The organism is Moritella sp. Urea-trap-13 (genome assembly GCF_002836355.1).
In the GTDB taxonomy this organism is placed as follows: Bacteria; Pseudomonadota; Gammaproteobacteria; order Enterobacterales; family Moritellaceae; genus Moritella.
On sequence record NZ_PJCA01000001.1, the window covers coordinates 115,343 to 173,013 of the forward strand.

At 40.1% G+C, this 57,671-nt stretch carries 49 protein-coding genes (2 of these 49 running past the window's edge); 16 read left to right on the plus strand and 33 right to left on the minus strand.

All coding sequences use genetic code 11. The annotated features are described in order from the left end of the window. The 9 genes from CXF93_RS00460 to CXF93_RS00500 form a co-directional block, all read right to left on the minus strand. A protein-coding gene (locus CXF93_RS00460; protein ID WP_101060315.1) for a triacylglycerol lipase crosses the window boundary here: on the minus strand, positions 1-148 show its beginning. The gene continues 842 nt to the left of window position 1, outside the view; 148 of the gene's 990 nt are visible here — the first part of the coding sequence; its start codon is at positions 146-148; the stop codon falls past the left edge of the window. A gap of 558 nt (positions 149-706) precedes the next feature. Then, positions 707-976: a YfcL family protein gene (locus tag CXF93_RS00465; RefSeq protein WP_017220888.1), complete on the minus strand. Its 270-nt coding sequence runs from the start codon at positions 974-976 to the stop codon at positions 707-709. Between the two features lie 3 nt (positions 977-979). Then, positions 980-2,113: an ATP-NAD kinase family protein gene (locus CXF93_RS00470; protein WP_101060317.1), complete on the minus strand. Its 1,134-nt coding sequence runs from the start codon at positions 2,111-2,113 to the stop codon at positions 980-982. Beyond that, positions 2,094-2,723: an elongation factor P hydroxylase gene (locus tag CXF93_RS00475; protein ID WP_101060319.1), complete on the minus strand. Its 630-nt coding sequence runs from the start codon at positions 2,721-2,723 to the stop codon at positions 2,094-2,096. The genes CXF93_RS00470 and CXF93_RS00475 overlap by 20 nt, the downstream gene beginning before the upstream one ends. 136 nt (positions 2,724-2,859) lie before the next feature. Continuing rightward, a complete protein-coding gene (locus CXF93_RS00480; RefSeq protein WP_232784041.1) occupies positions 2,860-3,678 on the minus strand; it encodes a hypothetical protein in 819 nt (272 codons plus the stop codon). 329 nt (positions 3,679-4,007) lie between these two features. Next, on the minus strand, positions 4,008-4,388 hold the full coding sequence (locus CXF93_RS00485) for a Rid family detoxifying hydrolase (protein ID WP_101060323.1): 381 nt from the start codon (positions 4,386-4,388) through the stop codon (positions 4,008-4,010). 165 nt (positions 4,389-4,553) lie between these two features. Then, positions 4,554-5,744, minus strand: coding sequence for a cystathionine beta-lyase (gene metC, locus CXF93_RS00490; RefSeq protein ID WP_101060325.1), 1,191 nt, complete (start codon positions 5,742-5,744; stop codon positions 4,554-4,556). Between the two features lie 13 nt (positions 5,745-5,757). Then, the gene (locus tag CXF93_RS00495; RefSeq protein ID WP_101060326.1) at positions 5,758-6,993 is read right to left on the minus strand and encodes a dicarboxylate/amino acid:cation symporter; all 1,236 of its coding nucleotides are present in this window, start codon (positions 6,991-6,993) and stop codon (positions 5,758-5,760) included. Between the two features lie 79 nt (positions 6,994-7,072). After that, complete coding sequence (locus CXF93_RS00500) at positions 7,073-7,708, minus strand: transcriptional regulator (protein WP_101060328.1); 636 nt, start codon at positions 7,706-7,708, stop codon at positions 7,073-7,075. Between the two features lie 452 nt (positions 7,709-8,160). Between CXF93_RS00500 and CXF93_RS00505 the strand changes: the two genes are divergently transcribed. After that, positions 8,161-8,865, plus strand: a complete 705-nt coding sequence (locus tag CXF93_RS00505) for a hemolysin III family protein (protein ID WP_101060330.1) — start codon at positions 8,161-8,163, stop codon at positions 8,863-8,865. Positions 8,866-8,930: 65 nt separating this feature from the next. Here the strand turns inward: CXF93_RS00505 and CXF93_RS00510 are convergent, their stop codons facing one another. Then, positions 8,931-11,615, minus strand: a complete 2,685-nt coding sequence (locus tag CXF93_RS00510; protein ID WP_101060333.1) for a nitrate reductase — start codon at positions 11,613-11,615, stop codon at positions 8,931-8,933. Positions 11,616-11,904: 289 nt separating this feature from the next. After that, positions 11,905-12,828 carry a LysR family transcriptional regulator gene (locus CXF93_RS00515; protein ID WP_101060335.1) on the minus strand — a complete coding sequence of 308 codons (924 nt, stop codon included), beginning with the start codon at positions 12,826-12,828 and terminating at the stop codon, positions 11,905-11,907. Positions 12,829-12,936: 108 nt separating this feature from the next. Between CXF93_RS00515 and CXF93_RS00520 the strand changes: the two genes are divergently transcribed. Genes CXF93_RS00520 through CXF93_RS22405 form a run of 3 tightly spaced genes read left to right on the plus strand, consistent with a single transcriptional unit; the run spans position 12,937 to position 15,797 of the window. Beyond that, positions 12,937-14,103, plus strand: a complete 1,167-nt coding sequence (locus tag CXF93_RS00520; protein WP_101060337.1) for an MFS transporter — start codon at positions 12,937-12,939, stop codon at positions 14,101-14,103. Positions 14,104-14,118: 15 nt separating this feature from the next. Further along, on the plus strand, positions 14,119-15,216 hold the full coding sequence (locus tag CXF93_RS00525) for an alkene reductase (protein ID WP_101060339.1): 1,098 nt from the start codon (positions 14,119-14,121) through the stop codon (positions 15,214-15,216). A 50-nt stretch (positions 15,217-15,266) separates the two neighbouring features. Continuing rightward, entirely contained in the window at positions 15,267-15,797 is a 531-nt protein-coding gene (locus CXF93_RS22405; protein ID WP_101060341.1) for a prepilin-type N-terminal cleavage/methylation domain-containing protein, read from the plus strand. Between the two features lie 64 nt (positions 15,798-15,861). Here the strand turns inward: CXF93_RS22405 and CXF93_RS00535 are convergent, their stop codons facing one another. The 7 genes from CXF93_RS00535 to CXF93_RS00565 all read right to left on the minus strand — a co-directional run bounded on the left by CXF93_RS00535 (position 15,862) and on the right by CXF93_RS00565 (position 25,643). After that, entirely contained in the window at positions 15,862-16,506 is a 645-nt protein-coding gene (locus CXF93_RS00535; RefSeq protein ID WP_101060343.1) for a LysE family translocator, read from the minus strand. Between the two features lie 71 nt (positions 16,507-16,577). Further along, complete coding sequence (locus CXF93_RS00540; protein WP_101060345.1) at positions 16,578-16,850, minus strand: putative quinol monooxygenase; 273 nt, start codon at positions 16,848-16,850, stop codon at positions 16,578-16,580. A 214-nt stretch (positions 16,851-17,064) separates the two neighbouring features. Further along, complete coding sequence (locus tag CXF93_RS00545; protein WP_101060347.1) at positions 17,065-18,663, minus strand: BCCT family transporter; 1,599 nt, start codon at positions 18,661-18,663, stop codon at positions 17,065-17,067. Positions 18,664-19,175: 512 nt separating this feature from the next. After that, positions 19,176-20,789, minus strand: coding sequence for a BCCT family transporter (locus CXF93_RS00550; protein WP_101060349.1), 1,614 nt, complete (start codon positions 20,787-20,789; stop codon positions 19,176-19,178). A gap of 166 nt (positions 20,790-20,955) precedes the next feature. Then, complete coding sequence (locus tag CXF93_RS00555) at positions 20,956-22,431, minus strand: DUF1501 domain-containing protein (RefSeq protein WP_101060351.1); 1,476 nt, start codon at positions 22,429-22,431, stop codon at positions 20,956-20,958. 11 nt (positions 22,432-22,442) lie between these two features. Next, a complete protein-coding gene (locus tag CXF93_RS00560; RefSeq protein WP_101060353.1) occupies positions 22,443-24,227 on the minus strand; it encodes a DUF1800 family protein in 1,785 nt (594 codons plus the stop codon). 249 nt (positions 24,228-24,476) lie between these two features. After that, positions 24,477-25,643 carry an anaerobic sulfatase maturase gene (locus tag CXF93_RS00565; protein ID WP_101060355.1) on the minus strand — a complete coding sequence of 389 codons (1,167 nt, stop codon included), beginning with the start codon at positions 25,641-25,643 and terminating at the stop codon, positions 24,477-24,479. A 167-nt stretch (positions 25,644-25,810) separates the two neighbouring features. Here CXF93_RS00565 and CXF93_RS00570 point away from each other — a divergent pair, with 167 nt between their 5' ends. Further along, positions 25,811-27,208: a DUF1254 domain-containing protein gene (locus CXF93_RS00570; RefSeq protein ID WP_101060357.1), complete on the plus strand. Its 1,398-nt coding sequence runs from the start codon at positions 25,811-25,813 to the stop codon at positions 27,206-27,208. 28 nt (positions 27,209-27,236) lie between these two features. Continuing rightward, on the plus strand, positions 27,237-28,460 hold the full coding sequence (locus CXF93_RS00575) for an OmpP1/FadL family transporter (RefSeq protein WP_198551553.1): 1,224 nt from the start codon (positions 27,237-27,239) through the stop codon (positions 28,458-28,460). 105 nt (positions 28,461-28,565) lie between these two features. Here CXF93_RS00575 and CXF93_RS00580 read toward each other — a convergent pair whose 3' ends face one another. The 4 genes from CXF93_RS00580 to CXF93_RS00595 form a co-directional block, all read right to left on the minus strand. Beyond that, entirely contained in the window at positions 28,566-29,222 is a 657-nt protein-coding gene (locus tag CXF93_RS00580; protein WP_101060359.1) for a hypothetical protein, read from the minus strand. Positions 29,223-29,294: 72 nt separating this feature from the next. Further along, positions 29,295-30,833, minus strand: a complete 1,539-nt coding sequence (locus tag CXF93_RS00585) for a sulfatase-like hydrolase/transferase (protein ID WP_101060361.1) — start codon at positions 30,831-30,833, stop codon at positions 29,295-29,297. A 51-nt stretch (positions 30,834-30,884) separates the two neighbouring features. Next, positions 30,885-32,324 (minus strand): DUF1254 domain-containing protein, encoded by a 1,440-nt coding sequence (locus CXF93_RS00590; RefSeq protein WP_101060363.1) that lies wholly within the window; start codon positions 32,322-32,324, stop codon positions 30,885-30,887. A gap of 112 nt (positions 32,325-32,436) precedes the next feature. Continuing rightward, positions 32,437-33,342: a LysR family transcriptional regulator gene (locus CXF93_RS00595; RefSeq protein ID WP_101060365.1), complete on the minus strand. Its 906-nt coding sequence runs from the start codon at positions 33,340-33,342 to the stop codon at positions 32,437-32,439. A gap of 260 nt (positions 33,343-33,602) precedes the next feature. Between CXF93_RS00595 and CXF93_RS00600 the strand changes: the two genes are divergently transcribed. Continuing rightward, entirely contained in the window at positions 33,603-34,454 is an 852-nt protein-coding gene (locus CXF93_RS00600) for a tetratricopeptide repeat protein (RefSeq protein ID WP_101060367.1), read from the plus strand. 110 nt (positions 34,455-34,564) lie between these two features. Here CXF93_RS00600 and CXF93_RS00605 read toward each other — a convergent pair whose 3' ends face one another. The 11 genes from CXF93_RS00605 to CXF93_RS00655 all read right to left on the minus strand — a co-directional run bounded on the left by CXF93_RS00605 (position 34,565) and on the right by CXF93_RS00655 (position 45,083). Further along, complete coding sequence (locus CXF93_RS00605; RefSeq protein ID WP_101060369.1) at positions 34,565-34,915, minus strand: putative quinol monooxygenase; 351 nt, start codon at positions 34,913-34,915, stop codon at positions 34,565-34,567. Positions 34,916-35,071: 156 nt separating this feature from the next. Continuing rightward, the gene (locus tag CXF93_RS00610; RefSeq protein ID WP_101060371.1) at positions 35,072-35,629 is read right to left on the minus strand and encodes a YbhB/YbcL family Raf kinase inhibitor-like protein; all 558 of its coding nucleotides are present in this window, start codon (positions 35,627-35,629) and stop codon (positions 35,072-35,074) included. 90 nt (positions 35,630-35,719) lie between these two features. Beyond that, on the minus strand, positions 35,720-36,547 hold the full coding sequence (locus tag CXF93_RS00615; RefSeq protein ID WP_101060373.1) for a helix-turn-helix domain-containing protein: 828 nt from the start codon (positions 36,545-36,547) through the stop codon (positions 35,720-35,722). A gap of 33 nt (positions 36,548-36,580) precedes the next feature. Beyond that, entirely contained in the window at positions 36,581-37,105 is a 525-nt protein-coding gene (gene speG / locus CXF93_RS00620) for a spermidine N1-acetyltransferase (protein WP_101060375.1), read from the minus strand. A gap of 61 nt (positions 37,106-37,166) precedes the next feature. Beyond that, on the minus strand, positions 37,167-39,131 hold the full coding sequence (locus CXF93_RS00625; RefSeq protein ID WP_101060377.1) for a hypothetical protein: 1,965 nt from the start codon (positions 39,129-39,131) through the stop codon (positions 37,167-37,169). A gap of 165 nt (positions 39,132-39,296) precedes the next feature. Further along, the gene (locus CXF93_RS00630) at positions 39,297-40,724 is read right to left on the minus strand and encodes a sulfatase-like hydrolase/transferase (RefSeq protein WP_101060379.1); all 1,428 of its coding nucleotides are present in this window, start codon (positions 40,722-40,724) and stop codon (positions 39,297-39,299) included. Between the two features lie 153 nt (positions 40,725-40,877). Further along, positions 40,878-41,870, minus strand: coding sequence for a linear amide C-N hydrolase (locus CXF93_RS00635; RefSeq protein ID WP_101060381.1), 993 nt, complete (start codon positions 41,868-41,870; stop codon positions 40,878-40,880). Between the two features lie 88 nt (positions 41,871-41,958). Next, positions 41,959-42,855 (minus strand): LysR family transcriptional regulator, encoded by an 897-nt coding sequence (locus CXF93_RS00640; RefSeq protein ID WP_101060383.1) that lies wholly within the window; start codon positions 42,853-42,855, stop codon positions 41,959-41,961. Between the two features lie 347 nt (positions 42,856-43,202). Then, positions 43,203-43,745 carry a hypothetical protein gene (locus CXF93_RS00645; protein WP_101060385.1) on the minus strand — a complete coding sequence of 181 codons (543 nt, stop codon included), beginning with the start codon at positions 43,743-43,745 and terminating at the stop codon, positions 43,203-43,205. Further along, positions 43,742-44,254, minus strand: a complete 513-nt coding sequence (locus tag CXF93_RS00650; protein WP_157824405.1) for a hypothetical protein — start codon at positions 44,252-44,254, stop codon at positions 43,742-43,744. Before CXF93_RS00650 ends, CXF93_RS00645 begins: the two co-directional genes overlap by 4 nt. Continuing rightward, positions 44,235-45,083, minus strand: a complete 849-nt coding sequence (locus tag CXF93_RS00655; protein WP_157824406.1) for a transcriptional regulator — start codon at positions 45,081-45,083, stop codon at positions 44,235-44,237. The genes CXF93_RS00650 and CXF93_RS00655 overlap by 20 nt, the downstream gene beginning before the upstream one ends. Positions 45,084-46,043: 960 nt before the next feature. Between CXF93_RS00655 and CXF93_RS00660 the strand changes: the two genes are divergently transcribed. The 9 genes from CXF93_RS00660 to CXF93_RS00700 form a co-directional block, all read left to right on the plus strand. After that, on the plus strand, positions 46,044-48,281 hold the full coding sequence (locus CXF93_RS00660; RefSeq protein ID WP_101060391.1) for an NADP-dependent isocitrate dehydrogenase: 2,238 nt from the start codon (positions 46,044-46,046) through the stop codon (positions 48,279-48,281). A gap of 333 nt (positions 48,282-48,614) precedes the next feature. Then, positions 48,615-50,483 carry an acyltransferase family protein gene (locus CXF93_RS00665; protein ID WP_101060393.1) on the plus strand — a complete coding sequence of 623 codons (1,869 nt, stop codon included), beginning with the start codon at positions 48,615-48,617 and terminating at the stop codon, positions 50,481-50,483. Positions 50,484-50,638: 155 nt separating this feature from the next. Next, complete coding sequence (locus CXF93_RS00670; RefSeq protein ID WP_101060396.1) at positions 50,639-51,358, plus strand: pseudouridine synthase; 720 nt, start codon at positions 50,639-50,641, stop codon at positions 51,356-51,358. 175 nt (positions 51,359-51,533) lie between these two features. After that, positions 51,534-52,673, plus strand: coding sequence for a tRNA 2-thiouridine(34) synthase MnmA (gene mnmA / locus CXF93_RS00675; RefSeq protein WP_101060398.1), 1,140 nt, complete (start codon positions 51,534-51,536; stop codon positions 52,671-52,673). Positions 52,674-52,675: 2 nt separating this feature from the next. Beyond that, positions 52,676-53,299, plus strand: coding sequence for a high frequency lysogenization protein HflD (gene hflD / locus CXF93_RS00680; RefSeq protein ID WP_017220917.1), 624 nt, complete (start codon positions 52,676-52,678; stop codon positions 53,297-53,299). Positions 53,300-53,323: 24 nt separating this feature from the next. Then, the gene (gene purB / locus CXF93_RS00685) at positions 53,324-54,691 is read left to right on the plus strand and encodes an adenylosuccinate lyase (protein ID WP_017220918.1); all 1,368 of its coding nucleotides are present in this window, start codon (positions 53,324-53,326) and stop codon (positions 54,689-54,691) included. A gap of 349 nt (positions 54,692-55,040) precedes the next feature. Then, a complete protein-coding gene (locus tag CXF93_RS00690) occupies positions 55,041-55,673 on the plus strand; it encodes a 2OG-Fe dioxygenase family protein (protein WP_101060399.1) in 633 nt (210 codons plus the stop codon). Positions 55,674-55,801: 128 nt separating this feature from the next. Beyond that, entirely contained in the window at positions 55,802-57,040 is a 1,239-nt protein-coding gene (locus tag CXF93_RS00695) for a cysteine desulfurase-like protein (protein WP_101060401.1), read from the plus strand. 229 nt (positions 57,041-57,269) lie between these two features. Then, positions 57,270-57,671: the 5' portion of a DUF962 domain-containing protein gene (locus CXF93_RS00700; protein WP_101060404.1), read on the plus strand. The gene runs 78 nt beyond the window's last position; only the first 402 of its 480 coding nucleotides appear in the window; its start codon is at positions 57,270-57,272; its stop codon lies off the right edge, out of view.

Consider the following 57,671-nt stretch of genomic DNA (forward strand, 5'->3'; position numbering starts at 1 on the left):
CAGCTAACACACTATCAAACCCTGCTAAGCCATGCACTAATACTACCGGGTATTTAGTTTTCCCCGTGGTATCCGCTTGTACAGGTGCAACCATGAAGCATAAGGCTCCAGCTAAGACAGGAAGTAAAATCCGAGTTTTTTTTAACATAGTTAATCCTTTATTGTTAAGTTATCGCCAACTAGTTTAATGATCGAAATACCATTAAGTTATCGCAAAATTGCGCACTCATAATGACAACCTGTCTCGATTGGAGTGCAGAAAAGTTATAACGTAAAAAAACAACAGGTACAACCAGATGAAATAAGTAAGTGGAATCAATGGCGTTTAGAGGTAATGTTAAACTTTAGTTCTAACAACAAGTTAAAACCCAAATTTATACAGCGTAAATAATTAAACAATAAACATTAACATCCAAATGTGAAACGTTCTCAGTCAGTAGGAATACCGCAGAAATCATTTTTTAATTACAGCTAAGTGTTTGTAGATGAATAATATTCTTGTGAAATACTAATTTGAAATTAAATTACATTTAATATAAAAATGTTTATGGTTATCAGATCTAGCTCATACTAACGCATGAGCTTAGGTTTATGACAGGCACAAAAAAACCAGTAATCAGATTACTGGTTTAAAATGATAAGCCACTTTAATCGGTGATAATAGCCGTTAAAACGGCCTGATTAATCATAATCATTTAATCGAATATCAATGTTTATTGATATCATCCCACATGCCCAGTACCAGCGCTTGTTTCTGAGGAGTTAACTCATTAGCAACAAGTGCATCGCGTAGACTGTGTACGACCTGAAACTTAATGTCGTGGGGATAGATTTTACCTATATTTTCGCACTTCGCCGTAGCAAAAGTGACATGGCCGTGTAAATATTCAGCCGCAAATAGTTGATCCGACGTTCCTTGTTCTACAAATCCATCAAGCTTTTCCATTAGCTTGCTTTGATAAGTAGGTTTAGACAATGATTAATCCTCATATTCTGGGTTGGCGACACGATACATGATGTAATCACGATAACCTGTGGTTACACGAATAAAACCTGATAATGCTTGGTCTAATTCAACATCCCCCGTGTCTACGATTAAGGGGCGTCCTGCTAATGCCGACAACTTAGTTTTGGTTGCCAACACAATAATATTTTCTTTACCGATTTGTTTAATCAACTGCGGCGACAGTTGTTGATTACCACGACCAAAAATATGCCCCTGACCACCAATTAAAGTAATGACTAATTTACAGGGTTTATCTTGCGTCAACGCCAATAACTGCGCTGCCGTTTGGTCCGCAGCAATCAATTCATGCTGATGTACAACATCAACACCTAATAAGGTATTATCTAGTCCTAATTCAGCCATGGTGAATGCCACCGTTGACCCAGAACCCATAATATAATATTCATCTTCCATATCTGCCATGACATCAGCAGCTATGTCGGTAAGCACGAGTTCGTCTGATTCAATCCCGCCCATTTTTACGCTTTGTACATAACGTAAATCGCTCGGTACCATCATCTCGCCATAGCGCTTAGCTTTTACTGTGCCTTGACGAAATGCGACTTCATCAATATCCATCACGTCGGCATCCGCCAAGGTAACCAGTTCGCCTAAAATCAATCGACGAACCACACAACCTGCAGCTTTGGGGGTGACACCATAAACGCCGGAATGGATCTTACAGCCTGCAGGGACACCTAATACCGGCACAACATCGTTTATCGTCGCGCAAATATTACGCGCAGTACCATCGCCACCAGCAAACAATAATAAGTCGATGTCTTGTGCTAATAATGCTTCAACTGCGGCATAAGTATCTTGTTCTGTGGTCATGTCATTGGCAGGTCGATAAGCTACTGTAACATTAAGGCCTAGCTCTAAACTGCAACGCTCGCCCATTTCACCACCCGCGGTCACCACGCTAAAGCGCTGAGCAAGATCAGCAAACTGACCTAATGCTTGTAACATACGATGATTGGCTTGCGGTATAGCACCTAAATTCAGTGCTTGTTGGGCAACATTATCACTGCCTTTTAATGCTACGCTGCCACCAACGCCAGCAATTGGATTAACAATAACACCCAGTTTAAACGGCTTCACATTCATACATTCCTCGATAATCAAAATCTGCTAATGTCAGCGGCTTAGTATTATAAAATGCCTGTAATGCATTAACCAAGGCTTGCGTGCGCGTTGATAAACCGTTTGCTAAATATGTTTGTACTTGCTTGTGGATCTTGTGTTGAAAAGCCAATCGGTCAATGACAATATCAGCCAAATTATCGGCACTGACGCGGAACGTAAATCCAGCGGTAACACAAATAATCCATTCAATCGCTTGCGGCACGATCTCTACTTTTTCAAATTCAGCTTGCTGTTGCGCATTACGCCCATCAGCAATATACCAGTAACCAAAATCAACTAATTGATGACGCGCTAATCCCGCGACTAACCAATGTGAAATCTCATGCATACCACTGGCAAAAAAACCATGAGCAAAAATAATACGATGATAAGCACAACTTACATATTGTTCAAAATCAGTATTAGCTGGCATGTAAATAGGTTCATCATCGCCTTTCACTAATCGGGTATTAAATTCGCTTGAAAACGTGTGGTTAAAAACAGCAATCAAGTCTTGGTATTGATGTTGCTCATCGCTTACATCGTTTGCTAATAAATTGTTTGCTAATAAGTCTTTTAAATCGTCTTGCATACTGCGCCTAGCTAATCTGTTAATTACTGAGCACTATTTAATGAGCAGGATTATACCCCTATGGTGGTGGTATTTCCGCTACTATATCGAACTCAAATCGGTAACTTTCGCTAGTAGAATACTCCTTTACGCGATATTAATCTAATACTGCTAACGAACTTAATGCCACAATCCCTACGCGAGCAGCAGTCCCCCAGCTAGCTTCAGCGGTAAGTAATAATTCATTCTCACTTTGCCAAAGGATGCTCTCCCATTGCCCGTAAGGCGCGAGATTAAAGCGTCTTGCAGCATCCCAGTTCAACACCTTGTTTTCAATCGGAATAATCCAAATAAAAGGATGTTTATAAATTAAGCTGCTATCGTAACCAAGCAGCACTAGCTGACCAGTGGCAGCATTATAATCTGCAGCCGTGATCAAGCCATCAACATTCAATGTTTGCGCCGGGATCACTTCAATGACTCGGTCTGTCGCTCCGTGCTTATTAATATCGACCAGATCAAGTCGATATAAGCGACTTTCTAGATTGGACCAATTTTTACTTAGCACCCATAACTCTTCACCTACCACTGTCGAGGCTTCACAATCATAATCATGCATATAACTGGTTAATTCTTCTTCAGGCTCATCCGCCATTGAAAAACGCGTGGTATTAACTGCTGCAATAGTCTCGCCATCATCAGCTCGCATTAACGTGTCAGTATCAATATTAATAATGCTGCGACTATCACGAGTACCATGATTATCACCACAATCCATAACAAAAAGACGGCCTGCAGACTGCGCTAACTCTTCCCAGTCATAACTCATCACGTCATCGACATGAACTTGTTTGATTACTTCACCAGTATATTGATTGACTTGGTATAAATTAGAACCATCACCGCTATCATTGACAGTCCAGGTTTGACCACCAAACTGAGCTAATCCAGACGTCTCTTTTACTTTGTCCTGCAATAGTGTTTGTATCTTAATATCGAGCACAGGGTAGTTTTGCAGTGGCTTTGACCAATATAGATGGCCGCTAATCCCTGCAACGATTAAAATTATAAGAAACCGAAATAGTATTTTTATTATTTTTTTAAACATCCTAACCCTAAATAATTTAATTTATCCATCACCATCTAATGATAGATCTATACCAGAATTATCATTTGAAACAAGTCTCTTATCATAAACAGTTAGCAATAGGGTCATATCACCTATGTAGTCAACTTGATTAATTTGGTTTTTTGGACACAAAAAAGCCGACACATGCCGGCTTAATAAAATAAAGGTTGTGGTTATTATTTTACGTGGGCAATCGCTTCAACTTCGACTTTTACCCCTAACGGTAAATCTTTAACTGCAAAGCAGCTACGTGCCGGACAATCAGTATTGAAAAAGCTTTGGTAAACTTCATTGAACTGCGCAAAATCGCTGATATCAGCAAGGAAACAAGTCGTTTTTAAAACCGTACTCAAATCGCCGCCACCAGCAAGCAGAACCTGATTTAGGTTTTCTAGCGACTGCTTACTTTGCTCAACAATACCGCCAGCAACCACAGCACCAGTGCCTTTATTCACAGGAAGTTGCCCTGAGGTAAAAATCAGTCCCGCAAAGGCTGTGCCATGTGAGAAAGGGCCGATAGCTGCTGGTACTTGTTCTGAATGAATAATTGTTTTCATAATATCCTGACTATTTTATTAACACTGCGATTCACAATGTTTTATTAACATTTTTATAAAAAGTGTTTTATTAACATGTATTTAATAAAAATGATTTAATGATGATCTATACGTTTTAGATCCCTTGCCTCACAAGGAAGCAGGGGAATCTATCGAACTGAGTAATTAAGATTCAATACGCTGAAATCCAGCGATCAGATCTTCAATTAAATCCTCGGCATCTTCTAAGCCAATGTGTAAACGTATCAGCGTACCGGAGAAATCGACACCGCCTGCAGGGCGAATGGCATCAAGTTCCTCAGGCTGATTAGCAAGAACCAAAGACTCATAGCCGCCCCATGAATAAGCCATACTAAAGTGTTTGAAGTTATCTAAGTATGCTGCCACTTGCTCATCAGATAAACGCTCTTTCAGAATGAATGAGAATAAGCCGTTACAACCGTTAAAGTCGCGCTTATAGAATTCATGACCTTTACAGCTTGGTAATTCCGGATGATTAACACGCTCTACTTCTGGGCGTTCACTTAACCAGTTGGCAATCTTAATACTGCTCTGCTGATGTTGTTTCAAACGCACACCCATAGTGCGAAGACCGCGAGACGCGACATAAGCTGTATCGGCGTCAACCATTTGTCCCATTAAATATGAACGTTCGCGAAGACGGTCCCAACAGCGCGCATTAGAAACAGCGGTACCTAACATTGCATCGGAATGACCAACAATATATTTAGTACCCGCTTGGATAGAAATATCGATGTCGTGCTCAAGGGCTTTAAACAAAATACCTGCCGCCCAAGTGTTATCAATCATGATAATTATTTCAGGATTAACGGCGCGGATCGCGTTAACCATTGATGGAATATCTTGCACTTCCATTGTCACTGAGCTTGGCGATTCCAAGAACACCACTTTAGTGGTCGGTTGGATCAATTCAGCAATCTCAGCGCCAATCATTGGATTGTAGTACGTCGTGCTGACATTCAAATCTTTTAGGATGATATTACAAAAATCTTGTGTCGGCTCATAAGCTGCGCCAGTCATCAATACATGATCACCCGCTTCGACAAACGCTAAAATAGAATTAGTCACTGCAGCAGCGCCACATGGATATAATGCACAACCGGCACCGCCTTCCAATTCAACCATCGCTTCTTGCAAAGAGAAGTGCGTGATGGTGCCACGACGTCCATAGAACAACTCGCCTTTAGCACGATTAGCTGTCGCGAATTTTTTCGCTTTTACAGAATCAAATACCAAAGATGATGCGCGTTGGATCACAGGGTTAACAGAGCCTTGTCCGAATTTTTTTGAACGACCAGCCGTTACTAATAATGTACTCATTTTATTTGTAGACATAATAATTCTCTTCTTAAGCTTGTTGTAAGTTGGTTTGAGATTGAGTTTCTAATTTTTCGCCGCGTTTCATGAAACGTTCTACAATTTGTGTTGCGTTTAAGTCATTCACAACGTTAAGCATGGTTGCTGGTGCATCGGTAATAGCACCAATAACGACTAGGATTGGGATACATTCGATTGGCAGACCCAGTGAGGTAACAATGAATATCTCACCTAAGAATGCGCCACCAGGTACACCACCGACAATGATTGCCGATAATACTGAAATAACGATAGTGATGAAGAATACTTCAGGGGTAAATTCAAGCCCTAACACGGCGTAGATGAATACAATTTTCAGTGCCGCAATCATCGCCACACCACCTTTATTAAGGTTTGCTAGTAGTGGTAAACAAATATCGACGATGTCATCTTTGATGCCCATATTTTTAGCTGCACGAATGTTTACTGGTAATGTGCCTAATGAAGAACAAGTACCTAAAGCGGTAGCTGACGGTTCAAAGGCATTTTTCCAGAAAGCGCGTACAGCGTTGGTGCCGCCGCCAATCCATGAGTAAAAGGTAGAGCCAACCACAAAGTAAATAGCGGTAGCAGCAAAGAATAAACCAATCGCTCGAGCAAAAGTCACTAGCAGCTCAGGATCTTGACTCGCCATTGTTGACGCGAAATATGCACCAAGACCAACCGGCGCACCAACCATGATGATAGAAACCACTTTCATGATAACTTCGTTTAGGCTGTTAAGCAGGTCAGCAATTTTCTTGCCGCTTTCACCTGATTGACCAATCGCGATACCAGCGATAATCGACATAACAATAAGGGCGAGGATATTAGACTTAGACAGCAGACCAACAAAGTCATTGGTTGTTAGCATACTTGCGAAGTCAATCTTGCCAGCTTCTGCGGTAAAGTCCTTAGCTAATTCAAGTGTTACACCTTGTGCAGGATCAAAGATAGATGCTAGACCAACAATGCTGACAGCAGGGATAATTGCCATCATAATTGAAACGACTAGAATAATACCGAGCATTTTACCGAGCTTCTTCAAATCAGTCATACTAGCAATCGATGACATAACGCTGACACTAACTAGCGGTACAATGATCATGAATAGCAGGTTTAAAAATATCTGACCAATTGGTTTTAGCGTCAGTGCGAAATCGGGTAAGTAAATACCGATTGCCCCACCGATGACTAAAGCGGTTAATAGTATGATTGATGATTTATAAGGTTCGAGCTTTTTCCACATTGTCATAATTCCATAATTTTTAATGATACCGTCGAGCCGTTACACTGCATGTAATAGCTCATGCTTAATTATTTTTCATTTATTTTAAGTAGCGATATAAAGTCTGTTCTGAAATATCCAACATTTTGGACACCTTCTGCACATTCCCTTTGATGGTAAATAATCCTGACTTCTCAACCGTTTTAACAAACACATTTTTTTCAGGTAAACTTAATCGTGATAACACCGTTAGATTTAACTCATTTTGAGCCTGCTCTATAATGCTATTACTGACGTCCTCTATAGAGTTATAGAAATTCTCATCCCGAGCCTCTGCGACTTCATGATCAGGTATGCTTGCTTTAAGCATATCAATAGCACTTTTAACGTTACTGTCATCAATATTTAAACAGAGCATGTATTCAGGTTTATTGTTTTTAAAGATCATCAAGGTTGATGAACGTAGCTCTGCACCATTGCCAGCACGCCCCCGATAATTCAGTAAAAATGGTTCTTTGTTGCCTTGTTCCGTATTTCCTTGTTCAATACTTTTTATTTGTTTTAATGCCAAGTCAGTCGCTGGAGAACCTATTTGTCTCCCGGTAATATGGCCATTTTCAATTGCCACTATCGACTTTGATACATCACTTAAATCATGTATTACAATTTCACAATGAGAACCGATAACACCTGCGATAAACTTTATCAGTACACTAAAATCTATTTCTATTTTCATTTATCTTGCCCTCCAGACTATGATGAGAAGTATACCTTTGGGGGTACTAATAAATGTGATCGCTAAGAGATTTTTATCGTGATAATAATTTTTTAGCACTACAATTTTTCACTTGATCATGAAATAAATTCAAGTTTACAATTTAAAGGTGAAATAAATTCAATTAAATGCAGGTTTGTTGATCTGAAGATATTGACGTTAGCGCAATAACACATTCTTACGACGCTGGCATGAAAATGCCATTGATGCAGGGAAAGCAAAGCTCTCAGGAGTCCTGCGAACAGTTGCTCAAGAAATAAGGAAAAATAAGTAGGTTATAAATATAGCTAATGTCGTCATTGCAGATATATAAAAATAAATACCAGCAATGTCATCCGTAACTTCCAATACACAAAAGTTAAGCGTACACTTGTACGCTTAACTGGTAAGACAACTTAACGATAGGATAATGTATGTCACAGAGTGCTACAGCGATAACAAGTGCTACACCAATAATAGCGACGGCAGATACAGTTACCGCACCTTATAGTCTAAAAGAAGAAGCGGCGAATACTTGGTCGCATGTAATTGGTGCCTTACTCAGTATTGTGGCGCTTATCGCTCTCTTAGTGCCGTCAATACAGCAAGCAGATCCTTGGCGCATTACCAGTTTTAGTATTTATGGTATTTCGATGTTTTTATTATTTTTTGCATCAAGTGCTTATCATTATGCGACTAAGCCAGCAACGAAAGCAAAATTAAAGACCCTTGACCATTGTGCTATTTTCTTGTTGATCGCGGGGACGTACACACCGTTACTACTGATTGAACTGCGTGGCGTATTGGGCTGGAGTATTTTTGCTGTGGTTTGGTCTATGGCTGTGGTTGGTATTATCGCCAAAATATATTGGGCTGAACGTTTCAAAAAAATCTCATTGTTTTTCTATTTAATCATGGGCTGGTTAATCGTATTTTCAGGGGATGAACTATTAGGCAAACTATCCACCGGCGCACTAACGTGGTTAATTGCCGGTGGTTTAGCCTATTCTGCCGGTGCTATTTTTTATGCCAATAAACGTATTCCGTATAACCACGCTATTTGGCACATATTTGTGTTACTCGGTAGCGCTTGTCATTTTGTATCGATTTATTTTTATGTACTGCCAGCTAATCACTAAAACCAATGGCATTAAGCAATCTCTCTTAATGCCATTCTGCTTAATGCACACTTTTCATATAGTGCTTAATCAACTAACGCAACGTCAATATCACAACTTGCCATTACCCGTTTAATCTCTGGAATACACGAACCACAACCCGTCCCGGCTTTACTGCAACCACCGACAGCTACAACCGTATCCGCACCTGCTTTCACGGCTGCAACAATATCGTATTCTGTCACTTGATGACACGCGCACACCATTCGACTTGGCGGTGTTTGCGCTTGCCCTTTAAGAGTCGCACGTAAACCGACATCAGGCATTAACAAGGTTAAACTGGCTAACCAAGAGTTATCATCCACATCATTCGCTGGTGTCACCATTAAACTAATATCTAAGCTGTCTTTATGATCGCCCTGAAAGCTCATCGCAAAGCGATATTTCTGTTCGCTCGCATTTTCATAATCGACTTGCTTGGTCATATAACTATTATGCAAAGCTAATTTTAATTGTTGGGAGAACACAGCTGGCTCAGCAACGCTAGCAAGATAGTATAGAAAACCTTGCTCTAAACGTCGCTCAATCCAGTAATCCACCATAGGTAATATCTTAGCGACTTGCAGACGACGTTGACTCCACAACGCCGCGCGCGATGCATGTGACCATGCATTGACACTCACTGGGGTATATTTGTTTTCTGGTTGCCCCGATAATGGATCAGTATGCCCTGCGACTAGACTCGATATAGCCCCCGCACTGGCATTTTGACGACTCCAATGAATAGGTAAAAATAATTCCCCAGGATTTTGACTGACAGTGGCATGTGCACGTACTAATAGCTTACCTTGCAAACTTTCGACCTCGACTAAACTGCCATCAGCAATGCCACGTTCGCTTAGATCTTGTGGATTAATCGACAACAGAGGCTCGGGCATATGGCCATTAAGCTTGATCGCCAATCCAGTTCTGCCCATGCTGTGCCATTGATCGCGATTACGCCCGGTATTTAAGATCATCGGGTAAGCTTGGCAGACTTCGCTGGCCGCTGATTTTTGATACATAGGAATGAAGTTCGCTCTACCTGACGGCGTCGAGAACTGCCCATCAGTAAATAACCGCGCCGCAGACTTATCCCCGTGTATCGGCCACTGCATCGGTTGATGTTGATGATAATCTTGCGCTGCCAATACCGCGATATCTAAACCCCGCGGTAAGCTATCTTGCTTAAATCCGGTCATCTGCGCATATTCTGCAAATACCTCCGATTCACTAGCAAAACTAAATTCTTTGGTAAAGCCCATACGTTTAGCAACTTCCGCTAATAACCACCAATCGGCTTTCGCTTCGCCTAAGCTAGGCAAAAAACCACGTTGGCGTGAGATACAACGTTCAGAGTTGGTCACAGTACCGGTTTTCTCACCCCAACCTTGTGCGGGTAACAATACATCCGCGCACGCAATAGTATCTGATTTAGCAATACAATCTGACACCACCACCAGCGGACAATTTAATAACGCCTGCTGAATTTTGTCTGAATCAGGCAAGCTCACTACAGGGTTGGTGCCCATGATCCAAATCGCTTTGATCTTACCTTGATGCACTTGGTCAAACATATCAATCGCTTTAGCACCGGTGTTGTGAGCCAATTTTTCGGTATGCCAGAACTCACTCACCAACGCATGACTCTCTGGCGTAAAATCCATGTGCGCCGCTAGCATGCTCGCGAGGCCGCCCACTTCACGCCCGCCCATGGCATTTGGTTGACCGGTCACAGAAAATGGACTTGCACCGGGTTTACCTACACGCCCTGTGGCTAAGTGACAGTTAATTATCGCGTTTACTTTATTGGTACCACTGGTTGATTGATTAACCCCCTGGCTAAACAGCGTTAAGGTCTTATCGATATCAGTAAAACGCTGGAAAAAAGCCAACATGGTATCAAGTTCGAGATTACAGAATTCAGCCAGTTCTACCCAGCTTGGCGTCGACTGATAGGCGGACTTAAGTGCATCTTCAAAACCTTGGGTATGCTCAGCGATATAACTTAAATCACAAGCGTTCTCTTGATCAAGGTACTCCAACAAGCCGTTATACAACGCGACATCGGTGCCCGGACGAATGGCTAAATGCAGGTCGGTAATATCACAGGTGTCTGTACGGCGTGGGTCAATCACGGTGATTTTTAAATTTGGATTAGCGATCTTGGCCTGTTTAATACGGCGAAATAAGATCGGATGGCACCAGGCCAAATTCGAGCCAACTAAACAGATATGCTCAGCGGCTTCAATATCGGCATAACAAGCTGGGACAGCATCTTCACCAAAGGCTCGCTTATGCGCGACAACGGCAGAAGACATACACAGACGTGAGTTAGAATCGATATTACTGCTACCGATGAAACCTTTCATCAATTTATTGGCAATATAATAATCTTCGGTAAGTAGCTGCCCAGAGACGTAAAAGGCAACTGCATCTGCGCCATGCTCGGCAATCACCTTATTAAATGAAGATGCTACATAACTGAGTGTGGTTTCCATGCTCTGCGCTTGACCACGAATATAACATTCGGTAAGGCGTCCTTCTGGGACTAAGGTATCAGCTAGCGTTAATCCTTTTGAGCAAAGATTACCTAAATTTGTAGGGTGAGATTCATCACCACGAATAGTCACTGAATTGTCTTGATTTACTTGCGCTTCGACACCGCAACCAGTACCGCAATAAGGACATGTCGTTTTAACCCACTTGGGTGTTTGCTTTAGCTTTTGCATTGATCATCCTTGTTTACGCATATTCATTAATATGAATAAAGCAAAAACTCAGCCAAGTCTATCGTTTAGCCATAAGTAACTCAGATCCAGAGGACGGCGGGTTTAGAATGCTTGGCACAAGGGCAGCTAATAACTTTAGTGTGGGAATAGGCTGGGCTTAAAGCGTGATAACAGTGCTAGTGTAGAACTAAAACAGGGCTATAACGGTACTATAACGGTGCTAAAATATGTCAAACGCACCACCTTGGTGCGCGCTATTATCATCACGGATATATTTATCGGTTTAACTTTATTGCTGAGTCATGTCGCTGAATTTCTCAAACAGAAAATCCAAGAATAAGCGAATGCGTTTGGGCTGATATTGCTTACTGGTATAAATAACATTTAAGTCAGCACTCGATACCGACCTCGAGGTATTAAAGTTCTTCATATAACCATCAAGCACAGTAACAAGGCGTCCACTATTAATGTCGTCTTGCACATCCACAATTGATTTAAGTGCTATCCCTGCCCCCGCTAATGCCCACTGCCTAATAACTTCACCATCATCAGAACATCGTTTTGCTGCCACTGTCATTGTGGTTTTATATTCTTGTTGTTGGAAATGCCAAGTCTTTAACTCTTCGTTACCACGCAACATAACCAAGCAATCATGCTCGACTAAATCTTCAGGTGTTAGGGGCACACCACGCTTGGCTAAATATTCAGGCGATGCACACAATACTCGCCAACTTGATGATAATCGCCTTGATATAAGGCTACTGTCTGCCAGTTCGCCATAACGAATAACGATATCAATCCCCGATTCAGCAATATTTGATATCCGATCATTGAGGTATAAATAAGGCACGACATCAGGATAGCGTTTAGAAAAATCGGACAATATTGGCAGAATATATTGTTTACCTATGTCCTTTGGCGCCGAAATTTTGAGTGAACCTTTAACCTCTTCAACCACATTTTGTAAGCGATTTTCAGTCTCATTGACGCTGGCTATTATTTCCAGCGCCGCCTGATGATAAAGCTCACCAGCATCCGTTAATGCGATATGCCTAGTGCTTCGATTTAATAACTTCACCGCATATCTTTCTTCTAATGCTTGTAGCCTTGCGGTCATTGTCGCTGGAGAGAGACCCATGTCACGCCCAGCTGCCGCCAAACCTTGGTGTTTAACAATACTGACAAACATGGTCATATCAGAAAATTTATCCATACCCTCTCCTATTGTTCGGCTTATCCGAATAATGATTTCGTATTTTACTCAATTATCAAAAAAAATCGAATGAATATAATAGTCAGCATATTATAAACAGAGATAACCATGATGATTGAAAAAGAAAAAATGCCTTTCCAAGTTTGGATACTAACACTCGCCGCATTTGCGATTGGCACCGCTGAGTTTGTTATCGCCGGTATTCTACCGCAAATCGCAGTATCACTCTCTATTACTGAAGGTCAGGCTGGTTACTTAATCAGTGCTTATGCCTTAGCCATTGTGATTGGCGGCCCAATTTTAACCATCTATTTAGCCCGCTTTAATAAAAAAGCCGTACTGACTGGGTTAATGGTGCTGTTTATTCTCGGTAATATACTGTCCGCTTTGGCACCGACCTACGAGTTATTATTAGTGAGTCGTGTCATCGCAGGACTGGTTCAAGGACCATTTTATGGCATTGGCGCTGTTGTTGCGACAAACCTAGTATCAGAAAAAATGGCTGGTCGTGCCGTAGGTCAAATGTTCGCAGGTCTGACTCTAGCCAATGTACTGGGTGTTCCTGCAGGTACTTGGATCAGCTTACAGTTCGGCTGGCACAATACATTCCTGACGGTTGCTGCATTCGGTGCCGTGGCCATGGTTTTCATTCTAATGTCGATCAAATCAACCGGTCACGGCGAAGCTAAAAATATTAAAGCCCAGCTTATGGCATTCAAAAATCCAATGTTATTACTGAGCTTAGCCATCACCGCATTTGCATGGTCTGGTTTCATGACGCTATACGGATATATTGCCCCGATTGCGATGCACATAACCGGCTATGGTGAAGATGCTGTTACTTGGATCTTAGTTATTGTCGGTCTTGGTCTCATCATAGGTAACACCATTGGTAGTCGCTCGGCGGACAAAAACCTCAACAAAGCATCGCTATTCTGGGCTGTGGCCATGATCCTTTCATTAGTTTTAGTTGGTCTGGCTATTGATAACAAAATTCTTTTTGTCATCGCCGCATTTATCTTCGGCATCGCATCATTTGCCAATGTACCAGCAATGCAACTTCGAGTCATGAATCACGGCGGCGAAGGTCAAGAATTAGCTGCCACAGCAAATATCTCAGCATTCAACTTGGCCAACGCATTCGGCGGCATCCTTGGCGGCATCGTACTTGATAGCAGTATGGGCGCGAGCATGATCCCTTACGCTGCAATAATCGTCCCAGTGATTGGCTTACTGTTCATCACTAAAGCAAACAAATCCACATTAAACGGCTAAAATAAGGTAAATATCATGAGTAAATTATTCCAGAGCACGACCCTAAAACAATTAGACTTAAAAAATCGAGTCGTAATGGCACCAATGACCCGAGCACGTACTAGCCAACCAGGCAATATACCGAATGAACTGATGGCTACCTACTACAAGCAACGTGCCAACGCCGGATTAATCATTTCTGAAGCCACGCAAATTTCCGATGATTCACAAGGTTATTCATTCACACCAGGTGTTTATACCGATGAGCACGTTAAAGGCTGGAAGCCAATTACAACAGCTGTACACGAACAAGGCGCAGCCATGTTCTGTCAATTATGGCATGTTGGTCGAGTTTCTCATCCAACATTTCAAAATGGTGAACTACCTATCGCACCGTCTGCACTAGCACCAATTGAAACTAAAGTTTGGATTTCTGACGACCAAGGTAATGGCAACATGGTTGATTGCATCCAACCACGAGAAATGACGCAAGCAGACATAAATCGCGTAATTAAAGACTTTGCTTACTCAGCTAAGCGTGCTGTAGAAGCTGGTTTTGATGGTGTCGAGATCCACGGTGGTAATGGTTATCTTATCGATCAATTCCTTCGAACAAACTCGAACAAACGTGCAGACAAATATGGCAGCACAAATAGTAACCGCATCCGTTTCCTTCTTGAAGTTGTCGATGCTGTGATTGCAGAAATTGGCGCTCATAAAGTTGGCGTACGTCTTGCGCCCTTTATCACATTTAAAGACATGAACTGCCCAGAGATTGTACCTACAATCCTTGAAGCATCAGAAGAACTACAAGCACGTGACATCGCTTACATGCATTTATCAGAAGCGGATTGGGATGATGCACCTGTAATACCTGAAAGCTTCCGCATTGAACTGCGAAATCTTTTCACTAATACCATCATTGTCGCGGGAAGTTACACGCAAGAACGTGCCGAAGAAATATTAACCAAAGGTTACGCGGATTTAATCGCTTTCGGTCGTCCGTTCGTATCAAATCCAGATTTAGTGGAACGTTTAAAGCACAATTACGAACTAGCAGACCTCGACGGTGCAACATTGTTTGGTGGTAATAGCGCTGGTTATATTGACTATCCAACCCATGCTAATATTTAATTAATCGCAAATAAAGCCAGTTATGAATACTGGCTTTTTTAGGATCTAAAATGCACAAGAATAAAGGTTTTACCCTCATTGAATTGGTGATTGTAATCATTATTTTGGGGATATTATCAGCAACCGCAATACCGAAGTTTCTTAATATTGGCATCGATGCTAAAAATGCAACATTACAGAGTATGCAAGGAGCATTAAATGATGCTATTGAATTGTCATACGCTAAATTAGCCATTCATGGTAAAGAGACTGCTAGTATACTCACGGGTAAGGATGCGGGGAAAATTATTGCAGGCTGTGACGATTGTATTTTTTATTATGGGCGGCCACAATTAGACATCAAAACATTATCGGTCTTGATTGATGGCATAAATCCAGATAACGACGGCGACTTTGTACTGACAAACCCGATTACACAACGTCCTTCATCAGGTAATATTTTTAATGCCTACATTACCCTACCTGAGAATATGGATAGCAGTGGGAATATAATTGACCTATCCTGCTATATAAAGTATTCACAAGGCGCGTACTCAGCAACAGTCGCAAAACCAGAACTAACATTCAAAGAGTGTAAGTAAGTACGGGAAATAATAAAGGCTCACCTCGGTAAGCCTTTATTACGTACTCAACGCAAACTCGCTATTATTTACTAACCGCCAAATACGCGCCAGCGGCGATCATAATACTGCCCGCGCCTCTGTTTAATCGTTGATGGGCCACCGGTGTTTTTAACATTCCCGCCATGCGGCTGGCACCAAAAGCGATCAGCATTAACCCAGACAGCAAAGCGATAGCCGACAGCACAGACACTAAGGCAATATCTTGTGCCTTTAATACTGTTAAATCGATAAACGTTGGTAAAAACGAAATATAAAATAAAATCACTTTAGGATTCGATGCTGAGATCAAAAAGCCTTGAGTAAAACTCGCCAGCATTGCACCTTCTTTTTGCGCTTTAGTTTCAGCTTGAATAGTTTCAGCTTGAATATCATCTTTAATCTGCGGTAGTGCTTTGATCATCTTATAACCAAGATAAATCAGATAACCCGCACCGATATAACGAATAGCAGTAAATACTTCAGACCAGTTTTCAGCAATTGTCGCCAGACCAAAGCACGCTAAAATCAAATAAATAACATCACTACCAATCATGCCCATTGCCAGCATGATACATTTTTTCGGTCCTTCAACCATGGCTCGAGCCAAAATAGCAAATACACCTGGTCCAGGTGTTATTCCAAAAATAAATATGGCGATAAAAAATGTAATGGCCGACTCTAGTGACATCTATAAACCCTTTTATATAAATCATGCATTTCAATAATCCGACTATAGCATGACGATTCAATCTGTCTCAATCACAATATCTCATAATGCCGTTGAACATTCGCCGCCGCCCTACCCCACGCAGAATTTTCCACTCTAGCTTGGTGCAGTTCAAATGCTGCCTTATTAATGAACTCTTCGTACACATCGAAACGATTAAGATTAACCTCAGATTGAGTGACATTAAACATTAAACAACCCGGTTCATTACGCGTGAGTTCTTTATGGCTAATAAGTGCTTTTTTCACTGCGGGTAAATCCGCTGTTGGGACAATGATAAATCCTTTTAGAATGACTTTTTTCATTTCGCTCTCCCGCTACGTTCAAAGTAAATAATCCACAAGTTAAAATATAACGTAACACAGCTTGTTGACATTATAATGTCTGATTTTTGCGATCTGCCTAAAACAAAAAACGGCCTCAAACATACATTTGAGGCCGTTGGCATTTTCATATTACATTTTAAAAGATGTAGTTTTCAAAACTTAAATTGTAAAATTTAAGCTTCTAACTAAACCATTATTTATATAAATGACGCTCTGAGTTCAAGCCTTTAATTAGACTCACACACATAATCAGCAATATAAATGTAAACGGTAATGCCGTTGTTACAACACCTGCTTGTAGAGCTTGCAGCGCTTCCGTGCCACCAACCCAAAGCATAACACCCGCAATCGTACCTTCTACTGTAGCCCAGAAAATACGTTGTGGTACAGGCGCATCAATCTTACCGCCCGATGTGATACTGTCGATAACTAGCGAGCCAGAATCCGATGAGGTAATAAAAAAGATTAATACCAAGATAATCGATAATACTGACAACACATCACCATACGGCATTGCGTCGTATACTTGGAATAAAGACAGTGAAATGTCAGTTAAACCGTTAGCACCAAGCTCACCGACGTTATTCACAACTTGATCGATAGCAATACCACCGAATGTCGCCATCCATACCAGTGTTACTAGTGTTGGAATAAAGATAACTGCAGACAAGAATTGACGTACTGTACGACCTTTAGAAATACGCGCAATGAACATACCTACGAATGGTGACCATGAGATCCACCATGCCCAGTAGAATACAGTCCAACCGTGCATCCATGATGTATCTTCACGACCATGTGGATTACTTAAACCAATAAAATTTTGCACGTAAGCAGTCAAAGTCTCTGGGATTGTCACAACAATCACATCAAAACCAATAATCATGACAAAAATAAGTAGACCAATAGCAAACACCATATTGATGTTACTCAATACTTTTACGCCGCCATCGATACCACGAACAACAGAAAGGATCGCAATAAAGGTAACAAAAGCAATCACAATCAGTTGCATGCCAATGCCGCCTTCAGTACCAAATACATGGTTGATACCACTTGCCGCTTGTTGTGCACCTAGTCCCAGCGATGTAGCCAGACCAAATAACGTTGCCAGTACAGCTAGAATATCAACAATGTGACCAGTCCAACCCCAGGCTTTATCACCAATGATCGGATAAAATACCGAACGGATTGATAACGGCAGGCCTTTGTTATACGCAAAGAAAGCTAAAGAAAGCGCTACGATACCGTAGATAGCCCAACCGTGAATACCCCAGTTATAAATCGTTGCAGCAAGTGCTAATGATTTTGCTTCTGCAGTTAGCGGTTCAACATTAAATGGCGTTCCCCACCAGTTAGTGAAGTAAGCCGTTGGTTCAGCAACACCCCAGAACAACAGACCAATCCCCATGCCGGCAGCAAATAACATTGCCATCCAAGATATGGTTGAGTGCTCAGCCTTTGCTTCTTTGCCGCCAATACGGATTTTACCCAGTGGCGATACAATCAATACCATAGTGAATAAAACAAAGAAGTTAGTTGACCACATAAAGAAGACATCGAAGTCTGCCATGATGCTATTACGTACGCTGTTTAATGTTTCTTTTGCGGTAGAGGGGTCAACAAGGAGGAGGGCTGAGAGAAAGAGAACTATTAATCCGGCGCTAATGCCGAACACGGGGTTATGTATATCAAAACCCCATTTTTGAACGTTATCCTGACCGACTTGGTAGTCAGTGGTTTCAATACTATATTTATTTGACGTACTATTTTTGTTTAACGAGCTATCCATAAGTTATGCTAAGCATATATCCTGCAATACTTTTTAATCGAAAAGTAAAAACGAAAGGGTCATTAGTTAAAACCATAATGAGCCAAGTGATAAAAATCGGTTGAAGAGTAGCAAAAAATGTCACAAAACTCAAACAACCGCTGCCTGAACTTTATTTAAATAGAACATAAAGTTTCTGGATATAAATATACATAAAAATATGTTTAAGATAAAAAGAGTATTATTGCACTTGACCATGAAATATTTATATCGATAATAAAATGCTATCCAAAATCGTAAGAATACAGTTCAGTTAATAATACTGATAATTACTCATATATTAAACACTTAAATCTAGATTGCGTACAAATTTTGGCATTAAAAACTAAAGCGTCAGACATAAAAAAACGGCCTCAAACATACATTTGCGGCCGTTTACATTACTCATTTTTGATTTTATAAAATACAGTTTTAACACTTATATTTTAAAAATACTTATTACTAACCATGAGTAAGTATTGGTAAATAAGTCATTATTTATATAAATGATACTCTGAATTCAAACCTTTAATTATGCTCACACACATGACGAGCATTAACAAGGCGAAGGGTAGTCCAGTCGTTACAACGCCCGCTTGTAGCGCTTGTAGCGCATCGGTACCACCGATCCAAAGCATAGTCGCAGCAATTGAACCTTGTATGATAGCCCAGAAAATACGTTGTGGTACGGGTGCATCAACCTTACCGCCTGACGTGATACTGTCGACCACCAGCGAAGCTGAGTCCGATGAGGTAATAAAGAAGATTAATACCAATACAATCGATAATACTGACAGTGCATCACCATACGGCATTGCATCGTAGACGTGGAATAATGATAACGAAATATCAGTTAAACCATTAGTACCCAGTTCACCGACTTTATTCATCACTTGATCGATAGCAATGCCACCGAATGTCGCCATCCATATCAGTGTCACTAACGTTGGTACAAAGATCACAGCACACAAGAACTCACGTACTGTACGACCTTTAGAAATACGCGCAATGAACATACCTACGAATGGTCCTAATGAAATCCACCATGCAAAGTAAAATACCGTCCAACCCTGCATCCACGCTAGATCGCCACGGTCATGCGGGTTACTTAAAGCAACGAAATTTTCTGCATAAGCAACAAATGTTTCTGGAATTGTGACTATGATTACATCAAAGCTAATAATCAATACAAAGATTAATAGTGCAAATGCAAACACCATATTGATGTTACTCAATATTTTAACGCCGCCATTAATACCGCGTATAACGGAGAATATAGCCACTAAGGTAACAAGTACAATTACCACTAACTGTAAGCCAAGACCGCCTTCAGTACCAAATACATGATTGATACCACTCGCCGCTTGCTGAGCACCTAAACCAAGTGATGTAGCTAACGAGAATAACGTCGCAAGTACAGCCATGATATCAACAACGTGACCAGTCCAGCCCCACGCACGATCACCAATGATCGGATAAAATACCGAACGAATTGATAGTGGTAAACCTTTATTAAAAGAAAAGAAAGCCAGAGCAAGTCCAATAACGCCATAAACTGCCCAACCGTGAATACCCCAGTTATAAACCGTTGCCGCCAGTGCTAATGATTTAGCTTCTGCCGTGAATGGTTCAACATTTAACGGTGTACCCCACCAGTTGGTGAAATAAGCTGTTGGTTCAGCAACACCCCAAAACAACAAACCAATGCCCATACCAGCAGCAAATAGCATCGTCAACCAGGATAAAGTTGAATGATCTGCTTTCGCTTCTTTACCACCGATTCGGATTTTACCAAACGGTGATATAATCAGTAACATAGTAAAAGCAACAAAGAAGTTAGTTGACCACATAAAGACCACATCAAATTCTGCCATGATGCTATTTCTAACATTCGTTAGTACTTCTTTGGCTGTGGTAGGGTCTACGTAGAGGAGGGCTGAGATGAGTAGGAAGATTAAACCAGCGCTAATACCGAATACAGTGTTATGTATATCGAAGCCCCATTTTTGAATGTTATCTTGACCTACTTGGTAGTCGGTGGTCTCAATACTATATTTGTTTAACTGACTATTTTTTAACTGGTTATTTATTTTAAACGCACTGTCCATAAATTATGCTTAAGCATATATCCTGCAATACTTTTGATCGAAAAGTAAAAACGAATGGCCCATCGAATAAACATCAATGACACCAATAAATAAAACGCCTCGCAGGGTAGCAATAACCGCACTAAAGTTCAAACAAATATATTTACGCTAAATGACTAGAAATATTTTAAACCAGAGCCTTGTTTTTAACTCCTTGAAATAACGGCAGAGCCCCAGTCGGAAAGCGCTTTAGATTCGGAAATAATATATTTACCTCATCTGCGGAAGCCCCAAACCAGGCTGCTAAACTGGCATTAATTTGCGTCAGTGAGGTTGTCGGTAGCAGTCTGCCACTGCGATAATCATCAGCCCCACCACGTAACATACTTGGCCACTGACCATATAACCCGCCCTGCACCCCACCACCAACAACCAGTTGATGTGAACCCCAACCGTGATCGGTGCCATTGCCATTACTGGTTAAAGTTCGACCAAAATCAGACGCGGTAAATGTAGTGACTTGTTGGCTTAACGATAAAGACGCTAGGGCTTGTTGAAAACTGGTTATTGCGCGGCTGATCTCTGCCAATAACAGCGGCTGCTTATCAATCTGCCCGGCATGAGTATCAAAGCCGCCTAGCTCGACCATAAAGACTTGGCGTTGCATGCCTAAACTTTCACGTAACAAGATAGTTTGCGCCACGGCTGCTAATTGCCGTGATAACTTACCGTCATCAAACAAGGCATCAATCTTGGCTAATGCTTCACTGTGCTTTGTCCACAGTTGTGTTAATACCGTTGACAGATCTTGCGCTGAGGTTAATTTTCCGCGCATTAAACGAATTAACACATCATCACTTGGCAGCGACTGCAACGCTCGTACGGTTTGGGTTCTGGCTTGCTGTCTTTTGTTGCCTTGCTCATCCAGACCGATAATTTTACCTGGCTTGCCTGGCGCTAATACCGCGCCCATGGTTTGCTGACCACGTAACCATTGGTGACTACCACGGAAAGAAATACCCATAGGTAAAACAGCGTTCAAATTACCTTGTGATAAGTTACGGTCTGACAAGCTCGGCAGTTCATTCATATTCCCCGCCCAACCCGTCGTGACATTATTATCGCCAATACCCGAATAAACCGCTTTACGCTGCTGGTTATGGGCAAATAAAAATGCCGGTTTTCGTTTACGATTGTGCTTAAATTCTTCGCGACTACCAGGCTCAATCAACACACCAGTATTAGCAATAACAGCCACTTGTTTATTTCGGCTTAACGCTTGTAGCCCCTGCATGCCCGGATGAAAGTTTAACGCATGCTGATTACCATCAAGATCACGTAACATGATAGGCAATAGCGCTTTGCTGTAACGGTCATCACCTTTATTTGCTAAGTACTGCGGCTCCTTCACATAATTCGGCACAGCCAATGCTTGGCGGGTATTCATGTAGTTTTGGTATTGTGGATGTAGGGTATCAGGAAATACCATATTGAAAGCGTCATTACCACCGTTGAGCATAATGCAAACCAATCCCTTATAATCGTTTGCAGCATGTTGTTGGTCTGCAATTGCTTGCAGTGCCTGCAACGGATGAGGTCGCAGTAATGCGGTTGATGCGCCTAATAATCCGAATGCCTTGAGTATTTCTCTGCGTAATATCATGGCAATGACTCCTAAGGCTGCACTGCGTAATCAGCAGAGCTAACAATTAAATAAATTGCTTCTTTTAACTGCCTTTTCTGATCTTTAATATTGCTTAAATGTGACTGTAACTGCGTTTTAAATGCTGCTGTCATTTTTCCTGCCAATAATAGTTGGTCAAGATACTCCAACATATCAACACTGTTATCTGCAAGCGCTAAGGGCTCAGTAAAATCTAAATTGAAACTCGTCTTGTTTGACATAGTTTGTTTAAACATTAAAGACAGTTGCTTGATAAGCAGCGGATCAACCATGATCTGCGCTTCTGGTGCCACCGTTATCATTTGCTGATCAATCGGCACTATACTTGCAGGAACAGTACTCGCAGAATCATTGCTGCCACTATCGACAAGGTAATTTAGGCTCTCGTTCGCAGAATAGTTAGGTGTGAAATCTGGCTGATAAAAATTAAACACAGAATCAGATCGCATTGCCCCTTGACCAAACGTGCCGTTTAGCTGACGTAATTGATAGTGTGCTGATTTTGGCGTTGCTGAAAATGCCCGCAAGAAACCAATGTAATTTAACAGCGGTTCTTTTAATTTTAAGGCAGGTGAAGTTATCGATCCTTGGGCATCATCATCAAGTAAAATAGCTTGGACGACAGCACCTAAGTCCCCACGAACACCTTCGCCATTATCATTAAATATGCTGGCGATACGTTTAATATATTCGGGAGAAGGATTAGATGACACCAAGCGTTGAATCAATTGGCGACTAATAAAAGGACCAACATTGGGGTGGTTAAACAATAAATCTAAACTTGCTGATAGCTCTTTATCCGCTTTCATTCCCGCTTTAATCGATTCACCGAATAATTCTTTCTCGTTGTAGTCGTGCTGCTTTGGCGACAATTCCATAAAGGTATCATAACGACCAGTACGACGATTACCATAACGTTTGTTTTCAACCAGATCCCAACCGGTAAATACGCGCGCTAAGTTTTCAACATCCGCTTGTTGATAGCTCGGGAGCTTATTGCCCTGCTTATCTAAAATAGCTTGTCCACTGATATCTAATTGATACAAACCAATACTGAATAATTGCATCACCTCTCGGGCATAGTTTTCATCAGGAAAGGTGTTGTTGTTGAGATTGGCTTTACGATTACCTTGCATCGAAAGATAAACGCCCATCGCCGGTGACAAGGTGACGTCTTGCAATAAGTCACGATAATTACCAAAGCTATGTTTGACTAATAAATCGTAATACCAAGCTAAGCCATCGCCGTATTTAGCTAATGGTGGCTCTTGACTTGATACCACTAGTATCTGCGATAAGGCGAACGCTACGCGCTGACGTAATTGATCTTGGGCCGTTAGCGCATGTTCTAACCAAACCGATTCTTGGGCTTTTAAACAGGCGCGAGGATTCGGCGACTTTTTGTTTTCCACCTTGCTCGTATTAGCACTGTCAGAGCCATCGACTATATTTGTTGTGGGGGTAATCGAACCATCACAGTATTGTGTCGTTAAAGGATAATGCCAGCTTGGTGCTAATTGCATCTGCGTCGCGATCCACTGCTGACGTGTGACTTGTTGTGCACTTAACAGTGTTTCAGGTGTCGGGCCAAAACTGCCTTGGTATAATAATTTCACTGCGGCATTGGTGACTGACGGTGCTTGATTCGTCGCCAGTGCTGTAGTGTAACTACTGGCTTGTGTCACTACCGTACTATTACTCGCAGCAGCAGAGGTTAAATTTAAACAAGCCAATAAAGTACAACTGATACCGTTTACAAATAAAGATTTACTCATCCTAGATCACATCCTTAAAAACGGTGACCCTTGAACATATGCTGATTTTGTTTTTACGACAGTGATCTATGTCTCTATCTTAGACTTGACTTGATTCGTTTCGTAAGTCCCAGATATATAATTAATACCTACTTTTTAGAAACAGCAATTGAACCGCGATCCCACTGATTAAGTGTAAAGTGACTAAGTAAAAGAAAATACACAAGTGGTATCCCTAAACACAGTACACAGCTAATTTAACATCGTTTTTTAAAACATTGGGTAATGAACCGGTGAATCCCCTTGTTTCATCGCATCAACCATTTTTAGCATCATTGGTAATGCGTGTTTAAAAAACACCTCATAACCCTCGCATAAAACGTTATGCTCTTCTCCGTTGCTGGTTTTACGGACTCTATTTTTTGGGCATCCGCCATTACATAATGGTTTAAAATCACAGCGTAAACATTTTTGGCTTAGAGAATCATGTTTATCTTGCCCGAATTTTTTTTGTTCTGCAGAACTAACCATATCCGCTAATAACGCGTTGTCATGATGAATATTACCCACCTTGTAGTCATCGTAACCGTAATGATCACAACTGAATACGTCACCGTTAGACTCCATCATTAATTGTTGCCCGCAAGTATCAGCATGGTGACACATTTGGCTTTGCTGTCCCATCAGGATCATTAAACAATTTTCAAAGAATTGAACATAGATTTCACCAATATCATTAGCTGCCCATTCATCAAACACATCACACAAAAATTGTCCCCATTGCTTGCCTGATAAAGTCCAATCGTAATCAAAACGACGGTCCATTTCATGATCGATACAGGGCTGGAATTGCAAGTATGTGCTGCCATTGTCTTTTAAAAAATTATAAATAGCGTTGCCGTGTTTGTAACTTTTATTATTAATAACCGTAAGAGTATTGAATTCGACGTTATGAGCTTTCAAATGACGTATACCACGCATGGTTCGTTCAAACGAAGAGTTTCCTGATTTATCGATTCTCGCAATATCATTAATGAGCTGAGGACCATCAATACTGATCCCGACCAAAAAATGATGAACAGAAAAAAAGGAGGCCCAACGGTCATTAATTAAGGTGCCATTAGTTTGAATGGTATTTTTAATAGGCGTACTTGAACCTTGCTGCTGCTGTAATTGAATGGCTGATTGGTAAAAATCTAGACCTCTCATCATCGGTTCCCCACCGTGCCAAATAAAATCAATAACAGGCGTTTGGATGGGTTGAGATTGCATATGATTAACGATCATTTTTTCTAATGTCTCGCTATCCATACCTGGCTTTTTTTTATCTTCATTTTTGAGGTAATAGCAGTAGTGACAATCTAAATTACATTTTGCACTTTCAGATTTTATAAACAGACTGTAAGGCGTTGTAGTAGTGACATTAGGCGTAGACATAACATTGATTACCTTGTTTATAAGTCATAAGTTACATCTATTAATTTAATGAATTACATAGTCATAGTCGAATTGCATTTTTTAATAGAGGTTATTCATTCTTACAATTTTCCTTATTTATAAAGAGCCGTTAGTCTGAATTAGTCTTTATTATTTGAGGTGTCACGATGAAAAAAGCGATCATAGCAACCGTAATAGCGAGCAGTTTGTTAAGTAGTACAGTGGTGTTTGCTAATGAATTAACGTCAATTAATCCCCAAGAGGAATTAGCTTATAATTTAGGATTACAGGCCTTTATTTATGGCGCAGGACCATTAACCGTAGCTCAAGTAAGAGCCGCATCAACTAACGTGACGATCCCAATGGATAATGGAGCTGCGCCTTTAAATATGATGGGGAAAACTCTCCGACTTGCAGGACCTGAAGACAAAGTCGTACCAACCGTCAATAATGATACTCTTTACTCTCAATCACACATTAATTTAAATGATACAGGTCCATTGGTTATCGAAATCCCACCAACCAATAATCGTTATTTTATTGTGCAATTGCTTGATGATTATTCTGAAGCGGTAGGAAACCTTATAGAAAACAATGTCGGTAAAAATGGCGGTAAGTTCCTTCTCGTGAATAAGGATTGGAAAGGCGTTAAAGGTGGTATTCCCGATGGTATTGATGGTGTTATTAAGTCAAGAACGCCATTAGTTTGGTACATTCAACGAACGGGTGTGTCAGGCGATAAAGACTTAACTGCCGCACTAAAAGTGCACGATGGCTTTATTAATTACCCATTATCTGAATTTGGACAAGTACATAAACCGGTTAAACTGACTCATGCAAAAACAGGCATTTCTCCAGTCCCTCGCCCTCAAGGGCTGGATTGGTTTAAGTTGATCGACAGTGAATTACGTCATAATCCAATTGCTGCTGATGCGGCGATTGTGGATCAATTCAGATACATTGGTATTGGCGGTGACGAGTCTTTTAATCCGGATAACTTAACCGTTGATCAGAAAAAAGGACTCATGCGAGCATTGAACGCCGCGCCTCAAATCATTCAATACGCGAGTCGTGATTTAGGTATCAAGAATAATGGTTGGTCGATGATGTTCGAGGGCGGTAAATATGGTAATGATTTCCTGAGCCGAGCAAGTATCAACTTCCGTGCAGCAGGATTGAACACCAAAGAGCGCGCGCTGTATCCAAATCGTTATACCGACTCTAAAAATCAACAACTCACAGGGAACAATAACTATCGTATGACAATGACTGCCGATGCACCTGCAAAAGCGTTTTGGTCATTAACTATGTATGATGCGAAAAACCTCTTTATGATACCAAATAGCATTGACCGCTACTCCATATCGACAAATCGTAAAGATGAGCTGACGTACAACAAAGATGGTTCTTTAACGGTATGTATCCAAAACCTTAAACCAACAGATTCGAGCTGTAATTGGTTGCCTGCACCTAAAGATGACTTCTATTTACACATGCGTTTATACGAACCGACACAAGCAGTACTAGATAATTCGTATGCACTTCCTCAAGTGATAAAACAGTAAGTTATTTATCTTTTAAAAGAGTGTATTGATGATAAAAAAAAACCATTCTTTAACCTTATTAAGTTCTGCATTATTACTTTCATTCCAGGCAAATTCAGCCGGTACCTTAGTGCAGGAGATGAGCAAAATGACGGTAAGCACCGCAGGCGCAGGCAGTGCTGTATTGGCTGAGAATGCATCTGTTACGTATTCGAACCCTGCGGGAATGAGTTACATTGAAGGTAATGCACTCAGCATTAATACCGCACTTATGGATCTTAGTATTTATTATAATGATGCGAACAGTCCGAAAGACAGCAGTGGTAATGCCGGAGGCCTTCAGCCCTATGGTTCGCTATATTATGTCCATCAACTTAATGATGATGTGCATCTAGGCATAAGCGTGTCAGCTCAAGGGGGAAGTGCCCTTGATTATGGTCATGATTACGCCGGTGCGTTAACCTTAAATGATCTCAAGTTATCTGTAATTCAATTTAATCCAAGTGCTTCTTATCAAGTAAATGATACGTTATCTATTGGCGCGGGATTGCAAATTGACTATGCCAGTTTTGAAGAAAATATTTTATATGACCAAGGTAATATTGAAACAGACAGTTGGACACTAGGCTACAATTTGGGTGTCATGTATCAGTTGGATAAGAATAACCGCTTGGGTATCGCCTATCGTTCTCGTATGAATCATGATTTAACCGGAGCCATTAATACTGAATCAATGATTGCTCATAAGCCAAGCCACCCCTATATCTCGATCCCTATTCCAGCAATGTCTGGTGAGGCGGGCTTAAACGTTTTAAACCCTCGTCAACTTGAGATTTCAGGTTTGCACCAACTGACTCAGCCATTAAGTCTGGTTTGGAGTTTAGGCTTTGAACAGTGGAGCGGAAACGATTCGACACAAATCTCGATTAATGACAATGATGTATCCCAAATAGAACGTAATTTTGATGATGTATGGACAGGTTCGGTTGGTGCTCGTTATCAATTAACCGCACGGTTACGTTTAGAAACGGGGATTGGCTATGCAACATCGCCATTAGATGTTCCTGAATACCAAGGTGCTGATCTGCCAGTTGACACCCAACATCGCTATAGTGTTGGGGCTACTTATCAATGGACAAAAGATGTCACATTTAATACTTATTACAGCTATGTTGATTATGGCGAACCCGAAATTAATAGCAGCGGTATGACTGGCCAGTTTGATAACGCCAACCAGTTTATTGGTATTACGATGAATATGGCGTTTAAATAACAAATGATACACCGTCAATCTTAAGTTGAATATGCCACTCTAATTTCATTCTTAAAGGCACTTAAAATATATTGCCATTATGTTAATGGCAACATATTTTTATTGTTATATCTTAAATTTATAGGTGATCCATGTTTGTTTATCGGTACTGCCAGTAAAAGTAATGACGTTATTTTTATTTATTTTATATCCCACATTGAATTCGGCATAAAAATCTCTAAATTCTTCACCGTTTAATCCGTATTGATATTGTGGCGAGGCCAGAATAAAGAATTTTTCATTGATATTATATTTTGCATAGACTTGAGTATTAATGAGGTTAGTGTCTTTATATAGATGATTTGACTCCCATGATTTCCCATAGGTTATACCCGCGTAGAGTTTCAATTTATTATTAACGGGAATCACTTGCAGCAGACCAACTGTCGCATAGTTTGAGCTGATGCCCTCCAGGTGATCGTCTTTTCCTGAATCAATATAAATACCGGTGCCCGTTTTTTTATTAGGCGTAAAAATACGAGATCTATAGGTTTCAAAATTATTTGTTCCTTCTATTTTACCCATTGCTGCCCAATCATTTTTACCCACAGAGAATTGCAATGAGCCTCCAAGCCCTTTATCTCCAGCTTTAATATCACCGCCAGTATAAACAGCCATAGGGTCTGACATATCAACGTCATCGTGACGTTGGGATTCATCGTTAGCGCTTGAATAAAAAGGAATCAGTGCAATAAGCAAAAGAGAGTGTGGTAAGTGTTTCATGATAATCCTCAATATAAACATGATGGATAATAGAAGAGGAGCAATAATGCTCCTCTTCTGGTTATTGTTTGATTACTTCACTGAGTTATCTGACATTCCAATGCCACCTGATTTTTGACGCGGTGGGAAGGCTTTCAGAGATTGCTGATATCCAACAATCGATTTTTGTATGGTTGGAACGACCCATGAACGTTCTTTCATCCACAAGAACCAACCATTAGTATCAATGCTGCGCTCGAATGGATCTGCTTTAATATCAAGGATAATACCAAGAGGCCATGCTTTAGCTGGTTCAGTCCATTCCGTTTTTGTTTTCAAGTGGACTTTCCAGTTATCTACACGAACGGCATTTAAACTTTGTTCGTTGTAGAAATAAAATTCATGACGTTTACTTAGTCCTTTCTTGGTTAGCATGTCCATTTGGTTGTAACCATCTAAATGCACTTTATAATTGGTATCCCCTATTTTCGTGCCTTTTAAAAGGTCTTGTTTAACCTTTGTATCACCTGTTGCTGCAGCCATTAGGGTTGGAAGCCAATCTTCAGAAGTCATGAAACCACTGGTGTACTCCCCTTCTGGAATGTGTCCAGGCCAGCTAATCAGCATTGGTACTCGGAAAGCCCCATCCCATGTTGTCCCTTTTTGACCTCGGAATTCTGCACTTCCTGCCATTGGCCAATGATCAAGGTTAATACCATTATCAGCAGTGAACATAATGATGGTGTTGTCAGTTTCACCAAGGGCATCGAGTTTATTCAACAACACCCCAATTTGGTCATCCAATTCTTTTAGTGCGTCGAAATATTCGGTGTGACCACTTGCCCCTAAATACTCATCTTTTACGTGTATTTGTTGATGCATACGTGATGGGTTAAACCACATAAAGAAAGGTTTATCTGGTGTTTTCGTTTCGTGCTGGTCTAACCAATCGGTAGAGAATTTTACAAATTCGTCATCAATGGTTTTCATGCGTTCAGAACCCAGAGGACCTTTATCTTCAATACGTTGTTTTCCAACTACCCCCCAACGAGGCTGCACTGTTTTGTCGTATTTATTGGTGGCAAAGCTGTGAACCATGTTGCGAGGGCGGCCAACAAAATCGGGATCTTTAGGGAAATTGGGTTGCTCTGGCATTTCCATTACATTTAGGTGATATAAGAAACCATAGAACTCATCAAAACCATGTACGGTTGGTAAGAACTTATTGCGATCACCTAAGTGACTTTTCCCGACATGAATAGTGTCGTAGCCTTTCGCTTTAAGCATATCAGCAAGAGTAGGATCTTCTTTTTGTAGGCCTATGTTTGATCCCGGTTGGCCAACCGTCGTTAAGCCGGTTCTAAATGGATATTGACCCGTAATAAACGCGCTTCGGCCTGCCGTTGAACTACCTTGAGCATAATAATCACTCACCATCATGCCGCGTTTGGCAATCCGGTCAATATTAGGGGTTTCAATCGCCCCTAAACCACGGTGATAGGCGGAAATATCCATTGGGCTAACATCATCAACCATGATAGTAATTATGTTTGGTTGAGTTTGAGCCGCATGAGCGCAAAAGGAAGTAACAGCGAGGGCTAAGGCTGTTTTTGCAATGATTTTTGTTTTCATTTCAAAGTACCTATAAGTAAAAAATAATGGTCTCGATAATGGGTCTGCGTTTTACTTCATTGGATTAATTGGGGGCACAGTCCACTTCATATCGAGAATTTCTTGTGAAGGAATATATAAACGTGTAATAACGTAGAAGTTGCCTGTTGAGATTGGTAACCAATTAGTAAACTGCTTGCTGTTACTTGGTTTTTGGTGAGACAACATTAAGTCAAAAGAACCGTCTTTATTTTTCTGAATCGGTGTCTGGTCATTAATGTTAAAACGTTGTATTTCATTACCAATCAGCATTTTTGTTTTTGCGTCATATACGGTGATAGACCAAAATGAATCAACTGGTGGCACTGTTTTAAAATGCATCGAGTATTGACTATGACCAGATAACAATTTTCCTTTTGAGTCAGTATAAGTAATTGGGTACATAGCTTCTTTCGCGCCCTGCCCTCCTAAATAAGGTTGTGCTATCAGTGATCTGAGTGCATTATCATCGCCAAACTGGTCAAGAACAAAAGAGTAATACCAACCATCTTTCATTTTCAAAGTGACAGGATTTGAACTTTGAGCCGAAACTATTTCCTGACCATCTTTAACCGCTTTTTCAAGTTGCAATTTCATCGTAAGGGTTAATTTTGAGCGGTCAAAACCATTTTTACTTAGTCCAATTTTATTGAATTGACCTAACAATGCCTGTTGACGCTTAGGGATAGGATTAACTTTTAGGTAAGCGCCAAGTTCCTCATAAAAACGCAGCGGGTCATTTACTTCTCCCACTTGTGGGGGCAATACTGGTGAGATTAATTCCGCTGGATCTTGCGAGAGATATTTGCTGAGTGGCGTTAACGTGTATTGATCTTGTATAGCATGAACCGTTGGGTAATCTTTTTCACCAAATACTTGAGTACGACCCCATAACCAGACTTTTGTGGTTGGTGCTTCAACTACCGTGATACCTTTAGGTACATCTCCTTGCCAATAAGGTGGCACAATCATGATCTCTTGAGATGTCTCTCCCGTTGCTCGTGTTCCTACGTACTTAAACAAGTTATGCCACATATCAAACATATCGATAACAAAGTAACGATCTTTTACTGTAGGGGTAGAGAGAATCATGGGTTCATTTGAAATATCGACAATTGCACTTGAATATAATGTGTCTCGATTGGCCGTTGGCATGTCCGTATCTTGATCTGTTGGAAGCCGACGAGCATGACCAAAATGATTTAAAGGTGCTCGGTAGCTGGTATCATTTTGAGCTTGAGACATATCCGTATATTGGCGAGCGATCTGTTCCATACGAACGAGTGTCGAACCCCATAAATACGCATTGGTTGCGAGTAAATAACTTTCTTGATCAAGCCAAGTCGTTGCTTGATCGTGCTGTATTTGTAGTGAGGGTGTCGGTACGGGTGATTTAAATTCCTGAGCATTAATACTCAGCGAGCTCATTAAAATACTTGTAACGATGGCGGTAGTAATTTGTTTTTTAAACATCAGCGGCTCCTTCAAATGATAGGAACAGCTTACGTTTTTTGATTAAAAATTATCTCTATACTCTCTATTGCTATTTTTAATAAAGATAGCGTTAGATTATAAAAATAAACAGCTATAGTGTTTTTAAAATACCTTTTATCTCTTTTATTAACCACTCAGTAAGCGGCTGTTTACGATTCATTTGATGACAGAAAAAAGAAATCTTGCGTTGATAGCTTTTTGGTACTAATTCGGGAGGCAGAGATAAGAAACGGAAACCATCTCCAATCGAGTTTTGAAGAGAACACGGCATGATGCCGATATAATCACTCTCCTTCATTAAGTTAGTCATTAAAGAGACATCACTGGTTCTTAAATTAATTTTCTTTTTTAGTTTGAAATGACGAATCAATTGCTCCGCTTTAGAAGGACCGGTAACGCCAGGGATAATGCAAATAGACATGGGATAAGGCAGAAGATTATTGATTGTTGCTTCAGTGAGAGGGTGATCGTTACGAACTACAAATGCAAAGGTATCACTGCCAACTTCTTGCTCCATTAATGTTTTATTGGTCTCCATTGGTAAATAAGTAATACCGAAATGCTGGTGAGAGTTCATCTCAAGTTTTTGGGGGGTATTAATACTCCAATGTGAACATTGCACTGTGAGTTCAGGAGCCAATAAGGTTAACCGCTTAACTAACTGAGAGCCTAATGTAGAGACCAGTGGCGGTGAGAGTAAAAGATGCAGTTCACCATTAAGTTGAGATATATCCCATGCCATATTATCACTATATAACTTATCAAGCTGCCCCAGAATATCGGGGAGTGTTAATAAAATATGCGCACATTTTACAGTTGGTATCAGGTTGTTTTTATCACGAATAAATAATGGATCATCAAATTGGTCTCGTAACTTTTTGAGCATAATGCTGATGGTTGGTTGACTTAAGTTCATTCGCTTTGCCGCTAATACGGTTTGCCTTTCTTCATTTAGAATAATAAGCAGCTTAAGTAAATTTAAATCTTTATAGTGCATTATGTTTCCTTAGAGCCGTCTATTTTTCTGAACCAACATTCGGATGAGAAGCAAGCAAAGCACAATTGATCGCGTTTATAAATAACGATTTACTCATCCTTATAAACGGTGGCCTTGAATATATGCTGATTTTGTTTTTACGACAGTGATCTACATCACACTGATAAGCAGTTATTGCAGACTTGATTATGCTAACTTTATCCCCATATATCTTTCATAAACAATCTTTATACCGACACGCAATTTGATGGAGCTAATCAGTGCAGAATTATATCCTTGACCTTACCAGTGAAAATTTTCAAGAGATCTTGCTACAAGGCAAATACTCACAACCAATCGTCATTGATTTCTGGTCTGAACGCGCACCAGAAAACCAAGTCAGTGCCCGTCTATTAAACATCGCGCAAAGCTTAAATGGCCAAATCATTCTAGCGCGACTTAATTGCGACCGTCATCCTGAACTTGTGCAGCAATTTGGTATTAAGAGTTTACCAACCGTGGCTATTTTTAAAGACGGCAAGCCTGTTGATAGCTTTGTTGGCGAGCAAGAAGAAGCGGCAATCCGTGAGATCATCAACCGTCATTTACCACAACAAGAACAGATTTTATTACAACAAGCACAAATGCTATTAATGGACAGCAAGTTTGCCGAAGCAGTGCCGCTAATGGGCCAAGCTTACGAACTCGCACCTGATAATACTGATATCAAAATTGCTTACGCTCAAGCACTATTGGGTTCACACCAAGTAGAAGCGGCTGAAGCACTGCTCGATACCTTTGCTGAAGAAGAGCAACAAAGTAACCAATATCAGACTTTGCGTTCACATTTGAACACTGCCAAGAAATCAGCTGAGACGCCAGAGATCATTGCGTTAACGACTGCGCATCAAGTAAATCCAGATGACTTACAAATAGCCTATGACCTTGCTATACAGCTGCAGATTGCTAACAAGCATAATGATGCAATGGCACTTTTATACAAGATCTTAACTACCGAGTATGACTTCTTAGAAGGTGGCGCAAGAAAGGTTTATTTAGAATTATTATCAGTAATGACAGATGCAGCCGTTGTGGCTGATTACCGTCGTAAGCTGTATACCTTGATGTATTAATTTCCAGCTTAATCATTTCAGCGAATAAGTTAATCATAAACCTGAGTATCATACTCAGGTTTTTTTTATTGTTTATTGTTTATTGTTTATTGTTTATTCCAATATTCTAGTTATGCATAAACAGGATGATCGTAATGATTACCTTCATCTGTATAAGCCGTTACCATAACGTCAGCAACTAGCCCCGTCTCAGCTTGTACTTGCGTCTCGAAAAAATGTTGGATCTGTTTGCGATTTCCATGTGCAGTCCAAGCTTCGGCATTTTTCCAAATTTCGTTAAAAGCAATTGAATATTCACTATTGGTTGCACTTGGATGGCTAATCTGACGAGTCAGCATATATTGAATACAACCTTCCTCTCGATATGAATCCGGTTCTAATGCTTTCAAAATTTCAAATAACTCATCTTCCTTGCCTGCTTTTGGTTTAAATTGCGCTAAAACGTATACTCGACTTGTCATAATTAAAACTTCCCTTTTGCTTTTATAAACTAAGTTCCAGTCAATAAATTTACACCTAAAACAAACAACGTCAAAGATCTTTTCCGATGATATTAGCAATCAACACTGAAGTCGAATAAGACTGTTAAGTTTTCATAACAGTCTGTTATGAGAAAGCTAATCTCTTTTATATAACGCTTCAATGGTAGTAGAACCAATGGTGTTAGCATTAATCATGTAACCCGCCAGAGCGCCTGAAGCATCAGCCGGTAACTCCAATTTCTCTACCGATAGCGCATGTACTGTAAATTGGTAATGATGAGCCTGGTCTCCAGATGGTGGGCAAACACCACCAAAACCTCGACCACCATAATCATTTTGTACTTGTGAACTACCAACGGGCGCTATATTACTGTTTGTGGCACCCGCTCCCGTTGCGATTTCCGTTACTGTCACCGGGATATTAACAATTTGCCAATGCCACCAACCACTACCTGTCGGCGCATCTGGATCATAAGCCGTGATAGCAAAACTTTTTGTGCCGCTTGGTGCATTAGACCATTTAAGCTGTGGCGATAAATCACCACCAGCGCAACCAAAGCCATTATATACCTGAGCTTTAGCCATCATCTCACCTTGAGCAATATCTTGGCTCGATACAGTAAAAGAGCCAGCCAATGCCGAGGCCGAGATACTAAGTGATAGAACCGTAAGAAGTTTAAGTGTATGACGCATAATAATCCTTATTCACAGCTAATTGATTGAATGCCTATGTTAGTCTTTTTTTTTAAGCTAATTTAGACCAAAAACCATCAATCTTTCGCCCTAACCCGCCATTTTAGTTTTTCGCAACTCAGAAGGGGTTAACCCAAAACGACCCTTAAAACGATCTGTAAAACGTGATTGCGATTGGTAACCACATTTTTCCGCAATCAGACCAATAGCATGATGCGTGGTTTGCAACAAATCTAAACCTAGCCCTAGTCTAGCTTGATCCTTAATTTCTTGCACACTGGTGCCTTCTAATTTCAATTTGCGACGTAACGTAGATTCACTCATTGCCAACTGCTCACAAATATGTTCAATGGTTAGTGTATTAAAACCCTGCGCACAAAACATATCATGCAACCGATTACCAATTTGGGGATTGCCAACCATGGATAAAATTTCTTGATGACCCAGATGACACAATAACGCGATAATTTCTTTTTTACGTAACGACAACACTGGTTTTGGAGCCCACTCAGCACTTTCGACAAATTGCTGTAAACAGATAGCTAATATCGGTGTAGTTTTACCAATATAATAATTTTTCTGATTAAATTCGCTAATTTGCAGACCATCAAAGTCTTGATAATCAAATTCAATTAACAAGGCCAAATATTCTTTATTTTTAGGTATATTGCGGATGGTGATCGTCGAGCTATCGGACAAAAATATAAAATCACCCGCATGACAAATTAATTCACTATCCTTGCCAAGCGCTTTATCGCCGTTAAGAATAACAATTAATAATGGTTTCACAATCGGGACATTTAACAGCTTTTGCTCTTTGACTGAGGAGTACACAGTAAAAGGTAATTCATGCTTTTCGCGAGTGCTATTAACTGTATTTTTAACCGTATTGTTCACTGTATCCAGTAGGTTTTGCATAGTGTCCTATTGCTATCTATGTCTATATTGCGCTTAACGGCTAGGTATTTGCAGATACTTATCTTGCAAAATATACATGCGTTTTACATCTCGATATTGACCGTTAATGAATATCTCTTTGATAAAGTAACCCTCTTCTACAAAGCCGCAATCTTCATACAAATGAATTGCCTTTTCATTTTCTGTTGCTACGACTAAATACACTTTGTGCAAATTCAAGATAGTGAAGGAGTAATCCAATGCTCTATTAATTAACTCTCTAGCGAAGCCTTTACCTTGATGTTCGGTATTAATAATAATTTGGAACTCAGCTCGACGATGAATGTAATCAATTTCGATTAGTTCCACTAAACCTACTAGCTCTTTTTTAGCATTTTCAACCACAAAACGACGTTCGGCATTATCGTGAATGTGCCGATTGTAAAGCTCTTCAAGTTCATCAAATGATTCGTATGGCTCTTCAAACCAATACGACATAATACTGCGATTATTATTTAAATTATGAACAAAGCGCAGATCATTTCGCTCAAGTGCCCGAAGGCGTAATTTATCATTCATACGATAACCTTAATATGTAACATAGACAGCTGCGTTTTAGCTTGTTCACTGTAGCAGATTGTTACAGCGAGTTAACAGAAAAGAAAATCGCTTGTTTAGGAAAATCGGTTCTCGCTTTGTTAAGCTCAATATTGTATTTCGCTATGTAACCCATTTTTTGCAAGCTCAATAGATAAATATAACGATAGTGGCTGTTACTCGCATCTGCTTGCGCTGCTTGACTCAGCAGCAACACACTTTCTTGCAATTTACCTTGTCTGATAAAAAATAATCCAAATGAGAAATGCATTGCTGGTGTGGCTATCTTGTTGTTAATCGCCTTAGCATAAATACTTTGTTCTAAATTTTTCTTCCCTAACTGACGGTATAATTCAGCTAAATTAATGTAAGATCCATCAAAATAGGGGTCGCGCTTAATTGCAGCTAAATACAATGCAATAGCTTTAGCAGGTTCGTTACCTCCTAGCCATTTATCTGCTTGGTTAAGTAACCCCTCCGCGCGCCATAATGACTGGTCTTGCATTATATTAAACTCATCAACAGCCGCGATGAACTGTTTATGCCATCGTTCTGGGATCGGGTTATAAAGTAACTGCTTTACCGCTTCGACTCTAACGGCTTTACGCGGGTCAGTTAGCCGAAGACCAAGATATTTGGCTTTATCTTGTTCCGTTAATAGCGAGCTTATTTTAGTCGCAGCCAGTCGGATCAGTTCTTCCTTTGAATTTAAATAAGGTGTTAATTGCTCCCCTGTTAACTGCGTAAATAATTGTGGCAGCAGCATCAATGTTGCAGCTCGCTTAATAACGGGGAAGTTAATATCGTTTATCACCAACCATAATTTATTATGCTCGCTGAGTTTTCCAGCCCGAGCGAGAGCAAAAGTATGGCTGCTATCTGAACGAGGCGGCACCTCTCCAAATAAACTTTTATAAGCGTTTATCGACCATTGCTTATTTTTATCTGTATGACAGGATAAACACACATCAGGGCTTTGATATGCATGTGCGAGTGGTGCGTTAGGGATGATAAAACTATGATCTCGTCTCGCGTCCACCCCCATGTAAGTTGTTTCTGGCATATGGCAGTCAACGCATTGCGTAGAGTCTGTGCTTCCTTGGTGCTTATTATGCTTGTTTGTGAAGTACTCATCGGCAGAATGACACGATAAACATAAACCATCACCTTGAACTTTTACCTTCATGTTGTGCTTATCATGGCAGTCTAAGCAATTCACTCCTGCTTGAGCCATTTTACTCTGCATAAATGATCCGTAGACATACACTTCATCTTTAATCTGTCCATCGGGATAATAGAAAGGTAGTTCGAGTAAACTGGGGCTGTGCTTATCGAGATAATGCCCTTGCGCACTAAACCCATCGGTTAATGGCTCGCGTAAACTATGGCAAGAAAAACAAGTTTCGATTGTCTGTGTATTTCTCGGTTCACCAATCCACTTAGCGACCTTGCCTGTTGTATCTCGCTGCCACGTACCTGTCGGTTTATTACTCGCAGTATAGTTTGGTGCATGTTCATTATGGCACGATAAACAACCGACATTTATCTCTTTCCACGCGCTATTAAATAAATTGTTATCACTATCAAAGTTACGCTGCAGCTGACTAGAATGGCAATCAGCACACATACCATTCCAATTTTGTAAGGGCTGTTGCCAATGATAACGATTTTCTGTATCGAGCTTATCGGTGACGCCTTGGTTGATATGAAACCAGCGTTGTCCATCTTGCTCTTTGGGTCGAGCATCCCATGAGTAAGGCAGTACTTGTAAATGACCATTTCCAGTGGCTACTAAGTATTGCTGTAATGGGTAATGACCGAAGGTTTTTTCAATTTTAAACTTTCGGTTTATTCCCTGCTCGGTCAATAACGCATAAAAAGTATTTTGCTCTTTTTTTATTGAAAAATGATTATTGTATTGATCAGCATAAGTTTGCGTTAAATCGGCATTGATAGACTCAGAGGAGGGTTCTGACATCGCTTTAGCGTGATCAGATTGGGACCACATTTTTGCTTATTGTTGATGGCAAGATGTACAATCTTGCACCTTGGCATTCACAAATAATGAAATAGCAAATAATGCAATTATTTGTAATATTTTCATCCAATAATCCAATATGAAATGTAAAAGGGGAGCAAACTCCCCTGATTATTTTTGGTAACCGAGTTAGTATTATTCGTAACCTTTGAATTCTTCACCCGGCTGAATATTTCGGTATTCTTTCATGCTGGTTTTTAAATCCACAATACGCTTCATGATTGGTTCCATTACCCACGCATGAGCATACCCTTTATTACCCCAGAGTTCATAAGCTTCCTTCGGGTCATTTTTAATATCGTAAATTTGTGGGAAGGTAAATTTTGTGGCAACAACTGAATGTGTCGATTCAGTCGCCATAAAGTGCGCTTTAATATTTTTCCACTTCACTGCAAATAATTCATCACCAACAAAAACAATAAAGTGGTCTCGATTTGATTTAGCTTGCTTACCGAGAAAGAAATCTTTTTGGTCAACACCATCAATAGGACGATCTTTAGGTACTAAATTATTTGCCCCAGCAAAACTCGCAATGGTGGTGTACATATCGATATCACCGACGATCTCATCCGATACTCGACCAGCTTTAATTTTATTCGGGTAGCGGATCATCGCCGGAGTCCGTAAACCACCTTCATAGGCAGTGCTTAAACCGCCACGCCATGGGCCATTTGAACCACCACCGCCATCCTCTCCTACAGCAAGACTGCCTTGTGGGAAATTACCTGCACCATTATCACCACTTAAAATAACCAGCGTATTATCAGCAATGCCTGCCTCTTCAATCGCGTTTAATACTAAACCAATGTTGTGATCTACTTCCAGTTGAGTGTCAGCATAAATGCCTGCTTTTGATGCATTAGTAAAATCGGGGTGCACAGTAAAAGGCGGATGAAAATGTGTAAATCCAACATAACTAAAGAAAGGTTTACCTGATTTTGCTTGTTTTTTAATATTGGCAATCGCGCGTTCAGTTATTTCACGATCCAATGTTGTTTTAGCTGGGATATCAAATGTTTTCACTTTTTTTGCATCTTTACCTTTATAACCTTCATAGATATAAGGCGTTGAAGCAACAGCAGGATCCCATTGAGGCGTGGTCGTATAGCTCGCTGCATTAGTACCTTCTTGAGTCCCCCAAAAATAATCATACCCTTGATAATTTGGTAGTTTTTTAATATTTGCGCCTACATGCCATTTACCAAAAAGCGTTGTATGGTAGCCAGCATCCGACAACAACTCTGGTAGGGTATACTCCCAATTAGCGAGACCATCTGGTTCTCCTGGGGCAGGTACTTTTTGATTACCGGTACGGATAGGCAGACGACCTGTATGCAAAGCCGAACGCGTCGGAGTACATTGATTCTGTACGTTAAAATTAGTGAGTCGAAGACCTTGATTGGCAAAGTCATCGATATTAGGTGTCTGGATCGTACTACCTTGAATACTGAGATCTCCAGCGCCCCAGTTATCAACCAATAGATAGATAATATTGGGCTTTTCAGCTGCTATTACATTAGCGGATATTGCTATACAGCTGGCGAGTAAAAGCGTCTTGAACATAATATGCCCTATATTTAAGTGAAGAATGAATTAGACTCATGACTATAGACAACACCGAAAAATAAGCATGCCATCAATAATATATAGACCTAATACTAACGAATCCCCACGAAATTGAAGAATATTAATGTTTATAGCGATTGACTCAGTAGACTATATTAATGGTGCAATCGCATTCACCGTCAATGGCTGTCTAAAATCTTTACCCATTAATTCATATACATTAAATTTAATCGTATTCCAGTTCTCACCAAAATTATATTCCATGACACTGTCACCGGTTTCTAAACTTTGTGATAACGTCCACTCAGTAGCATAACCAGACATGCCGTTGCCAAAGTCTTTATAAGGCGCATCGGTTGGTACCCTAAATGGCACACTGGCAATTTTCATCAAGCCATTCTGTATGCTAGTCGGTTCAGTTAGTTTACTTTTATAATAACTGGCGTGAATAAAACGACTTTCAGCACTGGCATTACCTTTCGAACCAAAATTAGTATTGCGGTCAGCATTTGTCCATGACGGCTGATATTTTTCACGACTATCGATATGGGTTTGTAACGACGGATCATTGGTCATTACCATCGCAGATTCACCACGATAAATTTTCAAGCCCGAGTCATCCAACTCGATCACTGCCCGATCGCCTGATTTATCGGTAATCGACCAATGCAATTTAATATCCATTGGCATACCCGCCAGTTTTAGCTTTTGTATTTTAAGCTGGGGTAATGCATTAACGGCTTGCTCAACAGAAGCATAATTAGCCAGCAAATATTCACCGACGGTAAATTGCGATATGGCATCATCACTACTCTTATCCTGTAGTGTCATTGGTGTATAATACAGCGCGTTCATTTGTAAACCTTCGCTATTTACCCCGTCATGCACCAGTTCACCATAAGCTAAAACAGCAACAATATCATACTTAACGCGGTACTCATTACCATGACCAGCACCTTGCAGAGAACGTACGCTGCCTTTGTTAATATTACCTAATATGGGATTAGTTGATTCTACCCAATCGTTAGTCCGCGAGGTAAAAACACCTTGTTCAGTATTCCAAGCAATAGAGGTACAAGCTTGAGCAATACTTGCAGAGGTTAACGCGGCAAATAGGGAAATTTTGATAGCATTCTTTTTCATGGTATTTCCTGCATCCAGTAAATGAAGTTACAGAATACAAGAAAATTCAGAGCAGTTTAAATCACATTTGATGGATTAAACCCTCACATCAAATACTGTACTTTTGCGATAACTGCGCGAGTAACGCCATAATTCGGCCACGTACAGGCCCTTGCTTAGATTGGTGTGTAGTCCAAATAGCAAGTGGGAAACGCACTGTCGTATTCACTTCTTTGACATGAAATTCAGTCAATTTTTTATCTGCCAGTAATTCACTTACAGCATGCTTAGGAACTAAAGCCCAACCCTCTCCCGAAGCTAATAGAGTAAGAAACACACTCATATTTTCAATTCGTTGCACATGATTAGAAACAGTGACCATTTTATCTATGCCTGCACTAAAATAATCTTCCAACATTAACTGGCGATACTTTTTAAGTTCATTGATGGTGATTTTTTTGTTTTCAAACAGCGCGGAGTTAGATGCCGCACATAAACAAAATGGCATGCTGGCTAAATAAACATACTCATGAGCTGAAATGGATTTAGTATCATGAATAAAGACAACGCCTAAGTCTGCCTCTCCAGTCCCTAACGCTTGTTTCACTTCCTGATTATTCCGATGTAACCAATGCACATTGACGTCTTTAAACTCTACTCTTAATGCCATCATGACATCTGCGATTAACTGCATCGGCACTAAATCACTGTGGTAAATGGTAATATCCGTTTCTATTCCCAATTCCATACTCTGACAAATATGCTCAAAAGACTGGGTATATTCAGCCAAATTTTTAGCATGAGTATACAAGGAGGTTCCTGCATCGGTGAGGACTGGAAACTTGCCTGTACGGTCAAACAATACCAAATTTGTTTCTATCTCAAGGTTATTAATCACCTGACCTAAAGTAGTTCGATGTCTATTTAACTGTCTTGCCGCTGCGCTAAAAGAGCCCAATTCTGCAACGCTGACGAAGGCTCTTATCTGTTCATAACTAATATTCATCTGAGGACTCAATCATTCATAGGCATGTTTAACTGTACCGTAATTGCGTTTTATAGTGAAGTAACTCAAGGCTGTAAACGAATAGATGTGTAGCCTGCCAGTCAATTGCAAGTAATTATAAACTGCGAGCAAACATAACGATGCGATAGTGTCATTATTGTAGTTTAAGATATTAAGCGTTGAATCTGAGGTCTTAGACTGCGGTGCAAGAAAAGTGTATTTAGAATTATTAGCCATGATGACAGATGTGGCTCTCATCGCAGATTAATCAGAGCATTACACATATAAATGAAGTTTGATATCTTAATGATCAGGGCTTTTTTTTATTTGAAACTGTCGCAAGCGATTCAAAGCGATTCTTCTAGCATCATATTCCACGCAGTCATCGTCCTGAATATGCCATCAAAACCCAAAGATGATATTTTCCACTGAGTATCACTCCAATAATGGTGGATATCGACATTCTGATTAAGTTGCATCATACGAATGAAATACTTAGCACCTGAAGTTGAACGAGGATAAATCAGTAATCGTTTACCTATAATGCATTTTATTGCAAACTTTACATTACTATTTTGTATTAAATATACATCAGAGTAATTTTTAGTCTGTAATTCTCTCTCACAATAGTACTGATAAATCCCGCCTTTAATAAATAAACCCGGTTCAACATTATTATCAAAAATCCTGAGATAAGGAGTGATAATCGACGTTTTATTAATATTAAACATAGCATTATCTATTTCAATGGTAGGACCCCAAGCAATGGTTGGTTCTCCTTCCCCAAACTGCCAACGGTTTAATTTCATACTTTTAGCAACCGGTGCTAAGAGTATTAATAACAATAAAAAAAACATTTTATAGACTATATCATGTCGTGCTAAGTTCATGACACAAACTCTCTTCCTGAATTATTTTTAAAACAATAAAGACCTATTTTTTTATTTCTAAAGCATAAACTACCACGATTATTATTGACTAGATCTATTATCATTTCATTCCCATATCCTAAATCACGTCCTATAGAATACATAGAAATCAGCCTACATCTTTCATTATATGAATCCATTAGCAAACTGCCGTCATAAATCATTATATTTTTGGATAAAAAATCTTGTGAATATTTATAGTTCATTTTCATTTTTAATTTATCACAACCATTGATTGAAATATTATATTTTATAGATAATATTTCTGGCGTAATATTCATAACTATTTTGCTATTAAAAGTAGAATCTACATTTACTTGAATTGTCGAATAATTACCAAGTTCTAATTTATAATAAGAATACCAAGTTGAAAGTAAAAATGCAGAGTATCCAATACTTAATAAAGAAAATAAGTATAATATAGCTTCCTGTTTATACCTTACTTTTATATTAAGCTTCACGTTCATCATTTCTGTCACATTGAATTCGAGTCGTTATAATTCCAGTCCAACCATCAGCAGTCTTATCCCATAAAAACATTCTATTATTATCAAATCCCATCATACTATCTTCAATTGTAAATTCATTTGATTTCTCCAACATATTATTTTCATCATGATATATAGACTTAATGCGAGTGGATATATTCGTATGCATATGATCATACGAATGGAAAACGATAAAAGCAGTAATCACAAATGAGATAATAAAAACACACAACGAGATTAGTAATCTAGGGTTAACAATGCTATATTTAGCCACACATTTGGTGATCTTAATAAAAAAAAGATTTGAATTCTGTTTGTTAATAAATTTTGATTTTATTGCTTCACTTTTAGCTTCATCTACTTGGTTAACATTAATTTTTACTTGTGTTTTGTCATCAATATTTAATGGCTTAGTTAAATCTATAATCTTGCATTCTTTAGTGAGTACATATCCTAAACGAGGTTGAGTAAAGATTAAATTATCGATACCAAATAGGCGAAGTTTTTTTCTTAACGTAGATACGACTTGGGTCAAACTACGTGAAGAATCTGAAATAATACGCCCCTTCCATAAAACGGATTCGCACCTTTCTCTCGTCGCCTGTCTCTCTTTTAATAAAAGAAAAAAAAGCTCACCTTCTATAGCGGTAAGACTGCATTCTATTAAGCTTGCGTTATCACCACTTTGTTCCGTAATATTTAATCTGTAAGGTGTATTGAATACGTTCAGTATTACAGATTTATATGTCAGTCTAAATTCTAACACTATCCTAAAAAGCTCATATAAAACCCCTATAACTGCAATTCCCAAAAAAATCTAAAAATACTAATGATGAAATTAATATCAGCTCATGCCAATATGAGAATTGTCACACAAATTGAACAATTACTCTACATTAAGAGCTCATAGCAATATAAAATAAAGATAAACAAGGTTAAATGGGAATAAAAAGCCTACCAAGCATACACATAGATCAGCAATGGAACAAAATATAAAATTAACCTAATATTTTCTAGCCCATGCTAAGGTAACTTCAATACAGCGTTATATATGTGACTTTTTATGTCTTATTTTTATTGAATTACCACATCCAACACACCTGTAAGTACCACTATAAAAAATCTTCTGGAACCACGTTCTATTTACTCTAACTATTCGTGAATTATTACAACATTTCATATCTAAAAACGATTCTCAATATCATTGAGACATCCTTGTATCTCATTAAAATCATTTCACACCAACAACGCTAACTAATAAATGATCGGTGTACTAAATGATCAATTAACAGATATCCATAATACAAATTAAATACAGATACCTACCATTAAGAAAGGTTAAGAAAGGTTAAAGAAAGTTAATGCGTGCGGAAGATAAACATGGCGATAAGTTTTTGCCTTAATTTACAAATTAACGCAAGCCACTGAATGTGTAGCCTACCAGTTAACAATTAGTTACTAGAAACCACTGAAATAGTTACAGAAAGCATTTTAAAATAGCGAAATAGAGACAAAGTACAGCCTCACAAATCGTGACAAAGTGGTATGATTTCAAGTGTTTTGACGTAAAACAAGATTGACGATAGGATTTTTATGATACTATAGGGATAGTAGATACGGAACATCTGCTAGGATAACAGCTGTTGCGATTTCTGCAACCTAGCTATAACATTTATCAATCCCCCTAGGATCTACGCTTATTTTAAGACACTAGATCAGATGTTCCGAATATTTAGCAGGGGGACCATATGCTAGTAATCCAGGGAATAACATGTCTGAAGAAAATTCAAAGATTATTTATACATTAACGGACGAAGCACCGTTATTGGCGACTTACTCACTGCTACCAATCGTGGAAAAATTCACTTCAGCAGCAGGCATTGATGTTGTAAAAAGTGATATTTCGGTTGCAGCTCGAATTATAGCCGAATTTCCAGAGTATTTGAGCGAAGAACAACAGTTACCTGATAACCTCAGCGAACTTGGTCGTCTGACACAAGATTCAAACACTAACATTATTAAACTGCCTAACATCAGTGCATCAGTACCACAGCTACAAGCAGCGATTAGTGAATTGCAATCTCAAGGTTTCAACATTCCAAACCTGCCAGAAAACCCACAGACTGATGAAGGAAAAGCGCTTTTACAACGCTATTCTAAAGCCCTAGGTAGTGCGGTAAACCCAGTACTTCGTGAAGGCAATTCAGATCGTCGTGCACCAAAAGCAGTTAAAAATTTCGCCCGTAAACACCCGCACTCAATGGGTAAATGGAGCCAAGCATCACAAACTCACGTTGCACATATGCGTGAAGGTGACTTCTACCACGGCGAAAAATCTATCACGCTAGACCGCGCACGTAATGTAAGAATGGAACTGCTTACAGAAACTGGTGAAACTATCGTACTTAAAGAAAAAATTGCACTGCTCGATGGCGAAATTATCGATAGCATGTACATGAGTAAAACCGCGCTTTGTGATTTTTACGAACAAGAAATGCAAGATGCTTACGAAACCGGCATGATGTTTTCGCTACACGTAAAAGCGACCATGATGAAAGTATCTCATCCGATTGTATTTGGTCACGCGGTTAGAATTTTCTACAAAGATGCGTTTGCAAAACATGATGAACTATTCAAAAAACTTGGCGTAAATGTAAATAACGGTTTATCCAACCTTTACGAAAAAATCGCTGATTTACCAAGTTCACAACGTGAAGAAATTCGTCGTGATTTACACGCATGTCACGCTAATCGCCCAGAACTAGCGATGGTTGATTCAGATAAAGGTATTTCGAATCTACACGCGCCAAACGATGTGATCGTAGATGCATCTATGCCTGCGATGATCCGTAGTGGTGGTAAAATGTGGGGCGCAGATGGTCGTCCAAAAGACACTAAAGCGGTGATCCCAGAATCAACGTTTGCCCGTATTTACCAAGAAATAATAGCATTCTGTAAAACCAACGGCGCATTTGATCCTGTGACTATGGGTAGCGTGCCAAACGTTGGCCTAATGGCACAGAAAGCTGAAGAATACGGTTCACACGATAAAACATTCGAAGCACCAGCAACCGGTGAAGCACGTATCGTAGATATCGATACGGGTGAAGTACTCATGATTCAGAACGTTGAGAAAGACGATATCTGGCGCATGTGCCAAGTTAAAGATGCACCAATCCGCGACTGGGTTAAATTATCTGTAGAGCGCGCAAGAGATTCAGATACTCCGGTTGTATTCTGGCTTGATCGTTACCGTCCGCATGAAAATGAACTGATTACTAAGGTGAACGAATACCTTAAAGATCATAATACTGAAGGTCTAGACATTCAGATCATGTCACAAGTACGTGCGATGCGTTACACACTAGAACGTGTTGTACGTGGCCTCGATACCATTTCAGCAACGGGTAACATTCTACGTGATTACCTGACTGACCTATTCCCAATTATGGAATTAGGCACAAGTGCTAAAATGTTATCTATCGTGCCATTAATGGCAGGCGGTGGTTTGTTTGAAACCGGTGCCGGTGGTTCAGCACCGAAACACGTGCAACAACTTGTTGAAGAAAACCATTTACGTTGGGACTCACTCGGTGAATTCCTCGCGATAACGGTTTCTTTAGAATCGGTTGCCAAGAAATCAGGCAGCATTAAAGCTAAAGTACTAGCAACAACACTGGATAAAGCAACTGAAATGCTACTTGATAACGGTAAATCACCATCACGCCGTACAGGTGAGCTAGATAACCGTGGTAGTCATTTCTATCTATCTCTGTACTGGGCTAAATGCATCTCAGAACAAACAGAAGATGCTGAGCTAGCAGCGCAATTTGCACCACTTGCAGCAAGCCTTGCTGCCAATGAACTGCAAATTGTTGAAGAGCTAAACTCAGCTCAAGGCAAAGCGGTGGATATTGGTGGTTACTTCAACGCAGACCCTGCGAAGATAGAAGCAATCATGCGCCCAAGTACAACATTCAATGCATTATTAAATGTTGCGCTTAGTTAAAATAAATAAATCAATAAACCATTGATTTAATACCAAAGCCGCAATGGATCTGTCTGTTGCGGTTTTTTATGCCTATTCGCAAATTATAAACCTATGCCACCATAAAATCCTTCATATTCAGTTACAATCTGACGAGTATTTCATTTACATTTCTACAGAATTCTCTTAATGTCAGTGAACACCTGCGCTTTATTTTTAATAATCGTGATTTACACTTACAAAAGCCAGCTGACAATAACGTAAACTAAAATATTGCGATACACTTTAGAATAAGGTCGTTATCACGACAGCTCTCAAAGTAAATAATTTTCAAGGTTAATAAAGGTACCCAAGGTGAAGTTTAGAACTGACTTAAATGGCTTAAGAGCAATCGCACTTATTGCTGTGGTATTGTTCCATTTTAATCCGAGCATTGCGCCCGGAGGCTTTGCTGGTGTCGATATTTTCTTTGTCATTTCCGGATTTTTAATGACCGGCATTATTTTTAAAGGCTTAAACACCGACTCGTTAAATTTAGTTGAATTTTATTTGTGTCGGGCCAACCGAATTATCCCCCCGCTTGCCCTGCTGTGCTTCACCTTACTACTATTTGGTTGGTTTTTATTGCCACCGATGGACTATGTAAATTTAGGCAAGCATGCAGCGAGTAGTATCACCTTTCTATCTAATATTACCTATTTTTATGAATCGGGCTATTTTGATGCAGGGGCTTATGAGAAATGGCTGTTACATACTTGGTCGTTGTCGGTTGAATGGCAGTTTTATATTATCTATCCGATTATACTATTGTTTTTAAAACGCTCTTTTTCACTTGAAACGTTAAAGCGTCTATTAATTGTCAGCACTGTTTTAGGCTTTATATTCTGCATTATTGCCACAGATATGTGGCCGACATTTGCTTATTTCTCCCTGCCAACACGAGCGTGGGAAATGCTATTAGGCGGCGTCGCTTATTTCTACCCATTGAAGTTAAACGAAAACCAAAAAAGAGTACTCGAAGTTATCGGTATAACGTTAATGTTATTATCATTTACCTTAACGTCTAAAGTGACACCGTGGCCTGGTTACATAGCTTGCGTACCCGTGTTTGGTACCTACCTCATCCTGCTGAGTAACCGAGAAACAAGTCTTCTCACCAACAATAGGATATTTCAAACACTGGGAAAATGGTCATATTCAATCTACCTATGGCACTGGCCGATTGCGGTGTACGGTACCTACTTTAACTTAGATAACTGGATCCCAATTGGTTTAGTATTGTCGGTTGTGTTTGGTGCAATGAGTTTTTATCTAATTGAAAGTAATCAGTTTAAGCAAAGAAAAAACACCCTAATCTTCACCCTAATGAGCGTGTTGGTATTTGTTGGTTTTTATAAATCAATCCCGTTTATGCTGAATCACGTATCTGGGATGCCAAAATACATTATTGAAGCCAATTTAAATCAATCCGATAAAGGTGAGCTTTTTACTTGGCAAATGATGGACCAACTTAAGAAACATAAGTTCGATAATACTAAGTTAAACGTGATGTTTATCGGTGACTCTCAATCTGCTGACTTTGTTAATGTCATCAACGAGAAAGTGAGTGTCATTGATAATGACCGCATTAATTTTATGGCGCAAAAAATATCAGCCAAATGTGGGGTTTTTTACCACCTGCCTGAACCATTAAATGCCCTCTACGACAGGATCAATCTCTCTAAGAATATCGGTGAGAAAAGATTGCTTAAATGCGCAGCCAGGATCAGAAAAATAACCGCTGATACTCGCTTACTGAATGCTGACTTTATTTTCATTGCCATGAATTGGCGAAACTGGTCTTTAAATTATAACATTCAGGCCGTTAAAGCGATAAAACAGAAAAATCCCAAGGCTAAAATATATATTATTGGTAACAAAGGTATGGCACGCGCATTGCCGATCATGATGCTTAACGCCTTTGATAATCAACAAGAAGTGAGCGAGCTGGTATTTGAATCACTGCCTGCAGTGAACATTAAAAATAATACATTTTTCCGTGAGCATCAAAACGCAGACTATCAATTTATTAATATGACTTATGCTTTTTGCCCAGTAAAAAAATGTAATGTTGTTGATAAAAACGGTCTGCCATTCTTCTATGATGAAGTTCACACCACCAAGCAAGGTGCCATGTATCTCTCGGATAGATTAAGGCCGTTATTACCCGCACAACTTTATTAATTTTTAGTAAGGGTCGCTAATATCAGCACGTCTTTAGCGACCATCTACATCTCCTTATAAATAGCCCCTATAGATGACTCTATAGATTCCCCTATAAATAGACCGTCAAAATTTGCTACAATTGCTATATAGAAATCTTAATTATTAGCGATAGCATGTCAAAACCAGCACCACTACCATCACCAACAAAACCTAAATTAACCCTAGGTAGAAAGAAAAGCCCATCTGAACAGGGTAAAAAGAGCCAGATCAGCTATACCAATACGGTACAAGCACACGGCAAGAGTAATCGCCCACAGCATGCTAAGCCTAAAGAAGCCGGCCCGACTCAAGTTTATGTATTCAACAAACCTTACATGGTATTAACGCAGTTTACCGATGCTGATAATCGCGAAACCTTAAAAGACTATATCAAGGTACCGGATATTTATGCCGCTGGTCGCTTAGATCGTGACAGTGAAGGTTTATTACTGCTCACTAACAACGGTCGCTTACAAGCAAAATTAACGCAACCTGGTGAGAAAACAGAAAAAACCTATTGGGTACAAGTTGAAGGTGAACCTAGCCCTGAAAAACTCAGTGATTTACGCTACGGTATCGTCTTAAAAGACGGCCCGACACTGCCCGCTAAAGTTGAAATAATGACTGAACCAGCGGTGTGGCCACGTGTACCACCAATCCGTGAACGTCAAAGTATTCCCACAACCTGGTTAGCAATAACCATCGTTGAAGGGCGTAATCGTCAAGTGCGTCGTATGACTGCACATATCGGCCATCCGACCTTACGTTTAATCCGCTACAGCATTGGCCCTTGGACACTGGATAACATCCAACCAGGTGAGCTAGTTGAAAGCAGTATTAACATGATGAATTAAGACCAAAGCCTGTTTTTGAGTTGGTCTTCATGGTAAAATTCGCGCCATTGAAATTTGTGTTTCAGTGAACCGTAATTAACGCCACTAAGAACGCTTATTTCACAATATTTTTAACACATTAGCAAAAAAGCCTTTAACTTTATTTGCATTACTATAAGAGTAATTAAAAGGTCCTATGACAAATACTACAATCGACGCAAGTACTAAAGCGTTAAACAGTACTAAAAAAGTAATCGTTGGCATGTCCGGCGGTGTTGACTCATCTGTTTCTGCTTACCTGCTACAACAGCAAGGTTATCAAGTAGAAGGCCTGTTCATGAAGAACTGGGAAGATGACGATAATGATGAATATTGTGCCGCTGCTGAGGACCTAGCAGACGCACAATCAGTATGTGATAAATTAGGTATCGAGTTACACGCGATTAATTTCTCGGCTGAATACTGGGACAACGTATTTGAATACTTCTTAGCGGAATACAAAGCCGGTCGTACTCCAAATCCAGATATTCTTTGTAACAAAGAAATCAAATTTAAAGCATTCCTACAGTTTGCATCAGAAGTACTTTCTGCTGACTATATTGCTATGGGTCATTACGTGAGTCGTCGTCAAAAAGCCGATGGCACATTTGAAATGCTACGTGGCTTAGACAGCAATAAAGACCAGAGCTATTTCCTCTACACGTTAGATAATGTGCAAGTGTCACGCTCATTGTTCCCTGTGGGTGAATTAGAAAAGCCGGAAGTACGTCGTATTGCTGAAGAACAAGACTTGATCACAGCAAACAAAAAAGACAGTACTGGTATCTGCTTTATTGGTGAACGTAAATTCACTGAGTTCTTAAGCAAATACTTACCTGCACAACCGGGTAAAATTGAAAGTGTTGATGGCGAAGAAATTGGTGAACACCAAGGTCTGATGTACCACACACTCGGTCAACGTAAAGGCCTACATATCGGCGGCATGAAAAACAACAACAGCCAAGAACCTTGGTATGTGGTTGATAAAGATATGGAGCGTAACGTATTGCTTGTGGCACAAGGTCACAACCACCCACGTTTATTCTCAGAAGGTTTACTGGCCTCGCAGCTCCATTGGGTTAGCCGCGAACCATTAACACAGCCATTACGTTGTACTGTAAAAACACGTTACCGCCAGACTGATGTGCCTTGTTTGGTAACACCAATCGGCGAAGACCAAATTGAAGTAACTTTTGATAAACCCGAACTTGCCGTTACACCAGGTCAATCAGCGGTATTTTACCTTGATGACGTATGCCTAGGTGGCGCAATCATCGATGTTCAAATTAGGGGCTAACAGTGTCAACTAACTTCCAAGAATCAAATATAGCCTTTGCTGGCGTTTGTCAGGCTGCTGCACTCGTGCACCAGCTTGCAACAACTGGCAATTGTGATGAAACACAATTAAGTAATACCTTACGTTGTGTGATTGTGACAGACCCGAGTCAAACGATTGAGGTGTATGGCGATTACGCAAACCTAGAATTAGGCTACAAAACCCTGATTGCTCAGTTAAGCAATACCTCTAAAGGTCCTGATAGCGCCTTAACACGCTACATGATCGGCTTAGTTGCCCTAGAGCGTAAACTGGCTAAACGCAATGATATTCTTGGTATGTTAGGTGAGCGCATCTCACAAGTTAAACGTCAAACTCATCATTACGAGTTAACGGAAGCGCAAATTCTAAGTAATATGGCGTCAATCTATGTGGACTTAATCAGCCCACTTGGCACCAAGATCCAAATTGCAGGAACAGCAAGTTTCCTACAACAAACATTGGTGAGAGATAAGATCCGTGCATTACTATTTGCCGGTATTCGCTCAGCAGTGTTGTGGCGACAAACAGGCGGTCAACGTCGCCAAGTAGTTTTCAATCGTAAACACATGGTAGAGCAAGCAAAGCAACAATTAGCTCGAATTTAACCTAAACACACCCAGGAGTATGTAATGGAATTATCAGCGTTAACAGCTGTTTCCCCGGTCGATGGTCGCTACGGTAGTAAAACAGTAGCCCTGCGTTCAATTTTTAGTGAATTTGGTCTAATCAAATACCGTGTACAAGTAGAAGTTCGTTGGTTACAAAAACTAGCTGAATGTGACGCGATTGCAGAAGTACCAGCACTAAGTGCTGATGCAAACGCTGCATTAAACAGCATTACAGACAACTTCTCTGAAGCTGACGCTGCGCGTATTAAAGCAATTGAAAGCACAACAAACCACGATGTAAAAGCAGTTGAATACTTCTTAAAAGAGAAAGTAGCTGATAACGCAGAATTGAATGCAGTTTCTGAGTTTATCCACTTCGCTTGTACTTCAGAAGATATCAACAACTTGTCTCACGCGTTAATGTTAACTGAAGCTCGTGAAACAATTCTTTTACCTTACTGTGAAAAGCTGATCGATAGCCTAACAGTATTAGCAAAAGAATATGCTGCTGTACCATTATTATCACGTACTCACGGCCAGCCTGCGTCGCCAAGTACTATGGGTAAAGAATTTGCTAACGTTGTTGTACGTTTACGCCGTCAAATGCTACAAATCGCTAATGTTGAAATCTTAGGTAAAATCAACGGTGCTGTAGGTAACTACAACGCACACATCTCAGCTTACCCTGATGTTGATTGGAACGAGTTCGCTGAAGAGTTCGTATCTAGCCTTGGTGTTGTATGGAACCCGTACACAACGCAAATCGAACCACATGATTACATTGCTGAACTTTATGACGCAATAGCACGTTTCAACACCATCATTCTTGATTTTGACCGTGACATTTGGGGTTATATTTGCCTAGGTCACTTCAAACAAAAAACGATTGCTGGTGAAATTGGCTCTTCAACAATGCCGCATAAAGTTAACCCGATTGATTTTGAAAACTCAGAAGGCAACATTGGTATTGCTAACGCACTATTCAATCACCTTTCGGCAAAATTACCGGTTTCTCGCTGGCAGCGTGATTTAACAGATTCAACTGTATTACGTAACCTAGGTGTTGCTATCGGTTATTCTGTTATTGCCTACGAGTCAACGTTAAAAGGCATCAGTAAATTAGAGCTTAACGAAGCTGCATTACTTGCTGACCTTGATCGTAACTGGGAAGTTCTGGCTGAGCCAATCCAAACAGTTATGCGTCGCTACGGCATCGAAAAACCATACGAAAAGCTAAAAGAGCTTACACGTGGGCGCCGTGTTGATGGTCCTGCTATGCAAGAATTCATCGATACACTAGAACTAACTGATGCAGTTAAAGCGGAATTAAAATTAATGACGCCAGCTAACTACATCGGTCGTGCTGTTGAGTTCGTTAACGAGCTATAATTTAAGCTGTGGATAGCTAATAATGCTATAGACAGTCAAGCACGCAGTAGATAATTAAAACAGCCCAAGTAACACGTTAACTAGAAATAGTAACAAATTGCTTGGGCTTTTTTGTGCGCTAGTTATCATTCCACTTTTTGATATCAATAAACTGAATATCGTAAAAACCCTAAAACGTAAAATATAAATTCAAAACGAAACACCAAAACAACACTATAGTTTCAACTCGAAATACAAAATCAGCCTTTTGTAAAACATACTTTTGAAGTTAGCCCCCCACCTTGTAACTATTCCGTTTACACGGATAATCAGCATTACATTTACATCTAGTTAACCAAGGATTTACACCATGAACGGTTCATTTCTTATTGAAGCATTTCAGGCACCCGCAACTTGCGCGCAAAACTTAGGTAATTTCTTTAATGATTTAGGTGCAGATCCTTACCTTGAAAGTAACTGTCGATTCCGTGCATTTTCTCAATATCAAAAGACTGACACACAGTTTGAAAAATTAGGCTCAAGCACGTTTATGCAGTCATCTGATGTAAACCGTTTGATTGGTAACGTGCAGCGTAAATTTGAAGACATTTCGCCAACGCTTGATCAACACCCTGATTTTCAGAATCTACTGAATTCATTTCTTGAACGTACTAACGTTGATACCACTAAGCAGCCAATTGGCGTACATCAGATCCGCGTAGTTTGTTCACAAGATAAATCAGGCTCTCCAGCACCAGAAGGTATTCATCAAGACGGTTTTGATTTTGTCGGTATTTTTTGTGTGAAGAGAGACAACATCGCTGGCGCATTTACGCAAATTTTTTCATCGCCTGTGGATCAACATCCACACATGAGCACCACGCTAGAAGAGAACCAATTCATCATTTTTAATGACCGTCGCTATTATCACTACGTGACTGAAACACTACCTGGTCTACAAGATGAAACCGGTCTGCGCGACGTATTTGTTTTCACTGCGTAACGAATAAGCAGCAATGCGAACTGTCATTAAAACAGTCACCACAACCTATTTAACACACTAAAGAACAGTATTACGCTTTACAAAAAAAAGTTGTAAACGTGATCATGATTTTATTAAAGGAATAACCGATGAACTTATGTATTGAGTCAATCCGCCAAGCGTTTCCAGCACTACAGCAAAAAGTAAATGGCGAGCCAGTGTATTTTTTTGATGGTCCTGGTGGCTCACAAGTTCCACAGTCAGTACTCGATACCATGACTGCCTACTTAGGTAAATATAACTCCAACCTTGGCGGCCGCTTTTTCTCAAGTGAAAAGACCGTTGATGTCATGCGTAACGCTCGCCTAGCAGGCCAAGCACTGTTAAATACCGAGTCGCCAGATAACATCGTTTTTGGCGCCAACATGACCTCACTGACGTTCCAATTAAGCCGTGCCATCAGCCGTGATTGGCAAGCGGGCGATGAAGTTATTGTGACTTCGCTTGACCATTATTCAAATGTTTCAACATGGCAGCAAGCCGCGGATGATAAAGGCGCGGTAGTACACCAAGCCCGTGTGAATGAAGACGATTGCACACTCGATAGCGAGCACTTAATCTCACTGATTTCAGCTAAAACAAAACTAGTTGCTTTAACATTTGCGTCGAACACCACAGGTTCTTTGGTAGATGTTAAACCAATTATTGCAGCCGCACATGCCGTCGGCGCTAAGGTTTATATTGATGCAGTTCATTACGCGCCACACAAGCTGGTAGATGTGCAGACATTGGGTTGTGACTTCTTAGCGTGCTCAGCGTATAAGTTCTTTGGCCCACATGTCGGTATCGCGTATGTAGCACCACAATGGTTACATAGCATATCACCGTACAAGGTAGAGCCAGCAACAAACCAAGGCCCCGGTCGTTTTGAAACCGGTACTCAAAGTTTTGAAGCATTAGCTGGGTTTACTGCGGCAGTTGAATACCTTGCCCATGCAGGTGACCAAACGCTGCCACTACGTGAAAGACTGGTGCAAAGCTTCAAATTATATCAAACACATGAGCAACAACTGAGCCAACACTTCCTTGCCAAGCTAGCGCAGTACAGCAATGTGACCTTGTACGGTATTAGTGACATGGACAGATTAGCTGAGCGTACGCCAACCTTCTCTATCCGTATCGAACACGCTTCACCAGAAGATGTATCTGGCCTACTTGGTCAACACAATATGTGTGTCTGGAACGGTCATTTCTATGCAATCGGCTTGTGCAAACAGCTCGGTATTTTAGATAAAGGTGGCGTCATTCGTATTGGCTTTATGCACTACAATACCACCAGCGAAATTGATGATCTATTTGATGTGTTAGAGACAGTATTGGTTAAATAACCACTAACGCGGCCTCAAATTTACATCCAGTAAGCCCAAGTGCCTCATTGCACTTGGGTTCGACTTAACAATGAACTATTCATTTCAATAAACCACAGCATAAATTACCTTAAATATCAAAAATAAAATCTCGATAACAATTTTATTTTGTTCACCATGCTAGCCTATTCACGCAATCGCCATATACATTATCATTCAGTGAATCTAAGACAACGCAAGGAAGCAAAATATGTCACGTCAATCAAGAACAGTACAACAATGGTTTGATGAATATGGGGTTAGCCATCAAAACAAAACCAATAAACTCATCCATTGGATCATGGTACCCATCATCTTTTTTACCATCGTCGGTTTGCTATGGTCTATCCCCAAAATGGATTGGATGGGCGCATCACCTTGGATAAATTGGGCAACATTAACCATGCTACCGGCGATGTATTTCTATTACACCTTATCAAAGCGTATCTTATTGGGCATGCTACTGTTTACCGGATTATGTCTAGTAGCGAGCCATATGCTGACGCTGTACTTAGCTATACCCTTGTGGCTGTTGAGTTCGGTATTATTTGCGATTGCTTGGGTATTTCAGTTTATCGGCCATAAAATTGAAGGGGCGAAACCCTCGTTCTTT

What these genes read in the sequence shown, in the direction of transcription:
- CXF93_RS00470 (WP_101060317.1), bottom strand. Translation starts at nt 2,113, where the DNA reads ATGAATGTGAAGCCGTTTAAACTGGGTGTTATTGTTAATCCAATTGCT.
- CXF93_RS00475 (WP_101060319.1), bottom strand. Translation starts at nt 2,723, where the DNA reads ATGCAAGACGATTTAAAAGACTTATTAGCAAACAATTTATTAGCAAAC.
- CXF93_RS00485 (WP_101060323.1), bottom strand. Translation starts at nt 4,388, where the DNA reads ATGAAAACAATTATTCATTCAGAACAAGTACCAGCAGCTATCGGCCCT.
- metC (WP_101060325.1), bottom strand. Translation starts at nt 5,744, where the DNA reads ATGTCTACAAATAAAATGAGTACATTATTAGTAACGGCTGGTCGTTCA.
- CXF93_RS00495 (WP_101060326.1), bottom strand. Translation starts at nt 6,993, where the DNA reads ATGTGGAAAAAGCTCGAACCTTATAAATCATCAATCATACTATTAACC.
- CXF93_RS00500 (WP_101060328.1), bottom strand. Translation starts at nt 7,708, where the DNA reads ATGAAAATAGAAATAGATTTTAGTGTACTGATAAAGTTTATCGCAGGT.
- CXF93_RS00505 (WP_101060330.1), top strand. Translation starts at nt 8,161, where the DNA reads ATGTCACAGAGTGCTACAGCGATAACAAGTGCTACACCAATAATAGCG.
- CXF93_RS00510 (WP_101060333.1), bottom strand. Translation starts at nt 11,615, where the DNA reads ATGCAAAAGCTAAAGCAAACACCCAAGTGGGTTAAAACGACATGTCCT.
- CXF93_RS00515 (WP_101060335.1), bottom strand. Translation starts at nt 12,828, where the DNA reads ATGGATAAATTTTCTGATATGACCATGTTTGTCAGTATTGTTAAACAC.
- CXF93_RS00520 (WP_101060337.1), top strand. Translation starts at nt 12,937, where the DNA reads ATGATGATTGAAAAAGAAAAAATGCCTTTCCAAGTTTGGATACTAACA.
- CXF93_RS00525 (WP_101060339.1), top strand. Translation starts at nt 14,119, where the DNA reads ATGAGTAAATTATTCCAGAGCACGACCCTAAAACAATTAGACTTAAAA.
- CXF93_RS22405 (WP_101060341.1), top strand. Translation starts at nt 15,267, where the DNA reads ATGCACAAGAATAAAGGTTTTACCCTCATTGAATTGGTGATTGTAATC.
- CXF93_RS00535 (WP_101060343.1), bottom strand. Translation starts at nt 16,506, where the DNA reads ATGTCACTAGAGTCGGCCATTACATTTTTTATCGCCATATTTATTTTT.
- CXF93_RS00540 (WP_101060345.1), bottom strand. Translation starts at nt 16,850, where the DNA reads ATGAAAAAAGTCATTCTAAAAGGATTTATCATTGTCCCAACAGCGGAT.
- CXF93_RS00545 (WP_101060347.1), bottom strand. Translation starts at nt 18,663, where the DNA reads ATGGATAGCTCGTTAAACAAAAATAGTACGTCAAATAAATATAGTATT.
- CXF93_RS00550 (WP_101060349.1), bottom strand. Translation starts at nt 20,789, where the DNA reads ATGGACAGTGCGTTTAAAATAAATAACCAGTTAAAAAATAGTCAGTTA.
- CXF93_RS00555 (WP_101060351.1), bottom strand. Translation starts at nt 22,431, where the DNA reads ATGATATTACGCAGAGAAATACTCAAGGCATTCGGATTATTAGGCGCA.
- CXF93_RS00560 (WP_101060353.1), bottom strand. Translation starts at nt 24,227, where the DNA reads ATGAGTAAATCTTTATTTGTAAACGGTATCAGTTGTACTTTATTGGCT.
- CXF93_RS00565 (WP_101060355.1), bottom strand. Translation starts at nt 25,643, where the DNA reads ATGTCTACGCCTAATGTCACTACTACAACGCCTTACAGTCTGTTTATA.
- CXF93_RS00570 (WP_101060357.1), top strand. Translation starts at nt 25,811, where the DNA reads ATGAAAAAAGCGATCATAGCAACCGTAATAGCGAGCAGTTTGTTAAGT.
- CXF93_RS00575 (WP_198551553.1), top strand. Translation starts at nt 27,237, where the DNA reads ATGATAAAAAAAAACCATTCTTTAACCTTATTAAGTTCTGCATTATTA.
- CXF93_RS00580 (WP_101060359.1), bottom strand. Translation starts at nt 29,222, where the DNA reads ATGAAACACTTACCACACTCTCTTTTGCTTATTGCACTGATTCCTTTT.
- CXF93_RS00585 (WP_101060361.1), bottom strand. Translation starts at nt 30,833, where the DNA reads ATGAAAACAAAAATCATTGCAAAAACAGCCTTAGCCCTCGCTGTTACT.
- CXF93_RS00590 (WP_101060363.1), bottom strand. Translation starts at nt 32,324, where the DNA reads ATGTTTAAAAAACAAATTACTACCGCCATCGTTACAAGTATTTTAATG.
- CXF93_RS00595 (WP_101060365.1), bottom strand. Translation starts at nt 33,342, where the DNA reads ATGCACTATAAAGATTTAAATTTACTTAAGCTGCTTATTATTCTAAAT.
- CXF93_RS00605 (WP_101060369.1), bottom strand. Translation starts at nt 34,915, where the DNA reads ATGACAAGTCGAGTATACGTTTTAGCGCAATTTAAACCAAAAGCAGGC.
- CXF93_RS00610 (WP_101060371.1), bottom strand. Translation starts at nt 35,629, where the DNA reads ATGCGTCATACACTTAAACTTCTTACGGTTCTATCACTTAGTATCTCG.
- CXF93_RS00615 (WP_101060373.1), bottom strand. Translation starts at nt 36,547, where the DNA reads ATGCAAAACCTACTGGATACAGTGAACAATACGGTTAAAAATACAGTT.
- speG (WP_101060375.1), bottom strand. Translation starts at nt 37,105, where the DNA reads ATGAATGATAAATTACGCCTTCGGGCACTTGAGCGAAATGATCTGCGC.
- CXF93_RS00625 (WP_101060377.1), bottom strand. Translation starts at nt 39,131, where the DNA reads ATGTGGTCCCAATCTGATCACGCTAAAGCGATGTCAGAACCCTCCTCT.
- CXF93_RS00630 (WP_101060379.1), bottom strand. Translation starts at nt 40,724, where the DNA reads ATGTTCAAGACGCTTTTACTCGCCAGCTGTATAGCAATATCCGCTAAT.
- CXF93_RS00635 (WP_101060381.1), bottom strand. Translation starts at nt 41,870, where the DNA reads ATGAAAAAGAATGCTATCAAAATTTCCCTATTTGCCGCGTTAACCTCT.
- CXF93_RS00640 (WP_101060383.1), bottom strand. Translation starts at nt 42,855, where the DNA reads ATGAATATTAGTTATGAACAGATAAGAGCCTTCGTCAGCGTTGCAGAA.
- CXF93_RS00645 (WP_101060385.1), bottom strand. Translation starts at nt 43,745, where the DNA reads ATGAACTTAGCACGACATGATATAGTCTATAAAATGTTTTTTTTATTG.
- CXF93_RS00650 (WP_157824405.1), bottom strand. Translation starts at nt 44,254, where the DNA reads ATGATGAACGTGAAGCTTAATATAAAAGTAAGGTATAAACAGGAAGCT.
- CXF93_RS00660 (WP_101060391.1), top strand. Translation starts at nt 46,044, where the DNA reads ATGTCTGAAGAAAATTCAAAGATTATTTATACATTAACGGACGAAGCA.
- CXF93_RS00670 (WP_101060396.1), top strand. Translation starts at nt 50,639, where the DNA reads ATGTCAAAACCAGCACCACTACCATCACCAACAAAACCTAAATTAACC.
- mnmA (WP_101060398.1), top strand. Translation starts at nt 51,534, where the DNA reads ATGACAAATACTACAATCGACGCAAGTACTAAAGCGTTAAACAGTACT.
- purB (WP_017220918.1), top strand. Translation starts at nt 53,324, where the DNA reads ATGGAATTATCAGCGTTAACAGCTGTTTCCCCGGTCGATGGTCGCTAC.
- CXF93_RS00690 (WP_101060399.1), top strand. Translation starts at nt 55,041, where the DNA reads ATGAACGGTTCATTTCTTATTGAAGCATTTCAGGCACCCGCAACTTGC.
- CXF93_RS00695 (WP_101060401.1), top strand. Translation starts at nt 55,802, where the DNA reads ATGAACTTATGTATTGAGTCAATCCGCCAAGCGTTTCCAGCACTACAG.